This is a genomic window from Kitasatospora sp. NPDC057595, assembly GCF_042800875.1.
GTDB lineage: Bacteria > Actinomycetota > Actinomycetes > Streptomycetales > Streptomycetaceae > Kitasatospora.
On record NZ_JBHVGL010000001.1, the window covers coordinates 112,272 to 166,366 of the forward strand.

Genomic DNA, 54,095 nt, shown 5'->3' on the forward strand with positions numbered 1-54,095 from the left:
GCGCCAGGCCGCAGGCCGCCGAGGCCAGGGTGAACAGGGACAGGCCGAGTCCGAACAGCCGGCGCCGGCCGTAGCGGTCGCCGAGCCGGCCGGCGGTGATCAGTCCGGCGGCGAAGGCGAGGCCGAAGCCGGCGACCACCCATTGCACGGCGGCCGGTCCGGCCCGTAGGTCGTTCTGGAGGGAGGGGATGGCGACGTTGACGACGAAGACGTCGAGGGCGGTCATGAAGGTCGCGGTCAGGAGGACCGGCAGCAGACCGCGCGGGGCGGGGGCGGCCGATGTCGTGCGGGCGGTCGGACGGGCGGTGAGCGTCCTGGACAACTCTTCGTCTCCTGGGGCAGATCGGGGGAGCGGCGGGAACGGGCGGTGGGGCGCCCGCCCCCGCCGGCCGGAGGGGGCGGTGTCGACCTCAGGCGCCCGGGACGCGGTCGAGGAAGCCGTACACCGAGGCGATCCGGCCCGCCGCGTCGGCGACCAGCACGTCGAAGCCGATGACCAGCGGCTCCTCGCCGGCCGGGCCGAGGTTCCACGTGAAACGTGCGATGTCGTGGTGGGCGTCGACCGGGCCGAGGGTGAACACCAGGCCGGGGAACTGCGCCTGGGCGGCGCCGATCAGCGCGTCGACGGCCTCGCGGCCGGAAACGGCGGCCAGCGGGTCGGTGTAGCTGCCGTCCTCGGCCCAGGCGTCGTCGACCAGCTTCCGGCGGGCGGCCGGGTCGGTCTCGTTCCAGGCGGCGAGGTAGCGGGCGGCGAGCTGCCGGAGGTCGGTCGGCTGGGTGTCGGTCATGGTCTTCTCCCTTGTCCGGTAGGGCTGTTGGCGGGCCGTTCCCGCTGGTCAAGACGGTACGGGCGGCGGGCGGCGGGCGAATCCGTCACGGATAGGTAGGGGTGTACGTAGGTCACCGCCAGTAGGGTCGGGCGTATCGGGAGGGAGACCGGGTGCTGTACGGACGGGAACGGGAGCGGGCCGCCGTCGACGCGCTGCTCGACGGGGCGCGGGACGGCCGCAGCGGGGTGCTGGTGCTGCGCGGCGAGCCGGGGATCGGCAAGACGGCGCTGCTGGAGCACGCGGTGGCGACGGCCGGGGACGGCGTCCGGGTGATCAGGGCGACCGGCGTCGAGTACGAGGCCGAACTCCCCTTCGCGGGCCTCAGCCAGCTGCTGGCACCGGGGCTCGACCGGCTGGAGGCCCTGCCCGGGCCGCAACGGCGGTCGCTGGAGGGCGTGTTCGGTCTCGGGGAGGCGGCCGGTGGTGCGGACCGGTTGCTCACCGGGCTGGCCACGCTCGGGCTGCTGGCGGAACTCGCCGTCGAGCAGCCGCTGTTGTGCGTCGTCGACGATCTGCAGTGGCTGGACCCGTCCTCGCTGGACGCGCTGCTGATCGCGGCCCGCCGGCTCCAGGCGGAGGGCGTCGCGCTGCTGCTCGCCGCCCGGGACGCGGGGGCCGGGGCCGAGGTGCTGCCGCTCGCCGGGCTCCCGGAGCTGCGGCTGAACGGGCTCGCCGAGGCGGACGCCGTCCGGCTGCTCGCCGACCGCGCGGGCGGGGCGCTGCCCGAACCGGCCCGCCGACGGCTGCTCGACGAGGCGGCGGGCAACCCCCTGGCGCTCGTCGAACTCCCCTGGATGGAGGCGGACTGCGCGTCCGGAGGGCTGGCGCTCACCAGTCGGCTGCTGATGGCCTTCCACGGCCAGGTGACCGGACTGCCGGCGGCCACCCAGGCGCTGCTCCTGGTCGCCGCGGCCGAGGAGAACGGCGAGCTGGACGTCGTGCTGGCCGCAGCCGCCGTGCTCGGGGTGGACGCCGGGGCGCTCGCTCCCGCCGAACGGGTCCGGCTGATCACCGTCAGCGCCGCGCGCAGGCTCGTCTTCCGGCATCCGCTGCTGCGTGCCTCCGTCCTCCAACGCACACCCCTGCAACAGCGGTTGGAGGTTCACCGGGCGATCGGCGAGGTCCTGGAGGAGGGCGACCGGCGTACCTGGCACCTCGCACTGGCCGCCACCGCGCCCGACGCCGACCTCGCCGACGCCCTGGAGCTCACCGCCCAACGGGCCGAGGCGCGCGGTGCGCACGGCGGCGCGGCGGCCGCCTATGAGCGTGCCGCCGGGCTCACCCCGGACCACGACGGTGCCACTCGCCGGCTGGTACTGGCGGCCGAAGCAGCCACTCAGGAAGGGAAGTTGGCGCAGGCGGAGGCGCTGGCGGACCGGGCCGGGCCGCGCACCGACAGTGTCTTCGCGCACGCCCTGCTCGACCAGGTCCGGGCGGTCGCGCACTTCTGGCGCGGCGCCTACCCGGCCGCGTACCGGCTACTGCTGGACGCCGCCGCCACCGACATCGAGCCCGCCTACGCGGCGCGGATGCTGCTCCAGGCCTTCCATGCCGCCTGGTACGTCGGCGAGGAGCCGGTGGCCACCGTGCTGGACCGGCTGGCCGCCCTCCCGCTCGGCCCCGACGAGCCGCTCGCCCCGCTGGCCCGGGACCTGCCGGCCGCCGTGCTGCCGGCCCTGGGGCGTCCCGCCGCCGGGCCGGTGCCCGACGTGCGGACGACCGCCGAGGCGGCGCGGAAGGCGGGGGCGGAGAGCCCGGTCGACCTGGTGCAGCTGTGCGGCGCGGCGCTCGTCCTCGGGCGCGACCACGAGACGCTGGAGCTGGCGGCGGAGCTGGTCGCGGAGGCCCGGGCCAAGGGGACGGTGGGGGTGCTGCCCACGCTCCAGTTCTTCCTGGCCGAGGCCGAGCTGTTCCACGGGCGGCACCGCGATGCGGAAGTCACGGCGGCGGAGGGGTACGCGCTCGCCCGGGACACCGGACAGCACCAGTGGACCAGCCAACTCGCCGGGATGCTGGCGTGTTTGGCGGCTCTGGGTGGTGCCGACGAGCGGTGTGTGGAGCTGGCCGGCGACGCCCTGGTCTCCGGCTCGTCCGCGTCCGCTGCCGGTGAGCCCTGGGCGCAGTGGGCGCTCGCGCTGCTGGACCTCGGCCGCGGCCGCGCGGCGTCCGCCGCCGACCGGCTGCACGCGCTCACCACCGGGCCCTACCGGCACCACATCGGCGCCACCCGGGCGGTGGCCGACCTCGTCGAGGCGGCCGTCCGGCTGGGCGAGCCGGAGCGGGCGGCGGAGCCGTACGAGCGCTTCGCGCGCTGGGCGGGCGCGGCGGGGACGCCGTGGGCGGAGGCGGTACGGTTGCGCTGCCAGGCACTGCTGGGGCCGGACGAGTTGGCCGAGTCCGCGTACCGGGGGGCGCTGGAACTGCACGAGGGCACCCAGCGCCCGTTCGAGCAGGCGCGGACGGCGCTGCTGTACGGGGAGTGGCTGCGGCGGGGGCGGCGGCGGACGGATGCGAGGCCGCACCTGAGCGCGGCGCTGGAGACCTTCGAGCGGCTGGGCGCGGCGCCGTGGGCGGACCGGGCGCGGGGGGAGCTGACCGCCACCGGCACGGCGGCCCCGACGGCGCCGGCCGTTCCGGCGGGGGCGCTGGCGGTGCTCACCCCGCAGGAGTTGCAGATCGCCCGGCTGGCGGCGCAGGGGCTCACCAACCGGGACATCGCGGCGCAGCTCTTCCTCAGCCCGAGGACGGTGGGGCACCACCTGTACAAGGCGTACCCGAAGCTGGGGATCGCCTCGCGGACGGAGCTGGTGGCGCTGTTCTGAGGGGACGGGGACGGATTACGCTCGGCTGTGGGTCAAAGCCCTATGTCGAGACGACCGTTGGAAGGAGTTGGGAGCGCATGCAGCACATCGACCTTGCCAACGCTCGGTGGCGTAGGAGTACGTACAGCAGCAACGGGGGCGACTGCGTCGAGGTCGCTCCGGACTTCCCCGGTGTTGTCCCCGTCCGTGATTCCAAGGACCCGTCCGGTCCCGCGCTCGTCTTCCCCTCCACTGCGTTCGCCGCGTTCGTCGCCGCCGTTCGGGCCGGAGAGTTCGGAACCGTCTGACCGCTACCCGGACGCGATGGCCCTGACCGACGCATCGGTCAGGGCCATCGGCGGTTCAGCGCGAACGTCGGCGTCAGGGACCGCCGCGCGGACGGGGCTATTCGGCGGGGGTGCCGCGGAGGAGGAAGGGGAGGTGGGTGCCGTTGGTGAGGGCGGTGAGGGCTTGGGTGGTGCGGCGGTGCTGGTCGGGGGCCATGGCGTCGGGGAGTTGGTGGGGGTGGAGCCAGTGGACGGCGGTGATGGTGGCGGGGGGTCGGTGGCGGGCGACGATCGTTTCCTGGGCGCCGGTGAGGTGGCCGCCCCAGTAGACGAAGTTGATGCCTTCGGGGAGGAGTTGGGCGTCGACGTAGTCGGTGGCGAGGATGTGGCGCAGGGGGAGGACGAGTCCGGTTTCGGTTTCGGTGTGGCGGCGGGCGGCGAGGTGGGGGAGTTCGTTGGCTTCGGCGCTGCCGCCGGGGAGCATGAGGCCGGACTTGTAGGCGGTGGCGATCAGGAGGACGGCGCCGTCGCGGTTGAGGATGAGGGCCTGGTGGCCGAGGCGTCGGCGGGGCGGGGTGGTGAGGATGGCGGGGAGGTGGTGAAGCATGTGGTGCTCCTGTTGGGCGAGAGCCGGGTGAAGCAGGCAGGCAGTCCGGCGGAGATTCCGGTGGTGAGGATCAGCCCGAAGATGAGGAGTTGGGGCGCGAGGGGCCCGTCGTGGATGGGCCAGCAGGCGGCCGTGGCGGCGAGGGCGGAGAGGGTGGCGACGCCGAGGACGGCGGCGAGCAGCTTCACGCCACGTCGGCGGTGCGCGGCCGGCTGGGGTGCTGGACGGTGACGAAGCGGGGCTCGGTGAGGGCCTGGACGTGTTCGGGCTTGGTGGTCCACTCGCAGCCGCCGGCCTCGGGGCGGAGGTAGACCAGTCCGGCGAGGGTGTCCATGTAGACGGCTTCGACGGGCTTGCCGGAGAAGTCCCGGTGCCCGAGGTCTCGGACGACCTCGCCGATGTGGGGCTGGTAGGTGGGGGTCGAATTCTTTCGCGACATGACGGTCGCTCCCTTCCGTAGTCGGTTCACTACCCGGGGCGACTCACTGTGGCGTACAGTCGGAGTGGTCTTCAACGTGTCAGGCGTGCTCGAATAGTTAGGGCGCTGGTTCGTGAACAAGGTTGAGCTGGACCCGGATTCGTCTCCCGCAGCTGCGTTCGGTGCCTTTCTCCGCACGTCGCGCGAGTCCCGAGGGTGGACCCAGGACGAAGTGGCAGAGGCGACGGGCTATTCGGCAACGCATATCTCGGCAGTGGAAACCGGCCGCCGTCCTCCAACCACTCGTCTGGCTCTGAGACTTGACCTCGCGTTTGGAACGGATGGCGTGTTCAAGCGGCGGGCCGGCGACGTGAAGTACTCGGCGTTGCTGGAGGGATTTCCGGAGTACGTGACCCACGAGCGGCGTGCGGTCGAACTCAGGCTTTTCGATCTCGGCATCGTGCCGGGACTGCTCCAGACCAAGGAGTACGCGGCGGCCATCGCCACTGGGGCGGTTCGCCGGGGGAGTATCACGCCGGAGCAGGCCGACGAGCGAGTGAAGGTCCTGGCCAGCCGCCAGGCCCAACTGCGCCGTGAGCCTGCACCGTTGGTCCACGTGGTCATGGACGAGAGCTGCATCCGCCGGCCGGTCGGCGGCCCGGCCGTGATGGCCGCACAGCTGGACCACCTGGTGGCGTTTGGCGAGCTGCCGAACACCGTGCTCCAGGTGGCCCCGTACGCCATAGGCGAGGACCGCTCGTTCGACCTGCCGGTGAACGTGCTGACGCTTCCCAACCGCGCTCTTATGTCCTACGCGGAGTCCGCCCAGCAGGGGCACCTGGAGCGGGACAGCGACGCGGTGCTACCGGTGCTGACGTCCTACTATCAGCTACAGGCCCTCGCGCTCTCCCAGGCTGAGTCCGTGGCCTTGATCCGCCAGTTAAGGAAGGAACTCCCGTGACCGCCGATCCTCAGTGGTTCAAGTCCTCGTACAGCAGCAACGGCGGCAATTGCGTCGAGGTCGCACGGAACCTCCTCGCCGAGGGCGTCGTGCCCGTTCGCGACTCCAAGGACCCCCGGGGCGCCGTCCTGGTCTTTCCGCCCTCCGAGTTCGCCGCGTTCGTCACCGCCGTCCAGGCCGGCGAGTTCAGCGCCATCTGAACCACCGCCCGATGGCCCTGACCGAACACATCGGTCAGGGCCATCGTCGCTGAATGACCGGTTCTGGGGATTCACTCGGCTTCTCGGCGGCCCTACCGTTGAGACCCTGACTGGCCGCCGTGTACCTCGGGGCGCTTGCCAGGTCGACAGCCTGTTAAGAAGGAGCTTGGACGCCATGCACGTTGACCTGTCCGGAGCCAAGTGGCGCAAGAGCTCACACAGCAATGGCGGGGGCGGGTGCATCGAGGTCGCCGACGGCTACACCGGCGTCATGCCCGTCCGCGACTCCAAGGACCCCCAGGGCCCGTCCCTCCTCTTCCCCGCCGACGCCTGGCGCTCCTTCGTCGCCGCCGTCCAGGCCGGCGAGTTCGGCACCATCTGAACCACCGCCCGACGATGGGCCTCGACCGGCATCCGGTTTCCTGCCAAGTCCTTCTGTTCAACTGCTGAGCCTCGGATCCTCGACATGTGCGCTCGTATCGCCACTACCCGTGGCACCGACTTCCCGTCGTCTGTGTACGGGACTCGGCGGTAAGGTCGCGGGCATGTGGGAGGGAATAGACGCGGTTGACTGGGCGGCGCTGGCGCACAACTACGGGTCCGCCGAGGACGTGCCCGACCTCTTGCGTCGGTGTGCGGGGCCGGATCCGGACGATGCCGTCGACGCGGCGTTCGACGTACTCAACCTGCTCTTCCACCAGGGCGGTTGGATCTGCTCGGCGGCACCTGCCGCGCTTCCTTCGCTGTTGCGGCTGGCCGCGAGTCCGGTCGTCCCGCTCCCCAGCCGCCGCGTGGTGCTGGAGCTGGTGTCGAGGCTGGCGGCCGAGGCCGGTCGGGTGGAGGAGGGGCTCCTCGACCCCGGCTGGCGGCCGGCGTGGGAACAGGCCCTTCCGAAGGTGCTGGTCCTGCTCACTGATCCCGCCTCGGAGATCCGGCGGGACTCAGCTCACCTGCTCGGGGTCTGCGAGAGCCCCGGTGATCTCGTCCTGCCGGCACTTGTGCGGTGCTGGCAGGCGGAGGCCGATCCGGCGACCCGTCTCGACGTGGTCCTCGCGCTCGGCAAGGCGGTGGGACGGGCGCCGGCTGGACCGCGCGCCACTGAGGTCCTGAAGGTACTCCGCGGGCTGCTCGACGCCCCGGACGCGCAGACCCGCCTGGCGGCGGTGCACGCGCTCGCCCCGGCCGACCCGGATCTTGCCGTCCAACAGGTCGGCGTCCTGCTGGAAGCGGTCCGGGACCCGAGCGTCGAACTGTGGCGGCACACCAGCTCGGTCGAGGGCGACGTCCAGCGTGTCCACCGCTGGACGGCGGCGCTGTTCACCGGGCCGTCCCCCACCTTCACGCTCGGACTGCTGAGGGACCACCCCGACGTCGACCAGCGGGTCGGCGCACTGGCCCAGGCGGGCGGGTTGCTGGCGCAGTGGCGTTCGGTGAGCACCGGCCTCCTGCCCGTCCTCGCCGCGCGGCTGGACGATCCCGCCCCCGAGGTCCGGTTCCGGGCGGCCGAGCTGCTCGCCTGCCTCGGCCCGGCTGCCGTGGCCCACGCCGACAAGGTCGCCGTCCTGCTCGACGACACCGCCGCGCGGGACACCCGTAACCGGGAGACTCCTGCCGAGGCCGCCTTGTGGGCGCTGGCCCGGATGAACGATCCGCGCTGCGTGCCGGGCCTGATCGAGCTGATGGCAGACACACGATCGGGCTTCGCCAAGGGCTCCGCTCACTATCCCGACACCGCCGGCCTGCACCATGTCGTCCTCCCCTCGATCCACGAGGTTCTGGGCCGCCTCGCCGACCATGCCGAGCTGCTCCTGCCGACGATCGGCACACAACTCGGTGCCGTCACAGATGATCACGCGCTCAACGGCCTCTGCCGGGTACTCGCGGGCTGGGGTCCCGCTGCGGAGGCAGTGGTTCCCCAGCTGCTCGGCCTCTTGGAGAACGACCGGACCTGGGCAGCGGCAGCAGACGCGCTGGCGGGAACAGGGGTGGCGGGGAGCCCTGCACAAGACCTGCTGCTGGCCCGATCGAACAGCGGCGAAGCACGCGCGGCCTGGGCCTACTGGAAGGTCTGCGGCGATCCCGGACCGGCCCTGGAAGCGCTTGGGCGCGCTGACTCCGAAGGGGGCATCGCGCGTCCCTCCCTGCGCATGATCGCTGACCTCGGCCCTCATGCCGCCCGCTACGCGGACCGGCTCCGGGCTCTGGCCGCCGACAACGACCGCTGGACCCGGGTCGAGGCGGCGTACGCGCTCTGGGCCGCGACCGGCGATGTCGAGATCAGTGTCCCGGCCATGACGAGTGCCGTTCAGGAGCTGCCCGACGGCACCTGTCTCCCCGTCATGCTCCCCGCCGTTCGTCACCTGGCCCAGGTCGGCCACGCTGCCCTACCTGCCGCGCAGCTCCTCCGCGGTGTGCCGGCCCGTGATCAGCGGCTCCGAAGTAATGGCGGCTGGCGGGGTTTCACCCAGGACGAAGCCATCCGCGCCGCGCTCGAAGAGCTGCTTGCCGCTTGTGGCTGACCGGCCGTAACCACCATCTGAAGCTCGGCCCTGCCGCATAGCCGGGCCTGCCCAGTAGTCCACGAGATCGCGTCGGCCCGCTCTACGCCAGGGCACTCCGCGCGCCGAGAGGAACGTCAGGAACGGGCGGATGTCGGTCCCGTCGTTTCGTCTCGTCTCCCTCTCCAGGCTGCGGAACTGGGCGGAACGGACGAACTCCAGGAGACCGGGGTCCACTGATCATCAGGGAAGTGCTGTCGAGGCCCATCCGTCATCCCTGTCGGGACTGGCAGCGTCCCTCATTCATCGACCGAGCATCAGAAGTGTTTGCTGCGAGAGGAGATAGCTTCCGGGTTAGTATGACGATGTGGTCACCGTCTGGTCGCCGTTCCGCGCACGACGCGTCCGCCCCCATGGGGTGGTGACGCGTCTGCTCTGCCTGGGGGCGCTGCTGGTGGCCGTGTTCGCGGCGCACGGGCTCAGCCCGGAGGGCGGGGCCGGCCACGCTGCTCAGGTGCAGGCGGTCCCGGGGGTTCACCAGGGATCCGTGGAGCCGACGCACCACGAAGGACAACAAGGCCAGGGTGATGCCCACCACCCGGGCGCCGAGTGCCTCTCCGGGAAGCCGGAGGACGGGCCTTCCGCCGAAACAGTGACGCCGGTGCCGGTGGTACCGGTCACGACGGGCGACGAGCCGGCGCCGTCCCCTGCGGCACCGCCCACGGGCGGGCACGCGCCCGAACCTCCGCATCAGGTCGCGAATCTGAGGGTTTAGCCGACCCAGGCGCCGGCGTGCCCCAGTGCACCCCCGCGCCTCCGTCGGCATCCCAATCCCACCGCTACCGATCGCCGCTGCCCTCGCGCAGCCGCGCGGAGTCCCGCCATGCCCACTCGGCTCCTGGCCCTTCTCCTGAGCTTGCTCCCCCTGCTCGCCGTCGACTGCGGCCGGCAGCACACCGGCGCCCCCGCCGCCGTCCGATCGCACGGGACGTCCGCCGCGGAAGCGCAGACGGCCCCGCACTGCGACAGCCCGACGGCCGAGGCGGGGACGTCCCGGAACGCGCGCCCCACCGTGCCCGTCCCGACGCCCGCCCCCGCTCCCGCCGACGACGGTGGCGCCGCAGACCCGCCCGTGACCCGCCCAGAGGGTCCTGCGGGTACCACCCCCACCCCCGGCCCGAGAGGCCCGCTGCTCGTCACCGGTCGGTGGCGGATATAGGAGTCCCGTGGTCATCACGCGCCCCGCTTCCGCCAACCCATCGACAGGAAACGAGACATGACCTCGATCACCACCCCGGACGACCGATCCGCCCTCACCGGCCTGGTCGGCAACACCCCGCTGCTGCACATCGGCGAGCCGCTCGCACCGTCGGGCCGCGGCTTCTGGGCCAAACTGGAGGGCTTCAACCCCGGCGGCATCAAGGACCGGCCCGGGTTGCACATGGTCGAACGTGCCATCACTCGTGGCGAGTTGCAGCCCGGCGGCCGGATCATCGAGTCCACCAGCGGCACCCTCGGCCTGGGCCTGACGCTCGCCGGAATGGTGTACCGGCACCCGGTGACCCTGGTCACCGACCCCGGGCTCGAACCCTCCATGACCAGGCTGCTCACCGCCTACGGCGCCGAGATCGACATGGTGGCCACCCCGCACCCGCGGGGCGGCTGGCAGCAGGCCCGGCGCGACCGGGTCACCGAACTCCTCGCCCAGCACCCCGGATCCTGGTGCCCGGACCAGTACAACAACCCCGACAACACCACCGCCTACACCCCGCTCGCGCTCGAACTCGCCGCCCAGCTACGGCACATCGACGTGCTGGTGTGCAGCGTCGGAACCGGCGGTCACTCCGCCGGGATCTCCCGCGTGCTGCGCGGGCTCTACCCCGGCCTGCGGGTGGTCGGCGTGGACACCATCGGCTCGACGATCTTCGGCCAGCCCGCCCGCCCCCGGTTGATGCGCGGCCTCGGCTCCAGCATCCTGCCGCGCAACGTCGCCTACGACAGCTTCGACGAGGTCCACTGGGTCGCCCCCGCCGAGGCCGTCTGGACCTGCCGCCGCCTCGCGGCCTCGTACTACGCCACCGGCGGCTGGAGCGTGGGCGCGGTCGCCCTGGTGGCCGGCTGGCTGGCCCGGACGCACCCCGCCGGTACCCGCATCGCGGCGGTCTTCCCGGACGGGCCGCAGCGCTACCTCGGCACCGTGTACGACGACGAGTACTGCGCCGCCCACGACCTGCTCGACCGGCCCCCGGCCGACGAGCCGGACGAGATCGCCCACCCCGAGGACAAGGAGGTCACCCGCTGGACCAGGTGCGCCACGGTCGTCGACCCGCTGGCCGTGGGGGAGCCCGAGTGACCGGCGTGCTCGCCCAGTTCAGGGGGTACGAGCGCAGCGTCCGGCTGTTGATGGTGAACCAGTTCACCATCAACCTCGGCTTCTACATGCTGATGCCCTACCTGGCCGCGCACCTCTCCGGGACGCTCGGCATGGCCGGCTGGACGGTCGGACTCGTGCTCGGCATACGGAACTTCACCCAGCAGGGCATGTTCCTGGTCGGCGGCACCCTCGCCGACCGGCTCGGCTACAAGCCGCTGATCGTCGCCGGCTGCCTGCTGCGCACGGTGGGCTTCGCCGCGCTCGGAGTGTCCGCCTCGCTGCCCGCGCTGATCGCGGCGTCGGCGGCGACCGGACTGGCCGGGGCGCTGTTCAACCCGGCGGTGCGCGCCTACCTGGCGCGGGACGCCGGTGAGCGACGGGTGACGGCCTTCGCGCTGTTCAACGTGTTCTACCAGGCGGGCATCCTGCTCGGCCCGCTGGTCGGCATGGCGCTCACGGCGGTGGACTTCCGGACCACCTGCCTGGTCGCCGCCGGGGTGTTCGCGGTGCTGAGCGTGGTGCAGATCCGCTCACTGCCCGCCCGGCGCGGTGCCGAGCCGGCCGGCGGGCCGGAGAGGGCGGGGGTGCTCGCGCAGTGGCGGGGGGTGCTGGCCAACCGGCCGTTCCTGCTCTTCGCCGGCGCGATGACCGGTGCGTACGTGCTCTCGTTCCAGGTGTACCTCGCGCTGCCGCTGGAGGTCCGGCGGCTGGGCGGGGACGGCGGCGGCGGGACGGCGGCCACGGCGCTGCTGTTCGTGGTCTCCGGGCTGGGCACGGTCCTGCTGCAGACCCGGGTCACCGCCTGGTGCCGGCGCCGGATCGCTCCGGGCGCGGCGCCGGCCCTGGGGCTCGTCGCCATGGGCGCGGCGTTCGTCCCGCTGCTCGTGACCTCGGGGCTCCCCGCACCCGGGTCGGGCGCCGGGCGGTGGGCGCTGGCCGTCGGACCGCCGGCCCTGGCGGCGCTGCTGCTGGCGCTGGGAACGATGGTCGCGTACCCGTTCGAGATGGACACGGTGGTCAGACTCTCCGGGGACCGCCTGGTCGCCACCCACTACGGGCTCTACAACACCGTCTGCGGCATCGGCATCACGCTCGGGAACCTGCTGACCGGTGCGGCCCTCGACGCCGCCCGCTCGGCGGGCCTGGCCGTCCTGCCCTGGCTCGCGCTCACCGTCCTCGGCCTGCTCTGCGCGGCGGCCCTGCACGCCCTCCACCGCACCGGCCGGCTCAACGGGCCCGCGGTGGTTCCCGGGTAGCCGCAAGGGCGCCGCCGGTCGACGGGCCGGCGGCGCCCCCGTCGCGCGATCGGTCCTGCCGTCCGTCCTGCCGCGAGAGCGACGGGGCCCTTGCCGTCACCGGTCGGCGGGCAGCACCGTCCAGGCCGGCTCCAGGGGCAGCAGATGGCCGGTCAGCGCCTGCAGGTCGTCCGTGACCGCCGCGCGCTCCCGCAGGGCGGGGAAGTGCTCGGTGACGTACCGCTCGTGGGCGGCGGCGCCGGACCACAGGGTGGTGACCAGGTGGCGTCGCGGGTCCAGCCGGGTGACGACGCCGCCCAGCATGCCCCCGGCCGCTGCCATGCCGGGCGCCCACACCTCGCGCTGCACGTCCAGGAAGTGCTCCGTCCGCCCGGGGCGGACCTGGCAGTCGGCGACCCGCAGCAGGGCGGCGGTTCCGAGCGCACGGGCCAGGTCCGCCGCGTCACCGGCCATCTCCAGGACGACCTCACCCGCGGCCACCTCGATCGCCGCGTACGTCCCGCCCTGGCCGCTCGCCGCGACCACCGCGTCGTGCCGCTCCCGGATGAACCGCCCGTACGCCTCCTCGTCGGCCCACAGGCCCAGGACCCGCGCGCACCCGCCGTCCCAGCCGCCCACCTGCCCGACCAGCCCGGGCTGGTCCCCGATCGCCGCCCAGGCCCGCTGAGCGTCGGAGAACCGCCCCCGCCCGCCCTCCGGCACCTCGCAATCGATCCACTTGCCCCACATGCGCATCTGTCCTTCCCACAGACGACGGAGTAGGAAGTCGGACCGGCCGACTTCCTACTCCGTAACGAAGAACGTGCCTCACGGGGCTCCGGCGCGCCAACGGGCCAGTGCGGTGGTGCCGCGCGCGAGCGGGGACGGCGGCGGGGGCGGCGGGGTCGGGGCCGTCATCGGGTGGCCAGGGCGTGCTGGATCTCCGGCAGGGAACGGTTCTTGGTCTCGGGGACGCGGCGGGCGACGAACAGGACGGCGGTGAGCGAGACGGCGGCGAAGAACCAGAAGACCCAGCGCTCGCCGATCGCGTCGGCCGTGGGGAGGAAGGCTTGGCCGACGACGAAGTTGGCGGCCCAGTTGACCAGGGCGCAGAGGCCAGTGCCCCGGGCGCGGGACTCGGGCGGGAAGATCTCGGCGGCGAGGATCCAGAAGACCGGCCCGAGGCCGATGGCGAAGGCGCCGACGTAGGAGGTCATGGCGATCAGGGCGACGGCGTTGCCGACCGGGCCAGGGTGGGTGGGGCCGAGGACGATGCCGAGGGCGGTGAGGGAGAGGGCCATGCCGGCCAGGGAGCAGAGCAGCAGGGGGCGGCGGCCGACGCGGTCGATCAGGGGGATGGCGGCGACGGTGAGCAGGACGTTCACCGTGCCGATCGCGACGGAGTAGCCGATCGAGCTGGTGGCGGGCAGCCCGGCGCGGGCCATGATGCTGGGGGCGTAGTAGATGATCGAGTTGATGCCGCCGAACTGCTGGACGGCCGCCAGCGTGACGCCGATGAGCAGGGCCGCGCGGGCACCGGGGGTGGCCAGCAGGGCACGCGGCCGGTCGGCGCGCGGGCGGGCGGGGGAGGGCCGGCCGTCGAGCCAGGCCGGGGTCTCCGGGATGAAGAGGGTGCCGATCAGCATCGCCACCGAGGGGATCAGCCCGACGGCGAACATGGCGCGCCAGTCGCCGCCGCCCGCGAAGGCCAGGTTGACCAGGTAGGACACCAGGATGCCCACCGTCAGCAGGATCTGGTTCACCGTGATCATCCGGCCCCGCAGCCGCGGTGGGGCGATCTCGGCGAGGTAGAGCGGGACGATCGTCGACGCGCTGCCGACCGCCAGGCCGAGCACGGCCCGGGCGGCCAGCAGCGTCCAGAAGTCCGGGGCCACGGCGGCCAGCGCCAGGCCGACGGTGAAGGTGGCCGAGATGCCGATCAGCGCCTTGCGGCGGCCGAAGCGGTCGGCCGGGCGGGCGCCGGCCAGGGCGCCGACGGCGGCGCCCAGCAGCAGGGCCGAGATCACCGCGCCCTCCTGGAAGGAGTTCAGCGCCAGCTGCTCCTTGAGGAAGAGCAGGGCGCCGGAGATGACGCCGGTGTCGAAGCCGAACAGCAGCCCGCCGAGCGCCACCACGCCGGTGGCGAGGGCCATCCGCTGCACCGGGGGCGAGGGGAGGGCGTCCGACGGGGAGGCGGTGAGGTCCAGGTGGAGCTGCGGTGCCATGAGCGGGCTCCCGGAGGGGTGTGGTCAGCAGTGGTCAGTGGCGGTCAGTGGCAGACAACAGTGGTCAGTGCCGGTCAGTGGTGGGCGTGGGCGGCGTCGAGGGAGCGCAGGACGGTCTCGTGGTTGATGTCGAACCAGCGCAGGTAGGAGACCAGCCGGTCGGTGAACGCGTGCGCGTCCTGCTCCTCGCGCGTACTGCGCCGGCTGCGGATCTCGGAGGTGCCGTCGAGGGTCTCCAGGGTGGGGGCGCACAGTTCGACGCACGCGCCGGGGGTGGCGAGCGCGTCCAGGTAGCGGGCGGTCTGGTGGCCGGGCACGCCGTGGTAGAGCTGGGTCCACACCAGGTGCTGCGGGCGGGCGCCGGCCGCGGCGAGGGCGCGCCAGCGGGTGGAGGCGTCGGTGCAGTGCGCGTCGGCGTGCACGTCGCGGGCGAGCCGGGTGGTCGCGGTGCCGGCCATGCCGCGGAGGGCCTTGGCCTCATGGCTGCCGGCCCGGTCGAGCAGCGCGTCGATCTCGACGTCGATGCCGCCGACGCCGAAGGCCGCGACCGAGGTGATGCCGGCCAGGTCGAGGCCGCGCCAGCGGGCGAGTTCGAGCCCGTCGAGGTGGGCGCGGACGGCCTGCCGGTAGCGGGCGACGGAGTGCAGCGGGCCGAGCCGGACGCCGATGCCCTCGCCGAGCAGGGTGGTGAGGGCGGCGAGGCCCGGATCGGAGGCGGGCAGGGCGGGCAGCAGGTTGGGGCGGTGGACGGCGGCGGAGAGCCGGCGGGCGGCGTGCACCTGGTCGCAGGCCTTGCGGCTGCGGGCGGCGACCGGCACGGACACCAGGCCGTCGCGGCCGTCACCGCGCTCGTGGAGCGGGGACAACAGGTCGCAGAGCCAACGGAGTTCGTCGTCCGGGGCGGGCCCGGTGAGGGCGACGGAGGTGATCCGCCCGCTCTCGACGAGCTCCCAGATCCGGTCGCGGCCGGCCGGGCCGGACGGGGTGTGCTGGTACCAGACGGCGAGGCCGGCGGCCGGGCGCGAGGTGCGTACCGACGGGCGGTCGAGGGTGCCGATCATGCTCGGACGGTCCTTTCACGGTCGAGTGCGAGATCGAGGGGAAGGGAGTGCGGAGCAGAGGTGGGCGTGGTGTCCGGGGCCGGTCGCAGTCGGGCACCGGCCGCCACCGCGAGCAGCGCGGCCAGGCAGATCGCGGCGCCGAGCGGCACCACCGTGCCGACGCCGTGCGCGGTGACCGTCCAGCCGCCGAGCGCGGCGCCGGCGGCGATTCCGGCGTTGGCCGCCGAGACGCCCAGGGTGGCGGCGAAGTCGCCGCCCGGCCCTGCGAGTTCGACGATCCGGGACTGCAGTGCCGGGACCAGCCCGAAGCCGGCCAGCCCCCAGCAGGCGACCAGTACGGCCGCCGCCGCGCCGGAGCGCCCGCACAGGTGCAGTGCCAGCAGGGCGACGGTCAGCCCGGCGCAGCCGGCGGTGAGCGTGGCGGCGGCCCGGCGGTCGGCGCACCGGCCGCCGACGAAGGTGCCGACGGCGGCGGCGGTGCCGAAGGCGAGCAGGTAGCCGCCGACGAACCGGCCGCCGACGCCGGTGACGTCCTCCAGGTAGCCGGCCAGGTAGGTGTACGCGGTGAACTGGCCGGTGAACAGCACCACGGCGGTGCCGAGTACGGCGAGCACCGGCCGGGAGAGCGCGCCGCGCAGCTGCCCGGCCAGGCTGGACGCGCCCATCGCGGCGGTCGGCGGCACGGTGCGCCGGACGGCGAGCAGGGCGAGCGCGCCGAGGACGGCGACCGCGGTGAGCGCGGCCCGCCAGCCGAGCCACTGCCCGACCAGCGTGCCGAGCGGGACGCCGAGCACGGTGGCGACCGAGATGCCGCCGAAGACCAGCGAGATCGCCCGCCCCTGCCGGCCGGGGCCGGCCAGGGAGACGGCCACGCTGGTGGCGGCGCCGACGATCACCCCGTGGGCGAGCCCGGCCACGCAGCGGGCGGCCAGCAGGACGCCGATGCCGCCGGCCGCCGCCGCCCCGGCGCTCGCCGCCACGTAGGCGGCGAGCGCGCCGAGCAGCAGGGTGCGGCGCGGCAGCCGGAGGGTGAGCGCGGTGAGCGCCGGTCCGCCGAGGGAGATGCCCAGGGCGTAGCCGGTGACGAGCAGTCCGGCCGTGCCCAGTCCCGCTCCCAGACCGTCCGCGATCGGGCCGAGAATGCCGACCACGACGAATTCCGAGGTGCCGACGACAAAGGCGACGAGGGCGAGCGAGAGGAATGCGAGACGGTTCGAGGATTCGTTGGCGAATTGACTCTTCGGGCTTTTCTCCGGGCGGTTCGGCGGCATTGTCGTCAGCTCTCCGGCCAGTGCTCGGTGGGAAGGTAGAGGCGGGTTTCGGTGGTGTCCTCGTACGGCATTCCCTCGGGCATGTTGATGAGTTCCATGCTCATGCCCCAGGGGGTGGTGAAGTAGACCCAGCGGTCGCCCTTGATCGGTCCGTCCTCGATGGTCTCGGGGTCACCGAGGATGGTGACGCCGGGGACCCCGCTCAGGTAGTCGGCGGCCTTGTCGACGTCGTCCACGTAGATCGCGAAGTGGTGCCCGCCGACGTCGCTGTTGCGCGGCTGCTCGCGGTCCTGGACGGGGGCGGTGTACTCGAAGAGCTCCAGGTTGGCGTTGGGGCCGAGGCGGAGCATCGCGATGTTCGCCGAGGCCCGCGGGTCCACGTTGAGCTTGCGCGCCATCCAGTCGGTCTCCGGGTCCTCGACCGGGCCGAGCCGGTAGGCGAGCTCGGCGCCGATGACGTCGACGAAGAAGTCGACCGCCTGCTGGAGGTCCGGCACGGTGTAGGCGATGTGGTGCACCGCCCGGGCGCCCGGAATCTTGGCCATGGGAATCCTCTTTCGTCCGTTCCCGGTCCGGCGCGGTTCCGCCGGCTGTTCCGAGAATGGGCCGCCGGCCCGGTGGGGGGCAACAGTCGGCGGAGGACTTTGTCAAGGTGCCAAACCGGGGGGCTGGGGATTCCCGGCCCGCGGCTCTTCGTGTTCTGCTTTCGGTCCGATCGCGGATTTCCCTTCACGTCAACAATTCGAGCGGAGTTGGTTCACATGACGATCGCGTCGCCGGTTGCGTCCGAGGTGCACGTCGCGGGGTACACCGCCCCGGGGTTCGAGCGGGTCCGCGAGGAGTTCGAGCGCAACCTCCTGGAGCGGGACGACCTGGGCGCGGCGTTCTCCGTGCACCGCGGCCGGGAGGTCCTGGTGGACCTCTGGGGCGGGACGGCCGACCACCTGACCGGCGCCCGCTGGGAGCGGGACACCCTCCAGACGATCTTCTCCGGGAGCAAGGGCGTCACCGTGACCGCCCTGCTCAAGCTGGTCGACCGGGGCGGGATCGAGCTGGACCGCCCGGTCTCCCACTACTGGCCGGAGTTCGCGGCCGAGGGCAAGGGCGCGGTGACCGTCCGCGAGGTGGTCACCTTCACCGGCCGGCTGCCCGGCACCTGGACCCAGGTCACCCAGGACGACGCCAACGACCCGCTGCTGATGGCCGGCCTGATCGCCGCCCAGCCGCTGGAGAGCGACCCGCGCGCCGACGGGATCCTGTACGGGCCGCTGTCGGCCGGCTGGATCGTCGGGGAGCTGATCCGCCGGGTGGACGGCCGCCCGCTGGACCGGTTCTTCCGCGAGGAGATCGCCGTCCCGCTGGACCTCGACATCCATTACGGCACCGGCCCGGCCGACTGGTCCCGGCTCGCCCGGACCACCTACGGCCGGAACTTCCTGCCCCAGTTCACCGGGTTCTTCCAGAGCGACGACCCGCTGACCCAGCGGATCTGGCAGAACCCCCAGCCGTTCCCGGACGACGAGGGCGTCTGGGGCCGGCCGGAGCGCCGTTCCGCGCTGATCCCGGCGATCAACGTGAGCGGCACCGCCCGGGCCTTCTCGACCTTCTACGGGATCCTCGCCGAGGACGCCCGCCGGCCGCTGGACGACCGGCCGCTGATGCTCTCCCGCCGGCTGCTGGACGAGGCCCGCGGGGTGTACGCCCGCAAGACCGACCAGCTGATCGACGTGGTGATGGCGTACGGCGCGGGCGGCTACCGGCTGCGGACCGCCGAGCGGCCCGGTCCGGACGGCGAGACCTTCGGCCACGACGGCGGGGGCGGCTCGGCGAACCAGGCCTGGCCCCGGGTCGGCCTCGGCGTCTCGTACGTCATGAACCGGCTGATCGCGCTCGGTCCGGACGACAAGCGGGCCGGCTCGCTGCTCAAGGCACTGGCCGCCGATGTCACGGACCTGGGCCTGATGGAGCGGTGAGGCCGGGGAGCCCCGGGAGCCCCGGTGGCGTCGGTGGCGTCGGTGGTCCGGCAGGGGAAAGGGCCCCCACGGGGGTAGGGGGCCCTTTCCGGTACCTGAGCCGGTGGCCGGCCCGCCCGGCGGAGCACGCCGCCGGGCGGGGAACCGGTCATTCGCCCGCCGCGGCCTCGGCCTCGGCGGCCTTGGCGGCCTCGGCGGCGGCGATGCCGTCGAGGCGGGCGTACTGCTCACCGGTCAGCTCGACGGCCAGCGCGCCCAGGTTCTCCACCAGGTGCTTCTCGGACGTGGTGCCCGGGATCGGCAGGATGTTGGGCGAGCGGTGCAGCAGCCAGGCGAGCGCGGTCTGCGCCGGGGTGGCGCCGACCTCGCGGGCGACCTCGGTGACCGGGCTCTCCTCGCCCGCGTGGCCGCCGATGGCGATCGGGAAGAACGGCATGAACGCGATGCCGCGCTCGGCGGTGAAGTCGACCACCTCGTCGTGCTGGCGGGTGGCCAGGTTGTACCAGTTCTGCACGGTGGCGATCGGGGCGATCTCCAGCGCCTGCTTGAGCTCGTCGACGGTGACCTCGGAGAGGCCGATGTGCCGGACCTTGCCCTCGTCCTGCAGCTGCTTGAGCGCGCCGATCTGGTCGGCCAGCGGCACCTCGGGGTCGATCCGGTGCAGCTGCAGCAGGTCGATCCGCTCGACCCGCAGCCGGCGCAGGCTCAGCTCGGCCTGCTGGCGGATGTAGGCGGGGTGGCCGACCGGGACCCACTCGGACGGGCTCGGGCGGGTCATGCCGACCTTGGTGGCGACCACGACGTCCTGGGCGTACGGGTGCAGCGCCTCCGCGATCAGCTCCTCGCTGCCGCCGAGGGCGTAGGAGTCGGCGGTGTCGATGAGCTGGACGCCGTTCTCGACGGCGGCGCGCAGCACGCCCAGCGCGGCGGCGCGGGGGGTGGGCGCGTGCCAGACGACGGCCTCGGTGGGCTTGATGTCCGGGGTGTCGGCGAGGCGCATGGTGCCGTAGCCGATCCGGCGGACCGTCAAGTCGCCTCCGAGGGCGAAGGTCTGACGGTCGATCTGGGCGTTGATCTCGGTGTTGGTCATGCCGGTCACGGTACAATCTCCCATTCGTGTGAGATTCAAGGGGATGTGAGGGGTGTCACATGCGGATCGGTGAGCTGGCGGCGCGGACCGGGGTCAGCGTCCGCCTGTTGCGGTACTACGAGGAGCAGGGCCTGCTGGAGGCCCGTCGGCCCGAGGGCGGGCACCGCCGGTACGACGAGGACGCGCCGGCGGTGGTGCACCACATCCGGGCCCTGCTGGGGGCGGGGCTCTCCACCAGCGCCATCCGGGACGTGCTGCCCTGTGTGGGCGGCGACGGCACGGTGGCCCCCTGCATGCTGGAGGTGCTGGAGCAGCGGCTCGACCTGCTCGACCAGCAGCTGCTGTCGCTCGGGGCGAGCCGGGCCGCGTTGGCGGGGATCGTCGCGGCGGCCCGGCGGGAGGCCGAAGTGGTCGAGCTGAACGCGCTGGTGTCGGCCTGAGGCGGCCGGCCTAGCGTGCCGCTCCGGTGCCCGCGACCGGGGCCGGGGTCGAGGCCGGTCCCGATCCCGGTGCCGGGGCGGCCGAGGCCGAACCCGTCCCGGGGGCCGGACCGGTCCCGGCCGTCCGGGACGTGGCCGCGGCCTTGGTGGACCGACCCCATCGACGCATCACCGGCACCTCGACCAGGCGGTACAGCGCCCAGCCGAAGCCGATGCTCAGCGCCAGGGTGATCCCCATGACTCCCAGGGCACCGGGGGTGCTCCAGGTGTTCGCGCCGGCCGATCCGGTCGCCGCGAGGCCGAGCGGTCCGTACTGGATCACCAGGAAGTGGACCATGTAGAAGGCGAAGGAGACCTCGCCGAGCCAGACCATGGTCCGGCCGGCGAACGGCGTCCCCACCCCCGCGGCGTCCCTGGCGGCCACCGCGGCGATCAGCAGCCCGACCGGCAGCGCGGTCGGTGCGGCCATGCCCCAGGCGTCCGGCAGTGTGATCATCAGCGCGTACCCGGCGACGGTGAGCAGCGCCGCCACCGGCCAGCCGATGGCCACCCAGCGTCCGGTCCGGACGATCCGTGCCAGCAGGATGCCGAGCACGAACTCCGGCAGCCGGGCGGCCGGGAGGAAGTAGACGAACCAGTACCGCCAGAAGGAGAGCGGCTGCCAGGGGGAGTTGGGGCTGCCCGGCAGCAGCTGGGCGATCAGCGGCAGCGCGAACAGCGCCGCCGTCATGACGCCCACCCAGAGCCAGAGCCGCTCCGGCCGGATCCGCCGCACCAGCGGCAGGATCACCGGGAAGCTCAGGTAGAACAGCACCTCGCAGGCCAGCGACCAACTCGGGCCGTTGGTACCGCCGATGACCTCCAGCGAGGGGATCCAGCTCTGCAGCAGGAACAGCGAGGGCACCGTCCCGGCGGCGGTCAGCTCGGCGCCGGCCCGGGCCATCAGCAGCAGTCCGACCAGCCAGGTGACGGCGTGGTTGGGGTACAGCTTGAACAGCCGCCGACGGTAGAAGGCCGAGGGCCGGTCGCCCTCCTTCGCGGACCAGGTGAGCACGAAGCCGCTGAGCACGAAGAAGAATCCGACGCCCAGGAAGCCCGCCCGGCTGAGGTAGTCCGACATGAAGTCGTTCAGCGCGGGGGTGTCGAAGGGCTTGGCCACCGACACGTGGGTCAGGAAGACCAGCAGCGCGGCGATCCACCGCATGCCGGTCAGCGACGGCAGCCGGGAGAGGTTGCGCCCGGAGCCGGCCGGGGCGCCGCCGGTCGCGGCGCTCATCGGACGCTCCCGGGCAGCCGGATCGACTGGCGGTGCCGGAAGAAGTCCTTCGGGTCGTAGGTCTGCTTGACCCGCTGGAGCTTCGGGTAGTTGTCCTTGTAGTACAGCGTGGTCCACGGGACGTTCGAGGTGTTCTGCTGCGGGTCGCTGAGGTCACGGTCCGCGTAGTTGACGTAGCACCCGTCGGTGACCCGGTTGGAGACCGGGACGCCGCCGGTGTCGGCGTACACCTCGCGGTAGAACTCCTGCAGCCAGGCCGTGTTGGGGGCGTCGTCGGCGGGCGAGGTCCAGTAGGTCTGGTACAGCAGCTTGAAGATCGCGTCGCGCTGGGGGAGCGCGGTGGCGTCGGAGGCGACGCTGTTGATCCTCCCGCCGAAGGAGACGACGGCCAGGCCGCCCTTCGGGTTGGTGTAGTCGGTGCGGGTCAGGTGCTTCCAGATCGCCGCGATCTGGTTCTCCGGGAAGCCCTTCTTCATGTACGCCGACTTGTGGCCGGCCCGCAGCTGGGGGTTGGTCTGCGAGCCGTCCATGGTGCCGATGTACTTGACCGCCTTGAGCCACGGCAGCCGGACCACGTCACCGGTGTGCGGCACGCCGAGGGCGTCGCTCAGCCCCTGGACGAAGTCCTTGGCGCGCTGCTCGGCCCGCGGCACGTCGCCGTTGACCTGGAGCAGCAGCACCAGGCTGCCGGAGACCTTGTGGTTCAGGAACAGCCAGCTGGTGAGGCCGGTGTAGTCCGAGTCCGGGCCGCTGTTCTGCTCGAACCAGGTGCCGTAGGCGCGGACCATGTTGGCGAAGCCGGTGCGGGTGATGTTCTCCCAGGACCAGCTCGGGATGGCGATCAGCACTTCGGCCGGCGGCTTGGGCAGCTGGTCGGACGGGTTGCTGCCGGTGGCGTCCGGCGAGCGGAACCAGTACCGGGTGACCACGCCGAAGTTGCCGCCGCCACCGCCGGTGTGGGCCCACCAGAGGTCGCGGTGCGGGTCGTTGGCCTCGCGGGTGGCGACGATCGCCCGGGCCCGGCCGTCGGCGCCGAGGGTGACCACCTCGATCGCGTACAGGTGGTCGACCACCAGGCCGTGCTTGCGGGACAGGTTGCCGTAGCCGCCGCCGGTGACGTGCCCGCCGACGCCGACCGCGTAGCAGACGCCGCCGGGGATCGTGACGCCCCAGCCCTCGTACAGGGTCTGGTAGACCTTGAGCAGGGTGGCGCCCGCCTCGACCTCGAAGGCCCGGCGGCCCGGGTCGTAGCCGACCGCGTCCATGAGGTTCATGTCGACGACGACCTCGACCTCGGCGTTGTAGACGAAGTCCTCGTAGCAGTGGCCGCCGCCGCGGATGGTGAGCCGCTGCTTCCTGTCGGCGGCGTCCTGGACGGCCTGCACCACCTGGGCGGTGGTGCGCGGCAGCCGGACGCCCTTCGGCCGGGCCTCCCAGCGCGGGTTGAAGCCGGATATCAGGTCGACGTAGCGCGGCTGGTCGGGGGTGACGGTGATCAGGTCACCGCTGCGGATCGTTCTGGAGGCCGAGCCGTTGGTGTCCTCCGCGGCCGCCCGGGCGGCGGGCACGAGGAGCCCGCCGGCCGTGGCGGTGCCGACGGTCGCCCCGGCACCGGCCACGAACGTGCGGCGACTGAGATTGCGCATGGAACTCTTCCCACTTCCTGGTTCTGGGGTTCGGATGCCGGGTGGTCAGTCGAGCTGGGGAACGCGGGCCGGGAGGGCGGTGCTCAGCGCGCGCGGCAGGACGCGGGTGCTGAGCAGGCGCAGGCCCTCGGGGCCGGCCGTCACGGTGACCTCGGAGTCGTGCCGCGCGAGCAGCAGCGATCCTTCGGCGAGGGGCAGTTCGTCGGGGCCGCGGGTGGCGGTGCCGGTGCCGGAGAGGATGAACAGGGCCTCCTCGACCCCGTCCCGGACCTCGTGGACCAGGCGCTCGCCGGGCGGCAGCCGCCAGAGGTCGAAGGTCTCCGTCTCGCTGTGCAGCATGCCCCGGCGGGCAAGGCAGGACCAGGTCCGCCGGTCGGGGCCGGCGGCCGCCGGGTCGCAGTCCACCGGCCGGAGCGCGCGGCTGACGATCATCGGGCGGCCCGCCCGGCCGCGTTCTGCCCGGCCGTGTTCTGTCCGGCGGCTGCGCCCCGCGCCGGCACCGCGAGTTCGGCGTGGAAGAACTCCAGGCCGTCCGCACCGGCCGTGATCACCGCGTCCGCGCCGAACGGCAGGGTGATCGCGGTGCCGGCCGTGAGCTCCACCTCGGTGTCGCCGGCCACGGCCGTGCCGGAGCCGGTGAGCACGAAGACGGTGTGCTCGGCGGTGTGCGCGCCGAACGCGGCCTCGGCGCCGCCGATGAGCTCCCGGATCTCCACCAGGCGCAGCGGACCGGTGAAGACGCCGGCCGGGTCGACCGCCTTCTCCTCCCGCAGATCGTGCAGCCGCATCGTCTCGTTCTTCCTCTCGATCAACTCGGCGGTCGGGGCGTCGGGGGCCAGCCCGTGCAGCACCTCGGAGGTGGCCGGGGCCGGCATCTCGATGACCAGCCACTCCAGGTGCCCCTCGGGGGCGCTGCCGAAGCCGGGGTCGGTGACGCCCGCGGGGGCGCCGGTGTTGCGCAGGCCGTGCACGGTGCCGATCCCGGTCAGCAGCAGGGAGCCGGGCCGGGCCGGCCGCACCTCGCCGTTCACCAGGAACTCGCCGTGGCCGCGGAGGATGAAGTAGATCTCCTCGGTGCGGGTGTGGCGGTGCTCGCCGCTCAGGCCGCCGGGCGGGATCCGGGCGACCTCGATCGCCTCGACCTCGGCCTCCAGGTGCTGCCGGCTGGCGAGCGCCTTCCAGTAGGTGAGGCCGGGGGCGCCGTGCACACCGTGGATCTCGGAGGCGTCCCGGGTGTCCGCGACCAGCAGGCCGGCGGTCGGTGCGGCGTCAGACACGGCTGAGCTCCCGGGCGTTGAGCACCCGCAGGTCCTCGACGGCGACGGCGAGCTCGTCGCGGGTCACGTCGTTGACGAAGACCGCGTCGCCGATGCCGGCCGGCAGCGGCAGGCGCTGCTGCCCGTCGCGGTGGCGGACGGTGTCCTGGAGCGCGGCGTCGAGCAGATCGGCGTCCAGCAGCTCGTTCCAGCTGGGCAGTTCGAGCGCGCGCATCACGGCGAGGATCCGGTCGCGCTGCTCCAGGTCGACGAGGCCGCGGCGCCAGCCGATCAGGGTGGTGAGCGCCATGTCGACGGTGACCGCCTCGCCGTGCAGCAGGGCGGGCAGGGCGCGCATCTCCAGGGTGGGGGAGAAGGTGTGGCCGTAGTCGACGATCCGCTCCAGCTCCGCCTCCCACAGGTTCGGCTGGAGCTCCTCCAGCATGCCGTGGATGGCGCGGCGCAGGACCTCGCCGGCCGGGTCGCCGCCGAGCGCGTCGTCCTGGAACTTCCGCTCGATCAGCGCCGGGCCGTGCTGCTCCAGCAGCTCGAACAGCCGGGCGTCCTTGATCAGGGCCATCTTGAGGATCTCGCCCATGCCGTTGGCGATGTGCCGGCGGTCGACGGTGGCGAGGAAGGAGCGGTCGAGCAGGGTGAGCACCGGCGCGAAGTAGGTGCCCAGGCGGTTCTTGTGGCCGTTGAAGTTGACGCCGGTCTTCACCCCGACGCCCGCGTCGACCAGGCCGATCAGCGTGGTGGGCACGCGCACCACCGGGGTGCCGCGGCGGTAGAGGTTGGCCACCAGGCAGACGATGTCCATCAGGACGCCGCCGCCGATCACGATGATCGGCTCGCGCCGGCGGTCGAGGCCGAAGGAGTCCAGCGCGACCACGATGTCGGAGGCGGTCTCGAACTCCTTGAGCGTCTCGTCGGCGCGGACCACCTGGAGGAAGTAGTCGACGCCGTGGTGCTCGAAGTAGCGGCGGATCCGCTCGCCGTGCAGGCGGTCGACCTCGGCGTCGATGACCACGAAGCGGCGGTTGCCGCCCTCGGCTCCGGCGGTCTGCTCGATCAGGGCGGTACTGGCCGGGTCGAAGACGCCGTTGCAGACGCGCACCTCGTACTCGACGGGCTTGACCGCGCGCACCCGCCAGGAGTCCGAGGACCGGCTGTAGGTGAGACCGCTCGGGTAATTCTCGAAGACAAGCATGTCCTTTTCCCTTGTGAAGGCATGGGGTGAATTAACGGTGCGGTGGTGGCGGTGCAGGGGGGAGTGATCGGACGGGGCGGTGATCAGACGGGGTGGCGTCCGAGCGCCACCGCGGCATAGGCCGCCGAGGCGAGCGTCATGTGCCGGTGCCAGCCCTCGAAGGAACGCCCTTCGAAATCGCGCAGGCCGACCCGTTCACCGATGACGGTGCGGTCCTCCTCGACCCCGCCGGCCAGCCGGAAGAGCCGGGGGAATTCGGCGGCCCGGTCCGGTCCGGAATCGGTCAGCCAGAATCCGGAGAACGCGGTGGGGCGCGTCCCGGACTCCGCGTAGAGGAGCAGTTCGGCCGGGGTGCCCGGCAGGGCGACCCGGACCACGTGCGCCTCGACCCCGGGCGGGCCCGAGGTGCCGGCCAGCCGGCGGGCGCCGGCGGAGGCGAACAGCTGGTAGGCGGGCAGGGCCCGGCCGCGGTCACGGGTGGGGGCCGTGACCGGTGTGAGCCGGGTGGTCGGGTCGACCCGGACGGCGACCCGCAGACCGAGCTCCCGGCCGGCCGCGAACAGCCCGCCCGGTTCGGCCGGGCAGCCGTCCCAGATCAGGGTGGCCGCGGCGGTGGCCGGCAGTCGGTCAGCAAGCGGTCCGAGCAGCGCGGCCTGCCGGTCCAGGGAGTCCCCGGTGGCACAGCTCGCGCCCGCTCCGGGCGGTGTGCGCGGCTCCGGCGGGACGGCCCGGTGGGGCGGGTCCGTCAGCTGGAGCTGCCAGTCGACCGGTGCGTTGAGCCGCGGGGCCAGGTACCAGAGGCCGACGGCCTGCTGGGCCCCGGCCAGCTGGCCCAGCTCGGGGACGAACCGGCGTCCGACGCCGACCGAGCGGGTGCCGGACTTCGGGATGAACATCGGCCGGACCAGCCAGGCGCGGGGGGTGCACGCCTCGACCAGCCGGGCGGCGAGGGCCTCCCGGACCGGTGCCCAGGCCCAGGGGGAGTTGCGGATGAAGTGGTGCAGCCGCTGGACCGCCCCCGGGTCGCCGAGCGTCCGGGCGATGTTGCTGATGGATTTCCGGCCGGGCGTGGCGAGCAGGCCGCGCAGGTATTCCTCGGCCTTGATCCGGTAGTCGGCCCGGTCGAACGAGGCGAAGAGCTGCTCGCCGAGAATTCCCGGGAACGCGTGGACCAGGGGGTCCGCGACGGCTGCCGTGCTCATGGTGCTCACCTCCTCTCCGGGTTGTGCCGGACTTTCCGGTGGTTCGCGCGGGAGTGCTTTCGGTAGTGCTTTCGGTGGCGCTTGTGGCGGTGCTTTCGGCGAATTCACCGGCGGGTGTTTCGGAGAGCTTCCCGGTGAATTTTTCGACACTGGAATCATCCGCCGCGGCGGGTATTTCGGTCAATGTGATTCGGACGTCTTCGGCAAGTCGCCCGAGCCATTGTCAGGCGGAATTGCGGAGGCTTTCCCGGATGATTTCCGGGGTGCGTCCGGGCAGGTCGCGGCCGAGCGAGTACGCGGCCGAGACCAGCGTCATGTGGTGGTGCCAGCCGGTGAACGAGCGGCCGGAGAAGTCCAGCAGGCCGAAGTCCGAACCGAGCCGGTCCACGGTGGTCCGGGTGGCCGCGCCGGCGTCCAGCAGCGCGAGCACGCCGGGCGCGTCCTCGGCCAGGTTGGTGAGCCAGTACCGCCGCGGCTGTCCGGCACCGCCGCCGTGCGCCCAGAGCCGGTGCACGGGCGAGCCCTGCGGACCGGACGCGCCGAGCGGGCCGGGCAGCAGGACGGGAGTGCCGCGCAGCACCGGCTGCGGGGCCCCCGGCGTCCGCGGCCGGCGGCGCGGGAACAGCGCCTCGGCCGTCACGGTGCCCTGCTGGGGCCGCCCGGGCCGGCCCGTGGTGGCCTGCAGCACCGGCCGGACGGCCTGGCCGCCGCGGACCTCCAGCAGGTACGGGACGCCGCGCCGGGCCAGTGCGCCGGCCAGCCGCACCGGCTCGTCCGCCACGCCGAGGTCGGCGACCAGTGGCGCGATCGGGAGGATACCGGTGAGCCGGTCGACCATCCCGAGCAGCAGCTCGCCGGCCGAGAACGGGGCGAGGCCGTCGGGGATCCGGGCGCGGGTGCGGCGCTGCGGGTCGTCCGTCCAGCTCGGGTCGAGCAGCAGCGACCAGTCCACCGGGACGGCGTCCCGGTCGGTGGCGATGAACAGTCCGGGCGCGGCCTGGCACTTGACGGTGCGCCCGGCGTCCGGGACGAACCGGCGGTGGACGCCCACCGCCTGGTCGCCGCGCTTGGGGATGACCGCCAGGGTGGCCGTCCAGGCGCGGACCGGGCGGTCGTCGGCGGCCAGCCGGGCCAGCACCCGGCGGGCCGGGCGCCAGTCCCAGGGACTGCCGTTGATGAACTGCTGGAGAGAGAGCGAGGCGGTGGTCGCCGTCGGTCCGGTCGCCAGGCTCGCCGCCATGTTCGACAGGGACTTGCGGCCGGGAGCCGCGAGCAGTCCGTGCAGGTAGGAGCGGGCCCAGCGGCGCTGGTCTATCCGCGTCAGGTGGGCGAAGACCTGCTCGGCGAACCGGGATACCGCGGCTTCGCCGGCCGGTGACAGGGGTTGCGCGTCCATGTGAGCTCCCCGGGATCGGTGTGGTGCCGTGAGATGCCTTGAGATGCCGTCCCCAAAAGAATAGCGAACGATCTCTTTGTTTTTGAGTCCCGTGCGGGCCCGGGACCGGTTTTGGCAAGTCCTGGTGCCCGGTGGCCGGAGAACGCAGCACCGCCCGCACCGGCGTCAAACGGCCGGTGCGGGCGGTGGGTTGACCTCGGTGAGGGTGTGTCCTGGCAGGTCAGCGGCGTGCGCCCGGGGCGGGCGGGCCGGTCACCGCGCGGCGCCAGAGGCGTCCGAGGCGCTGCCGGACCTCCGCCCGGGCGGCCGGGTCGTCGCCGTCCAGGGTGACGATTCCGCGCCGCAGCGCCTCCGAGCCGACCACCAGGCAGTGGGCCAGCGTCTCCAGGTCCGTGCTGTCGAGGCCGGCGAGGTCGCGGCCCCTGGCGGTGCCGGTGCCGGTGCTGATGGCGGATCCGGGGCCGGGGCCGGGGCTCGGGGTGAACGGGTAGACGTCCTCGCGGGGATCGGCCGCGGGGGCGGTGGACCGTTCACGGGCCAGCCGGTCACGCAGGTCCGGGCTCCAGCCCGCGTGCCAGTTGCCGGCCGACTCCGGCTGCTCCCAGGTGAGCCGGGCGGCTGCCCGCACGCTCGGTTCCTCGTCCAGCAGCCGGGTGAGCGTGTCGAGCAACTCTACGACACCCGTGTCGAGTTGCCCGTCCGGCCCCGGGGCGCGGGCGACCGCCGCCCGGGTGAGCGCGGCGGCCTCGGTGCGTACCGCGTCGGCCAGTGCGGCCTTGGACGGGAAGTGGAAGGTGAGCGCCCCCATGGTGACCCCGGCGGTCTGGCTGACCCGGGCCAGTGAGGTGCCCGCGTAGCCGTGCCGGTCGAACTCGGTTGCGGCCGCGTGCAGGAGCGCCCGGTGGGTCTGCTGGGCGCGTTCCTGCTTCATCGCGCACCGCCCGCCCGGCCCGTGGGGCCTCGGTGTGTACAGGTGCCGACGCCCGTGTCCGCTCCGGATCGGCGGGGGCGGGGGGCTTCGGGACAGGCGGTCAGCGGGTCGGCCGGGGAGTGAGGGGGGACGAACCACATGGTCGGCGTGGCTCCTTCGCGCGGTCGGGGCGTGCCGGTGAGTACCGGTACGGTGACGCTCCGACGTTACGCCTCGGCGCGATGCATACGCACGGCATCCCCGGGATCCTCCGGCGGCTTTGGCATTTCCTTCGCAAATGCCCGCAAGTGGGCGGAGGTTGTGGCATCCGCGGGCTTCACCTCGCGAGTCGCGGCAGGCGTCGCGGAGGGTGCTGCGGTGGGCTTCGCGGAAGGCTCCCCGGCGAGGTGGGCGCGGTACCAGGGCGCGGCCCCGGCGAGCCGGTGCAGCGGGCCGGGACCGGGATCGGTGCCGGTCAGCCGCCAGATCTCCTCGCTGCGGTACCAGTGGTGACGCGCCATCAGATCGAGCTGCCGCTCGCCGTACACCCCGGGGACCCGGTCGAGTTCGGCCGCGCAGCGGTCCCACGGCCAGTCGGTCCCGGGTGCCGGCGGAAGCACACCGTGCTCCGCGAGCGCCGCCAACAGCCGTGCGACGGTGACGGGTTCGGGATGCCCGGCGTGGTGCACCCCGGGCGTGGCCGCCGACGGCTCCGGGGCGAGCGCGAGGTCGGCGATCAGCCGGGCCAGGTCGGTCACGTCGACCAGTGAGAGCAGCGCCCCGCCGCCGTCCCAGCGCGCCGGCACCCGGCGGAGCAGGTCCGCCAGGCAGGGCACCACCCAGCGGTCGCCCGTGCCGAGCACCAGCGGGGCGCGCAGCACCGCCGCCCCGGCCTCCAGCGCCGCCCGCTCGCCGGTCAGCCGGGTGCGGCTGGCCGCCGAGACCGGCGCGGGCGCCACCTCGTCCACCCCGAGGCCCCGGTGCGGACCGGCACCGTAGACCGCGGAGGTGGAGAGGTGGACGATCCGGCCGACCCCGGCCCGCCCGGCCTCGGCCAGCAGCGCCCGGGTGCCGTGCACATTGACGGCGGCGCACTCCGGCTCCGGGCCGGCGACCAGCGCGGCGAGGTGGATCAGCACGTCCGCGCCGTCCGCCGCCCCGCGCAGCGTCGCCGGGTCGGCGAGGTCCGCCGCGACCGGGACGGTCCCGGCCGGCGCCGTCGAGCGGGTGAGCGCCCGGACCTCACCGACCCCCGGCAGCGCGCGCAGCGCGGCCAGGACGGCGGAGCCGATGAAGCCGCCCGCCCCGGTCAGCAGGACGGTGGGCCCGTCGGCGCCCGCCCGTCCGTCGTTCTTCCCCCGTGCGTTCCCCCGTGTCCCCCGTGCCCCGCTCACGCCGGCTGCTTCCCGTACTCCAGGACGTACGCGCGCAGTTCGGCGACCACCGGCGCGGGTGCGATGCCGGGCAGCAGGAACCACCACAGCTGGACGATCCGCTCCGGCAGGTCGGCGCGCCCGGTGCGCAGGTGGGACATGATCTGCGAGCCGGTGTACGCCGCGACCAGCACCTGGGCGAGATCCTCCAGCACGAGGTCGTCGAGCAGTTCGCCGGATCGTCGGGCGGCGTCCAGCTCGGCGCGGAACTGCTCGGCCCACATCTCGTACGGGCTGAAGTCGCGCAGTCCGAGCTGCCCCTGCTCGACGGCGAGGGTCACACCGGCGCGCAGCAGCACGTTCTCCTGCAGCTCGTCGGCCAGGTAGAGGGTGATCCGGATGAGCTGGCGCAGTCCTGTCGGCTGCCCCGGCAGGTCCAGGTCGGAGGCCTGCTCGTCGATGACCGCCTTGGCGAGGTCCTCCTTGGACTTGAAGTGGAAGTACATCGCCCCCTGGGTGGTCCCCGCCTGGTTGATGATCTTGCTGACGCTGGAACCGCTGAAGCCGTACTCGTCGAAGATCTGCGCGGCGGCCCTCAGGATGGTCTCGCGGGTGCGTACGGCTCGTTCCTGCTTGGCTCTTGCCACGAGTAACCCCAAACGTCTCGACAAACAAAAAGAACGACCTCTATGTTATTCGCCATGGGGCCCGGCGTACACACCGGAGCGCCGATCTTTCACCTTGCCTGTGGCCACTCTGGGGGAGTGCATCCATGTTTCGCACAGACCACAGCACCACCGTCTCCACCTCGCTCGACGAAGCCATGACCGGCGAGCCGGCCGCCGTACCGGCCGACGGCCGCACCGAGGACACGGTCGTCGCGCCGACCACCGTGCCCCAGGAGTACGTGCACAAGCGGGCCGCCGAGGAGGTCCTGCTGACCGGCTGGGAGCAGCTGTCCGAGGACTCCTACCGGATCACCGCGCGGTGGCCGCGCGACCACCGCGCCTACGGCGTCCGCAACGGCTACCACGACCCGATGCTCCTGGTGGAGACGGTCCGTCAGACCTTCCCGCTGCTCTCGCACGTGGCCTTCGGCGTCCCGGTCGGCCACCAGCTGATCTGGGACCACTTCGGCTACGCGCTCATCCCGGGCGGCCTGTGGGCCGGTGCGAACGACACGGTCCCGCGCCAGCGCGGCGCCGACAGCGGCACCGCCCGCGTCCGGCGCGCCGGCGACGCCCACGACGAGGTGCAGATCGACGCCGTCTGCCAGGACGTGGTCCGCCGCGGCAACCGGGTGGCCGCGCTGACGCTCGCCTACGTGGTCAGCCGCGACGGCGAGCCGATCGCCACCGCGCAGACCCGCTTCACCGTCCAGACCCCGGCGATCTACCGGCGGCTGCGCGCCGACAAGGGCGACCCCGCCGAGATGATGGCCCGCGCCGTCCCGCTGCCCGCGCCGATCCCGGTCGCCCGGGCCGGCCGCGCCGTGCCGCAGGAGGTGGCGCTCTCCGCCACCGACCGGGCCCGGCGCTGGCAGCTGCGGGTCGACACCCACCACCCGGTGCACTTCGACCACCCGGTCGACCACGTGCCCGGCTCGCTGCTGCTGGACGCCGCCCGACAGGCCGCGCAGGCGCTGCACCACCAGGCGCCGGTGATGGCCGTCGCCATGGAGTGCGACTTCAGCCGCTACGTCGAGCTGGACGAGCCCTGCCTGGTCGAGGTGACCCAGCTGCCGCGCGACCCCGCCCGCCGGGACCGCGTCGGGGTGGTCCTGCAGCAGGGCGCCGGCGATCCGTCCTGCTCGATCATCGTCACGGTGGCTCCGCTCACCACGGGCTGACCGCAGGTCAGCGCGGCCCGGGCCCGCCGGTACTCCCCGCCGGCGGGCCCGGGCCCTCCCCGCCTCCTCGGCCTTCCCCCGGCCCTTCCCCCTCGGTCCACCCGGCCGCCGTACCCTGGACCCCCGCGCAGGACACCAGGGGGCCGGACCGCGCATGGAACTCAGACAGCTCCGCACCTTCGAGGCGGTCGTCGCCCACCGCACCGTCGCCGACGCCGCCGCGGCCCTCGGCCTCGCGCCGTCCTCCGTCGCCGAGCAACTCCGCACCCTGGAACGCTCGCTCGGTACCGCCCTGTTCGAACGCTCGCCGCGCGTGCTGACGCCGACCCCGGCCGGGCGCCGGCTGCTGCCCTGGGCCCGCCGGCTGCTGGACCAGGCCGACCAGGCCCGCCGCGAGGTCACCGCCGCCCGTACGGTCCTGCGGCTCGGCATCCTGGAGGCGGTCGCCGCCACCCACGCGCCCCGGGTGCTCGCCCGGCTCGGCGGGCACCATCCGGAGCTGGACGTCGCCCTGCACACCGACGCGGACCGGGACGGCCTGCTGCACGGTGTCGCGGCGGGCGCCCTGGACGCCGCGCTGCTGCTGGACACCGCCGGCCCGCTCGGCGAACTCGGCTTCGTCCCACCGCCGGTCCCGCTGGCCCACCTCGACCTGGAGGACGTCCCCCTCGCCCTGGTCGCCGCACCCGGGTCCCCCGAGTCGGGTCGGCCCCTGCTGGTGAACACGCCGGACTGCTCCTTCCGGCTCGCCGGCGACCGGCTCCTCGGCCCCGAGGTGGAACGCCTGCGCACCGGCGACGTCGCCGCCACCCGGGCCTGCGCCGAGCGCGGCCTCGGCATGGCCCTGCTGCCCGAGTCCGCCGTCCGCGAGCAGCTGGCCGCCGGCACCCTGCGCCGGCTCGCCCCCGCCGTCCCCGGCGCCCCCGCCCCCGCCCCCGCCCCCGTCCTCGCGCTCCGCCTCCGCCTGGTCCGGCGTGCCGGCCGCGAGGCCGCCCCGGCGGTCCGCGACGTCTTCCACGCCGCTGCCGCCATCGCGCGCTGACCGCCGTTCAGCCCCGCCAGAGCCGCTCCAGGTGCGCGTGCAGCACCTCGGCGGCCCGGTCCTCCGTCAGCCGTCCGACCAGGACGTGCGCGGTCAGCCCGTCCACCAGCGCCAGCAGGGCCCGGACCTCGACCTCCCGCACCTCCTGCGCGACCCCCGCCTCGGCCAGCAGTCCGAGGAACAGCTCCTCCGACGCCGCGTACCCCGCCCGCAGCGGCCCGGCCAGCGCCTCGCTCACCGCCGCCTGCGCCAGGAACGCCAGCCAGACCCGCGCCTCGCTGCGGTGCTCCGCCCGCAGCAGCGCCAGCTCCTCCGCCGCGTGGCCGACCGCGCTGGCCGAGGACTGCGCCGGGCCGGCGCCCAGCCGCTCCCGCACCCGTTGCTCGATCCGCCCGCCGACGTACCGGAGCGCGTGGACCAGCATCTCCTCCTTGGTGCGGAAGCACCGCTGGACGGCCCCCATCGAGAGCCCCGCTCGCTCGGCGACGTCCCGCAGCGTGACGCCCTCCAGACCGCTCTCGTCGGCGAGCCGGCAGACCGCCTCGGCGATCACCCGCCGCCGCTCCGCCAGATCCACCTGCCTGGGCACGCCGTGCTCCCCACTTCGTCCGACTTAATCCGATGCGTTCGTATCGGTTCACACACTACGCTTCCGATGCACTTGCATCACTACGCCCTCTCCCCAGGAGCGCCGCCATGTCCGACACCGACACCTCCCCGTTCCCCTGGTCCCTCACCGCCTCCGCCCAGGCCCGCGCCGTCCGCACCGGCGAGATCTCCGCCGGCGAGCTCATCGACGCCCACCTCGACCGGATCGCCGAGGTGAACCCCCAGGTCAACGCGATCACCCAGCTGCTCGCCGACCGGGCCCGCGCCCAGGCGGCCGACACCGACCGCCGACGCGCCGCCGGCGAACCGCTCGGCCCGCTGGCCGGCGTGCCGTTCACGGTGAAGGAGACCACCGCGATCGAGGGCGTCCCGACCACCTTCGGCGTCCCGCGCTTCCGCGACCTGGTCGCCGACGCCGACGCGCCCCCGGTCGCCCGCCTCCGCGCCGCCGGCGCGATCCCGATCGGCCACAGCAACCTCCCCACCCTGGTCCTGTCCGGGATGCACAGCCGCAGCGAACTCTTCGGCGACACCGTCAACCCCTGGGACCCGGCCGTCACCCCGGGCGGCACCAGCGGCGGCGACGCGGTCGCCGTCGCCACCGGCATGGCCGCCCTCGGCCTCGGCAACGACTCGGGCGGCTCCATCCGCGTCCCGGCCGCCTTCTGCGGCGTGGCCGGCCTCAAGCCGAGCTACGGCCGGTTCCCCGCCGACCACCGCATCCTCGGCCCCGCCGACCCCGGCCCGGCCTCCCAGTTCCTGGTCGTCGACGGTCCGTTCGCCCGCGGCGTCGCCGACCTCCGGCTCGCCTTCGAACTCCTCGCCGGCACCGACCCGCGCGACCCGCGGGCCGTCCCCGCCCCCCTGGACGGCGAACCGCTGCCCGCCCCCGTCAAGGTCGCGGTGGTCGCCGACCCCGGTGGCCACGGCGTCCACCCCACCGCCCGCGCCGCCGTCGCCACCGCCGCCGCCGTCCTCGCCGACGCCGGCTACGACGTCCAGGAGGTCCCCGACGTCCCCCGCCTCGACGAGACCCTCGCCGCCTACGACCTGCTCACCATCACCGAGTTCGCCCCCACCTGGCCGGCCGTCCGCCCCCTCCTCGGCCCCGGCGGCGACCGCTACCTCGCACCCGTCATGGAGCGCACCCCACCGGCCACCTCCGCCGAGTTCATGACCCTGATGGGCACCTGGCTCACCATCCGCCGCGCCTGGGCCGAGTTCCTCGCCGACTTCCCCCTCCTCCTCGCCCCCGTCTACACCGACCCCATCCCCGCCCCCGGCCTCGAATCCCGCGACCCCGCCTCCCGCGACCGCGTCGCCACCGCCATGGGCCTCTGCACCGCCACCAGCCTCGCCGGCGTCCCCGCCGTCACCGTCCCCACCGGCCTGACCCTCGGCCACCCCACCGCCGTCCAGCTCATCACCCGCCCCTACCGCGAGGACCTCGCCCTCCACGCCGCCCACACCCTCGAATCCCACCTCCCCCCACTCACCCCCATCACCCCCCGCCCCGAACGAACCCTCCCCGTGTGACCCGCGCCACCACGCCCCGCCGGCGGCCGGGCCGCTGAGGCCCGGTCACCCGGCCGCACACGCAAAACGACAGAGGCTCTGCCGGATTTCTCCGGCAGAGCCTCTGCATTGGGTCGGGGTGGCGGGATTTGAACCCACGGCCTCTTCGTCCCGAACGAAGCGCGCTACCAAGCTGCGCCACACCCCGGTCTTTCTGTTTGTCGCTCCGTCTCCTTCGCGACGAGTAGAACTCTACCGGACGCTCGCCGAGAGACGAAATCCGGTATCTCGGCGAGCGGGGTGGAGGCGGCGGCGGGGGGTCAGCGGGGGGTCGGGGTGAGGGTGAGGAGGGTGGCCTCGGGCGGGCAGGCGAAGCGGACGGGGGTGTAGCGGTTGGTGCCGCAGCCGGCCGAGACGTGGAGGTAGGAGCGGCTGCCGCCGGCCTGGTGGGTGGAGAGGCCCTTGACCCGCTTGGCGTCGAGGTCGCAGTTGGTGACCAGGGCGCCGTAGAAGGGGACGCAGAGCTGGCCCCCGTGGGTGTGGCCGGCGAGGATCAGCGGGTAGCGGTCGGCGGTGAAGGCGTCGAGGACGCGCAGGTAGGGCGCGTGCACGACGGCGAGGGAGAGGTCGGCGTCGGCGGAGGGGCCGCCGGTGACCTCGCTGTAGCGGTCGCGCCGGATGTGCGGGTCGTCCAGGCCGGTGAACTCCAGGTCGAGGCCGGCGACGGTGAGGCGGCCCCGGGTGTTGGTGAGGTCGAGCCAGCCGGCCGCGTCGAAGGCGTCGCGCAGCTTCTCCCACGGGTTGTGCACGGCGCCGCTGATGCCGCGCGCGGCGGTGCCGTCGGGGTTGTTCATGCCGTGGACTCCGCTGCGCATGGCCTGGAGGTAGCGGGCCGGGTTCTTGCGGGCGGGGCCGTAGTAGTCGTTGGACCCGAAGACGTAGACGCCGGGGAACTCCATCAGCGGCCCGAGCGCGTCCAGGACGGCCGGGACGCCGAGCGGGTCGGAGAGGTTGTCGCCGGTGTTGACCACCAGGTCGGGGCGCAGGCCGGCGAGGCTCTGCAGCCAGCGCTGCTTCCGGCCCTGGTTGCTCACCATGTGGATGTCGGAGACCTGCAGTACCCGGATGGGTCGGGCGCCTCGGGGGAGGACCGGGACCTCGACCCGGCGGAGGCGGAAGGAACGGACCTCGTACCCAACGGAGTAGGCGAGGCAGGCGGCGCCGGTGGCGGCGATTCCGAGGGGAACGGAGTACAGCGGTCGCATCGTTCCATGCTCTCAGACGGCGGATCAGCAGGTGAACTGCCGGTGCGCACAGGGCGGAACGGATCGGGCGGCGGCCGCCGGGTCATTCCCCGTCCTGGTCGCGCCGGGCGCGCAGGGCCCGCACCTTGTGGCGGTTGCCGCAGCGCTCCATCGAGCACCAGCGCCGCCGTCCGGGCCGCGAGGTGTCGACGAAGAGCAGCCGGCAGTCGTCGGCGCCGCACTCGCGGATCCGCTCCGCGTACGGGCCGGTGAACAGGGCGATGGCGTCGCGGGCGACGGTGGAGGCGAGCTGGTCGCCGTCGCCGGGCAGCGGCGGCGCCGCGGTGCCGTCCGGAGCGATCTGCGGGGCGAGCGGGGGCCGGGCGGCGGCCCGGTTGAGCAGGGCGTAGTCGGCGGGGTCCCCGGCGTCCGGGCCGTGGGTGGCGCGGGCCGCGGTGAGCTGCCAGAGGGCGTCCCGCAGGGCGCGGACGGCGGTGAGCTGGTCGTTGGTGATCCGGACGGCGCCGGGCGGCAGGACCAGCCGGGACCGGCCGGCCCAGTCGGCCAGGTCGGCGGGCCGGTGCAGGATCTCGTACCGGGCGTAGGGGCCGGGGCCGCCGGTGGGCAGCAGTTCCAGGCAGAGCGTGCCGGGGTCGAAGTGGAACCGCGTTCCGCCGGGGGAGTGCAGGACCAGGCCGGGGGATCGCTCGTCGGTCATGTAACCACTTTAAAGAGCGGCAGGGGGTGGCCGGGGACGGCGGGATCGGTGGGCGGCGGGATCGGCGGGTTAATGGTGGGCGGCGGAACGCCGCAGGTGGGAGACTCGGGGCCATGACGACGCTCAAGGCGCAGCTGCAGGAGGACCTCACGGCTGCCATCAGGAACCGGGACGAGCTGCGCTCGTCCACCATCCGGCTCACGCTGTCCGCCGTCACCAGCGAGGAGGTGGCGGGCGAGGAGAAGCGCGAGCTCTCCGACGACGAGGTGCTGAAGGTCCTCGGCCGGGAGGCGAAGAAGCGCCGGGAGGCCGCCACGGCCTTCGACAACGCCGGCCGGACCGAGCAGGCCGCCCGGGAGCGGGCCGAGGGCGAGGTGCTGGCCGGCTACCTGCCCAAGCAGCTGTCCGACGAGGAGCTGTCGGCGATCGTGGCCGCCGCCGTCGCGGAGAGCGGGGCGAGCGGGCCGCAGGGCATGGGCGCCGTGATGAAGCTGGTGCGGCCGAAGGTCGAGGGCCTGGCCGAGGGCGGCCGGGTGGCCGCCGCGGTGAAGGCCGCCCTCGCCGGCTGAGCACGGCACGCCGCAGGCACGCCGCAGGACGACGAAGAGCAGAGAACGAGAAGAGGGGCGCCCCCCGAGCCGATCGCTCGGGGGGCGCCCCTCGTCGTCCAACGGGTGCCCGCTCAGCGGTGGCCGTTCCCGTTGCCGTTGCCGTTCCCATTGCCGTTCCCGCCGCCGATGACGCCCGGCGGGAAGGTGAAGCCGCCGCCGATCATGCCGCCCGCATTGGTGCCGGGGTCGCCCGGGTTCGCGGCCGGCGGCGGGTTGCCGCCGGCGTTCGGGTCGGCCGGGTTGGCCGGGGCAGTGGCGCCCGGGGTGGCGTTCGGGTCCGGCTTGGGGGCCGGGTCCGGGATGTCGATGGTCGGCAGCGACTCCTTGGGCGAGCCCTTCAGCGCGCCGTCCATGGCCATCTTCCAGATCGGGCCGGGACCGGTGGCACCGAAGACGCCGTCGGCGCCGTAGTAGGTGTCGCCGATCTTCATGTTCTTCATCTCGACGCCGCCGGTCGGGCCGCCGATCCAGACCGCGGTGGCCAGCTGCGGGGTGTAGCCGCTGAACCAGGCGGCCTTCTTCTTGTCGGTGGTACCGGTCTTGCCGGCGATCTGCCGGCCGTCCTCCAGGCCGAGGGAGGCGCCGGTGCCCTTCTCGGTCACGTTGAGCAGGACGCTGTTCATCGCGTCGGCGGTCTGCTCGGAGAAGGCCTGGGTGCAGCTGGTCTGCGGGACGTTGACGTCCTTGCCGTCGACCGTGGTGATCTTGTTGATCGCGATCGGCGTGCAGTGCTTGCCGCGGGCGGCGAAGGTCGCGTAGACGTTCGCCATGGTCAGCGGCGACATCTCCTTGGTGCCCAGGGTGATCGAGGGCACGATCTCCAGCTTGGCGCCGGAGGCGGTGGTGGTGATGTTGAGCTTGTCGAGCATCTGCTTGACGGGGCAGAGGCCCATCTCCTGCTCCATCTGAACGAAGTAGGTGTTGACCGAGAGGGCCATCGCCTGCTTCAGCTCGTAGGGGCCGACCTCGCTCTTGCTCTCGTTCGGGACGTACCGCTCGTTGCCCTTGTAGGTGTTCTTCCAGGTGCCTTCGCAGGTCTTCATCGTCGGCCACTCGATGCGGTTCTCGGACGGGTACGCCTTGGTGGGCGACATCCCGTTCTCGAGCGCGGCCGCGGCGATGATCGGCTTGAACGTCGAGCCGGGCTGGAAGCCGTTGCCGCCGCCCATCGCCGCGTCGACGTTCAGGTTGACGACGGTCTGGTTCTTGGCCGGCTCCAGGCCGTACGGGCGGGTCTGGGCCATCGCCAGGATCTTGCCGGTCCCCGGCTCCATCATGGTGGTGGCGGCCGAGACCGGGTCGGTGACCTTGACCTTGCTGGTGACCGCGTTCTGGGCGGCGGCCTGCTTGTCCGGGTCGAGGGTGGTGTAGATGTTCAGACCGCCCTGGTCCCAGAACTTCTTGCGCTCGGCGGCGTTCTTGCCGAACACCGGGTCCTGCTTGACCACGTGCCGCACGTAGTCGCAGAAGAAGCCCATGCCCGCCTGGGCGGTGATGCAGCCGTTCTGCGGGTCCTTGTACTTCAGGCCCAGCGGGGCGGCCTTGGCCTCCTTGGCCTGGTCCGCGGTGATGTGCTTGTTCTCGACCATCTTGTCGATCACGACGTTGCGCCGCTTGACGGCGTTGTCGGGGAAGCGCACCGGGTCGTACTGGGACGGGTTCTGCACCAGGCCGGCCAGGGTGGCGGCCTCGGCGATGCTGAGGTCCTTGTTGGACTTGCTGAAGTAGCGCTGGGACGCGGCCTCGATGCCGTACGCCTGGTGGCCGTAGAAGGTGATGTTGAGGTAGTTGGTGAGGATCTGGTCCTTGGTCAGGTCCTCCTCCAGCTTGATCGCGACCTTCAGCTCCTGGATCTTGCGGCCCAGGGTCTTGCGCTGGGCCTCCAGGACGGCGGCCTGGTCGTCGCCGGCCTTCTCGACGTTGACGTTCTTCACGTACTGCTGGGTCAGCGTCGAGGCGCCCTGGGAGGCGGTGCCGCTCTCCGCGTTCTTGCTGATCGCGCGCAGCACGCCCTTGAGGTCGACGGCGCCGTGCTCGTAGAAGCGGGCGTCCTCGATGTCGACCTGGGCCTGCCGCATGTACGGCGACATCTGGTCGGCGGTGAGGACGGTGCGGTCGCGCTCGTAGACCTTGGCGATCAGCCCGCCCTTGGCGTCGAAGATCTGCGTCGCCTGGGTGAGCGGCGGGGTCTTGAAGTCGTCCGAGATGTTGGAGAAGCCCTCGGCCGTGTTCTTGGCGGTCAGTCCGAGCGCGCCGACGGCGGGCAGGGCCATGCCGGCGAGCAGGACGCCGGAGAGCACGCTGACCCCCAGGAACTTCACTCCGTGTCCCGCGTAGTCCAGCGGTGACCCGCGGCGCTTGCCGCGCGGAGCTCCGGGGTTGCCGGGGGGCGGGGATGCCTGGGGGCGCTTCGGTGCCATGGGGAGAACCCTACGTTGCCGAATGCCACACACCGGGGCAGGTGTTCGCCTAGGCTTGTCACAAGCTTGCGACAGCTTCGCTGCGTCAGCATCGATCACTCTTGTGAGTGATGAGAATTGCCCGAATTGCCCGATCCTGGTGTGCTTTTGGGGCAGCTGTTGCCCGCTGCACCCCTGTGTCCGGTAGCACTGCGTGACGACCTGCGTGGCGAGAGTGGCGCCCGTGGTCCTGGCAAGGCTTGCGACCTGCGGTCACTCCAACGAGTGAGCTGATCGCCACCCATAGTCCAATCGGGTCATTCGAGATTGAGCCCGAAGGGGCTGTTGCAAGCTGTCGTTCTTCCGTAACGTCCTCAACTGGCAACGGTGAATATGCCGTTGCCGCCGTGGGGGAGCCTCGATTCGGGAGAGGACGGCGCCGGCATGGGCTGGGTAGACGACTGGAGTGCGCAGGCCGCCTGCCGCACGAGTGATCCGGACGAACTGTTCGTCCAGGGGGCGGCGCAGAACCGCGCCAAGGCGGTGTGCAGCGGGTGCCCCGTGCGCACGGAGTGCCTGGCGGACGCGCTGGACAACCGGGTGGAGTTCGGGGTCTGGGGCGGGATGACCGAGCGCGAGCGCCGGGCGCTGCTGCGCCGTCGGCCGACCGTGATCTCGTGGCGGCGGCTGCTGGAGACGGCGCGCACCGAGTACGAGGCCTCGCTGGCCACCGGCGTGATACTGACGGACTACGCCCAGGCGGGCTGAGCACCCGGGCGCCTGGCCCCCGGAGGAACGGTCGGTCAGCCCGGGCTGGGGGGCCCGGGCCGGACCGCGGCGCGGGGTCAGTCGGCGGAGCCGCTGAGCCGTTCGCCGATCGCCCGCAGTCCGTCCAGGTCGTGGACGTCCCCGGGCAGCGCCGCGACCTCGACGATCGGCACGTCCGGGTAGACCGAGACGAAGCGGTCGCGGGTCCGGCGCTCGCGCACCATCACCTGCATCCGCTCGGCGTGCAGCCGCAGCAGCCCGGCCGCGAGCACTTCCGCCTCCGGCGAGGCGTGCTCCGAACCGTTCTCCTCCAGCGCCTCCGCCGCGGCCAGCGCCCGTTCGGCGGTGAGCTGTGGCGCGCCCGTCCCGTGCACCCGGTTGAGCACCAGCCCGGCCAGCGGCATCCGGTCGGCGGCCAGCCGGTCCACGAAGTACGCCGCCTCGCGCAGCGCGTCCCGCTCCGGCGCGGCCACCACCAGGAACGCCGTGCCCGGCGCCTGGAGCAGCTGGTACGTGCGGTCGGCGCGCTCGCGGAAGCCGCCGAACATCGAGTCCATCGCGCTGACGAAGGTCTGCACGTCGGTCAGCAGCTGGGCACCGAAGATCTTGCCGAGGGTGCCGGTGAGCAGGCCCATCCCGGCGTTCAGGAACTTCATCGCGGACCGGCCGCCGACCTTGGCCGGTGCGGTCAGGATCCGGATCACCTTGCCGTCCAGGAACGAGCCGAGCCGGTTCGGCGCGTCCAGGAAGTCCAGCGCGGAGCGCGACGGCGGGGTGTCGACGACGATGAGGTCCCACTCCTCGGCCGCCCGCAGCTGGCCGAGCTTCTCCATCGCCATGTACTCCTGGGTGCCCGCGAAGCCGGCCGACAGGGACTGGTAGAAGGGGTTCTCCATGATCGCGCGGGCCCGCTCGGGCTCGGCGTGGGCCAGCACGACCTCGTCGAAGGTCCGCTTCATGTCGAGCATCATGGCCTGCAGCTCGCCGCCGCCGTTGCCGTCGCCGCCGTTGCCGCCGACGCCCTTGACGATCCGCGGAGTGTTGTCGAGCTCGGTCAGCCCCATCGACTGCGCCAGCCGGCGGGCCGGGTCGATGGTCAGCACGACGACCTTGCGGCCGCGCTCGGCGGCCCGCAGGCCGATCGCCGCCGCGGTGGTGGTCTTGCCGACGCCGCCGGACCCGCAGCAGACGATGATCCGGGTCTTCGGGTCGTCGATCAGCCCGTCCACCGCGAGCCGGTTGCCGCTGCTCGTACCGCCGCTGCTGCCCGTACCGTCGCCGCTCACGCCGTTCCGCCCGCTCACGCTGCCCCCTGACGCTTCAGTTCGCCCGCCAGCCGGTAGAGCCCGCCGAGGTCCACGCCCTCGCCCAGCAGCGGTAGCTCGTACGTCGGGAGCTTCAGCTGCTGCAGGTCGGCGCGGCGCGCCCGCTCCAGCTCCACCCGCTCGGCGTGCTCCCTGGCCTGCTCCAGCAGTGGGTCGAGCAGCGGCTCGACCGCCGCCCGGACGGTCTCCGGCTTGCGCGAGCGGCCGCCGAGGCCCGCCTCGCCGAGGGCCAGCGCGACCTCCTCGCGGTGGTCGCCGTCCACCGCGGCCACCGCCGCCGCGTCCAGCACCGGCGGGCGGACCATGTTGACCAGCACACCGCCCACCGGCAGCCCGGACTCGTGCAGCTCGGCGATGCCGTCCACGGTCTCCTGGACCGGCATCTCCTCCAGCAGGGTGACCAGGTGAACGGCGGTCTCCGGCGACTTCAGCACCCGCATCACGGCCTGTGCCTGGCTGTGGATCGGCCCGATCCGGGCCAGCCCGGCCACCTCGGAGTTGACGTTCAGGAAGCGGGTGATCCGCCCGGTCGGCGGGGCGTCCATCACCACCGCGTCGTACCGCCGCCGGCCGTCCGGGCCCTTGCGGCGGGCGGCCTCGCAGGCCTTGCCGGTCAGCAGGACGTCCCGGACGCCGGGGGCGATGGTGGTGGCGAAGTCGACGAAGCCGACCTTCTGCAACGCCTTCCCGGCCCGGCCGAGCTTGTAGAACATGTCGAGGTACTCGAGCAGGGCCTGTTCGGTGTCGATGGCGAGCGCGTGCACCTCGCCGCCGGCCGCGCTGCCGTCCTGCGCCGGCGGCAGGCCCAGCTGGGCCGGGGTGACCGAGGCGATCCTGCGCTCCTCGTACGGCAGCGCCGCTATGCCGAACAGCTCGGCGATGCCCTGCCGGCCCTCCACCTCGATCAGCAGCGTCCGGTGGCCCTGCGCGGCGAGCGCCAGTGCCAGCGCCGCGGCCACCGTGGTCTTCCCGGTACCGCCCTTGCCGCTGACCACGTGCAACCGCACGCCCTCCCAGTCGGGATCGCGCCGGGCCGCCTGGCCGGGGGTGCGTGCCACGCTCCGTCTCCGTCCGTCTCCGAGGGCCGGCACCACACGGGTGCCCTTCCGCGAGGGTAACCAGGGACCGCACCGGATGCCGGGACTACCCCGGGGGCCGGGCCTGAATCATGCCCGCTTTGTGGGCCACTTCACACGCCGGAGCACGCCCGGGCGCGAACCGTGCCGGTCCGCCGGGACGGAGCGTCTAGAGTCTGGCCATGACCAAGTGGGAATACATGACGGCACCCCTGCTCGTGCACGCCACGAAGCAGATCCTGGACAACTTCGGTGAGGACGGCTGGGAGCTCGTCCAGGTCGTACCGGGTCCGAACCCGGAGCAGCTGGTGGCCTACTTCAAGCGGGAGAAGCGGGCATGAGCAAGGTCGAGGAGAAGCTTGCCGAGCTGGGTCTGACCCTGCCGCCGGTGGCCGCCCCGGTCGCCGCCTACGTCCCCGCCGTGCGCACCGGTGAGTTCGTCTTCACCTCCGGCCAGCTGCCGATGGTGGGCGGCAAGCTGCCGAACACCGGCAAGGTCGGCGCCGAGGTCACCCCGGAGGAGGCCAAGGAGCTCGCGCAGATCTGCGCGCTGAACGCGCTGGCCGCCGTCAAGTCGGTGATCGGCGACCTCGACCTGGTCGAGCAGGTCGTCAAGGTGGTCGGCTTCGTTGCCTCCGCCCCCGACTTCACCGGCCAGCCCGGTGTGATCAACGGCACCAGCGAGCTGCTCGGAAAGGTCCTCGGCGAGGCCGGCGTGCACGCCCGCAGCGCGGTCGGCGTCACCGTGCTGCCGCTGGACGCCCCCGTCGAGGTCGAGCTGCAGGTCCGGGTCCGCACCGGAGCCTGAGCCGCACCCGGGACCCAGTCGGGACCCACCCGGGACGCACCCGGGACGCACCCGGACCGGAGGACCCTCCCCGGGCGGGGTCGGACAGCGGATCACCCCTGTCCAACCCCGCCCCCGGGCGCTTAGCATCCGGGCATGGACCAGCGAGCAACGACGCTCCCGATGCCGCCCGGCTGGCCCGCCCGGATCCGGGCGGCCGACGCGGGTGCGCTGACCCCGCCCGTGCCGAAGCCGTCCGCCACCGTGGTGCTGCTCAGGGACACCGCCGCGGGCGGCGGCCCCGAGGCCTACCTGCTGCGCCGCCGCACCTCGATGGCGTTCGCCGCCGGCATGTACGCCTACCCCGGCGGCGGAGTGGACCGGCGGGACGCCGAGGCGGAGCTCGGCTGGGCCGGCCCCGGACCGCGCGCCTGGGCCGAGCGGCTCGGAGTGGACGCCGCGACCGCGCAGGCGGTGGTCTGCGCCGCGGTCCGCGAGACCTTCGAGGAGGCCGGCGTCCTGCTGGCCGGCCCGGACGCCGACAGCGTCGCCGAGCCCCGTGACTGGAGCGCCGAGCGCGCCGCCCTGGAGGCCCACGAGCTCTCCTTCGCCGACTTCCTGCGCGACCACGGCCTGCTGCTGCGCAGCGACCTGCTGGCCGGCTGGGCGCGCTGGATCACCCCGGCGTTCGAGGAGCGCCGCTACGACACCTGGTTCTTCGTCGCCGCCCTGCCGCCCGGGCAGGACGCCGCCCGCGAGGTCGGCGAGGCCGACCGGGTCGCCTGGCTCACCCCGGACGAGGCCGTCCGCGGCTACCAGGAGGGCCGGTTCGGCATGCTGCCGCCGACCGTCACCGTGCTGCGTGAACTGCGGCCGGTGCACAGCGCCGCCGAGGCGCTGGCGGCGGCGGCCGGCCGTTCGCTGGAGCCGGTGCTCGGCCGCGCCGAGGTGCGCGGGGAGCGGCTGACCGTCCGTTGGCCGGGGTACGACGAACTGACCATCGACGGGACCTTCCCCGAGTTCCCCGGGGAGCGGGTCGGCTGACGGCGCGCCGCCGTCCAGTACTGTCCGCTTCCAGCACCGCCCGTTGCGCCCGATTCCCCTTCCACCCGATCCACCCGATCCACCCGATCCATCCGATCCACCCGATCCATCCGAGTCCCCGCAAGAGGAAAGGACCGACGCCCGATGACCCACAACGACGTGGCTCGCCGGACGGCACCCGAGATGCCCGCCCGCAGCCTGACCCCGCGCACCCCGGCCTGTGACAGCGGCCCGGCCCCGTTCACCGAAGTCGCCCAGCGCGCCCTCGTCCGGACGCTGCCGCTGCGCCTGCTGCATCGCGACGGCGAGGGCGGCCGGTGAGCGGACTCCTGCCCGGTGACCCCGCCGCCGCGATCGGCGGCGAGGCCACCCCCCGTGCGCTCTGCGTGCTGGCGCCGAACCCGTCCCCGATGACGCTGGACGGCACCAACACCTGGCTGCTCTCCGAGCCCGGCTCGGACCTCGCGGTGGTGATCGACCCGGGCCCGCTGCACGAGGGCCACCTGCGCCGGGTGATCGAGACCGCCGAGCAGCGGGGCCAGCGGGTGGCGCTCACCCTGCTGACCCACGGGCACGCCGACCACTCCGAGGGCGCGGCCCGGTTCGCCGAGCTGACCGGCACCGAGGTCCGCGCACTGGACCCGGCGCACCGGCTCGGCTCCGAGGGCCTCACGCACGGCCAGCGTCTGGACGTCGGTGGGCTCGACCTCCGGGTGGTCGGCACGCCCGGCCACACCTCGGACTCGCTGACCTTCCACCTGCCCGCCGACGGCGCCGTGCTCACCGGTGACACCGTGCTCGGCCGTGGCACCACGATGGTCGCGCACCCGGACGGCCGGCTCGGCGACTACCTGGACTCGCTGCGCCACCTGCACACCATGGCCGCCGAGCACGGTGTGCGGATGGTGCTGCCCGGCCACGGCCCGGTGCTCGCGGACGCGCTCGGCGCGGTGGACTACTACCTGGCGCACCGGGCGGGCCGGCTGGCCCAGGTGGAGACGGCGGTGGAGACCGGCTGCCGAACGGCCGCCGAGGTGGTGGCCCGGGTCTACGCGGACGTGGACCGCGCGCTGTGGCCGGCCGCCGAACTCTCGGTCCGCGCCCAGCTCCAGTACCTCCGGGAGCACGGGCTGATCCCCGACTGACGGCCGCGCGGGCAAGCCCGAGGCAGCCCGAGACAGCCCGAGAAGGCATGAGGTAACCCGAGAAGGCATGAGGCCGCGCAGGCAGCGCGAAGGGCCCGCACGCCGGAGCGTACGGGCCCTTTCCGCAAGCGGTGCAGGCCCTAGCGGCCCGCGGTCACCGGGACCGGCGGGAGAGCCGCTCGACGTCCAGCAGGACGACCGCGCGGGCCTCCAGCTTCAGCCAGCCGCGGCCGGCGAAGTCGGCGAGCGCCTTGTTGACCGTCTCGCGGGAGGCGCCGACCAGCTGGGCCAGCTCCTCCTGGGTGAGGTCGTGGGCGACGTGGATGCCCTCCTCGGACTGCACGCCGAAGCGGCGGGAGAGGTCCAGCAGGGCCTTGGCGACGCGCCCGGGCACGTCGGAGAAGACCAGGTCGGACATCACGTCGTTGGTCCGGCGCAGGCGGCGGGCGATGGCGCGCAGCAGTGCGATCGAGACCTCGGGGCGGGCGTGCAGCCAGGGCTGGAGGTCGCCGTGGCCGAGGCCGAGCAGCTTGACCTCGGTCAGCGCGCTCGCGGTGGCGGTGCGCGGGCCCGGGTCGAACAGCGAGAGCTCGCCGATCATCTCGCTGGGGCCGAGGACGGCGAGCATGTTCTCGCGGCCGTCCGGCGAGGCGCGGTGCAGCTTGACCTTGCCCTCGGCGACGACGTACAGCCGGTCGCCCGGGTCGCCCTCGTGGAACAGCGACTCGCCGCGGGCGAGCGTCACCTCGGTCATGGAAGCGCGCAGCTCGCCGGCCTGTTCGTCGTCGAGTGCCGCGAAGAGTGCGGCGCGCCGCAGAACGTCGTCCACGTGCTTCCTCCTTCTCGGCCGGCCGGCCGTCAAGCCCTCCGGCACAAGTTCGTACAGTGCTCTGCATCACCAAGCATGGCGCATGTCGCTCCGATCATATGAGGAGGGGGTGCGCCGAGGTGAGCTGCGCGGGGCCATTCGTACCGCCGGAACCTTCCCGCTGACCGCCCGAACCGGCAGGTCAGCCGGTCAGTGGGGCGCCGCGGTTCAGTCCTGATCGGTCAAGTTCCGGAGCAGGACCGATCCAGCCGGGTCAGGCCAGGTCAGGCCGGGTCGGGCTCGGTCAGGCCGGGCCGGTCCGGGCCCGGGGGCGCGTGGACAGGCACGCGGGTGGGGCGTGCGAGCGGGCGCCTCAGATCTGCGGCGGCTCGGGCAGGTCGGCGAGCGCCGTCGGCTGCCCCGCGCCCGGGGCCGGCAGCCCGAGCAGTCGCCGCATCGCCCGCCGGGCGCGGTCGGCGGCGCCGCGGTCGCCGTACAGCCGGCGGGCGTGGTTGAGCGCGAGCACCTGGCCGGTCAGCTCGAAGACGGTCTGCTCGGGCTCCGTGTCGGCGGGAAGCTGTCCGGCGGTGACCGCCAGCTCGACCTGGCGGCGCACCCTCCGCTGCCAGATCGCGTTGCGCGCCGCCACCGCCGAGCGGACCGGCCCGGGCTCCCGGTCGTCGAACTCGGCGGTCACCGTGGTGAAGAAGCAGCCGCCGGGCAGCAGATCGCGCTCCAGGTAGGACACCCAGGCCTCGCACTGGGCGAGCAGCAGCGGCAGACCCGGCGCGGCCCCGGCCGTCTCCGAGCGCTGCACCACCTCGCGGGCGAACAGCGCGACTGCCTCGTCGACGACGGCCAGCTGCAGGCACTCCTTGGTGCCGAAGTGGCCCAGGACGCCGGACTTGCTCATCGACAGGTCGGTGGCGAGCCTGCCGATGGTCAGTCCCTCCAGTCCCTCGACCGAGGCGAGGTCCAGGCCGCGGGCCAGGATCGAGGCGCGGGTCCGGCGGGTGTCGGCGGCGGATCTTCTGGGGCTCACCGCGCCAGTGTAGCGAGCACCGACCCTTTAGAGTCCGACCGTTCGGACGCTATAGTCCGGCGTGATGACGCCCCATCACCGATCCGTTTCCCGAGGAGCAGCCATGCCGGGTTCCCGCATCATCGCGCTGGGCCACCACCAGCCCGCGAAGGTCCTGACCAACCACGACCTGGCCCGGCTGGTCGACACCAGTGACGAGTGGATCCGGCAGCGCACCGGCATCGTGACCCGCCGCATCGCCGAGAACGAGACCGTCACCGACCTCGCCGCCTCCGCCGCCGGCAAGGCGCTGGCCGCCGCCGGACTGGCCCCCGAGGAGATCGACCTGGTGGTGGTCGCGACCTGCACCGCGATGGACCGCTGCCCGAGCATCGGCACCCAGGTCGCCGGCCGGCTGGGCATCCCGGCGGCTGTCGGCTTCGACGTCAACAACGGCTGCGCCGGCTTCTGCACCGCGCTGGCCACCGCCGACCACGCCGTCCGGGCCGGCGCCGCCCGGTACGCGCTGGTCGTCGGCGCGGAGCGGATGAGCGATGTCACCGACTGGACGGACCGCTCCACCTGCGTCCTGCTCGGCGACGGCGCGGGCGCCGCGATCCTCGGCCCGGACACCGCGACCGCCGGCCGCCCGGGCGTGGGGCCGGTGGTCTGGGGCTCCGACCCGACGAAGGGTCACGCCGTCCGGCTGGACGACGGCTGGCAGCCGCGGTTCCGCCAGGAGGGCCAGACCGTCTACCGCTGGGCTACCACCACGCTGGCCCCGATCGCCGAGGAGGCCTGCCGCCGGGCCGGTCTGACCCCCGCCGACCTGGGCGCGGTCGTCACCCACCAGGCCAACCTGCGGATCATCGAGGCGCTGGTCGACCGGCTCGGCGCCGGCGGTGCGGTGGTGGCCCGCGACGTCGTCGAGTCCGGCAACACCTCGGCCGCCTCCGTCCCGCTCGCCCTCGCCAAGCTCGTCGAGCGCGGCGAGGTGCCCACCGGGGCCCCCGCCCTGCTGCTCGGCTTCGGCGGCGGCCTCTCCTGGGCCGGCCAGGTCGTCCGCTGCCCCTGAGTCGCCGCCTGCCCCCGAGCCGTCAGCTGCCTCCGGGCGGTCACCTGCCGTCGACGGGGTGCCGACCCGTGCCGACCCGGCGCGCAGCGGGCGGAGGGGGCGCGGGCCCGGCCGATCCGCCGCAGGAGCGCGGCCGTCCGGCGTAGCCTTCACGCATGGCAGAGAGCAAGGTCCGGACGACCGCGTCTGCGGGGAAGCCGGTCGGGAAGACGGTCAGGGTGGGCAAGCCCGAATCACGGCTGGCGATGGTGCGGCGGGCCCGGAGGATCAACCGGGAGCTGGCGGAGCTGTACCCGTACGCGCACCCGGAGCTGGACTTCGAGAACCCCTTCCAACTGCTGGTGGCCACCGTGCTGTCGGCGCAGACCACCGACCTCCGGGTGAACCAGACCACGCCGGCGCTGTTCGCGAAGTACCCGGCGCCGGAGGACATGGCGGTGGCGAACCCGGCGGAGCTGGAGGAGATCATCCGGCCCACCGGCTTCTTCCGGAACAAGGCGAAGTCGCTGATCGGCCTGTCGATCGCGCTGCGCGACGAGTTCGACGGGGAGGTCCCGGGCCGGCTGGCCGACCTGGTCACCCTGCCCGGCGTCGGCCGCAAGACCGCCAACGTCGTCCTCGGCAACGCTTTCGGAGTCCCTGGAATCACCGTGGACACCCACTTCGGGCGGCTGGCCCGCCGGTTCGGGTGGACCACCGAGGACGACCCGGTCAAGGTCGAGGCGGCGGTCGCGGAGATCTTCCCGAAGTCCGAGTGGACGATGCTCTCGCACCGGGTGGTCTTCCACGGCCGGCGCGTCTGCCACTCCCGGAAGCCGGCCTGCGGAGCCTGCCCGATCGCACCGCTCTGCCCCGCCTACGGGGAGGGCGAGACCGATCCGGAGAAGGCGACGAAGCTGCTGAAGTACGAGCTGGGCGGCCACCCGGGCCAGCGGCTGCGCCCGCCCGCCGACTTCCCGGGCGAGGCCGGCGCCCGCGCGGACGCCGCCGCGCACCACGGTGAGGTCGCCGACCTGGCGGTGTCCGAGTGAGCGGGCGCAGAGCGCCGCAGGTCGAACGGGACGGGCTGCCGGCCTGGCTGGAGCCGGTCCGGGAGGCCGCGGAGCGGGTGCTGCCCGAGCAGCTGAGCAGCTTCCTGCCGCCGTCCGAGGGCGGCCGGGCCGCCGCCGTGCTGATGCTCTTCGGCGAGGGGGTGGCCGGGCCGGACCTGCTGCTCATCGAACGGGCCCGCTCGCTGCGCTCGCACGCCGGCCAGCCGTCCTTCCCGGGCGGCGCGCTCGACCCGGAGGACGGTGACCCGGCGGGGTCCGGGCCGGTGGCGGCGGCGTTGCGCGAGGCCTGGGAGGAGACCGGCCTGGACCCGGACGGCGTGCAGGTCTTCGCGACGCTGCCCGCGCTCTACATCCCGGTCAGCCGGTTCGTGGTGACGCCGGTGCTCGGCTGGTGGCGCGAGGAGTCGCCGGTCCGCCCGGTGGACCTGGGGGAGACCGGCGCGGTCTTCCGGGTGCCGATCGCCGAGCTGACCGACCCGGCCAACCGGGCCCGGCTGCGGCACCCGTCCGGCCACCTGGGGCCGGCCTTCGCGGTCGGCGGACGGCTGGTCTGGGGCTTCACCGCCGGGGTGATCGACCGGGTGCTGCACCACGGCGGGCTGGAGCGGCCGTGGGACGCGGGCCGGATCGTCGACCTCTCGGACGAGGCGCTGGCGCTGGTGCAGGGCGATCTGGAACGGTCCCGCGCGGCGCTCGGCCGCGACCCCGGGACACCGTGAACCACGGGGCGGCGGGCGGGGCCGGCCCCCGCACGGTCCCGGCCGGATTCGGCGTTAGCCCACTCGGGCGGACGGTCCGTCGTGGGAGGGTGTCCGGGTGAACGTCCTGGATGTGCTGTTGATCGCCGCCGCCCTCGGATTCGCCGTCTCGGGCTACCGGCAGGGCTTCGTGGTCGGAGTGCTGTCGGTCCTCGGCTTCCTGGGCGGCGGCCTGCTCGCCGTCCAGCTGCTGCCGCTGCTGCTGGACCACCTCAGCCCCGGGACGACCGCCTCGGTGATCGCCGTGGTGGTGGTGATCGTGCTGGCGGCCACCGGCCAGGCGATCACCACGCACTTCGGCTGGAAGCTGCGCGGCCACATCGACCGCCGCCCGGCCCGGGCCCTGGACGCCGCGGGCGGCGCCGTGGTCAACGTGATCTCGATGCTGCTGGTGGCCTGGCTGATCGGATCGGCGCTCGCCGGGACGTCCCTGCCGACCGTCTCCAAGCAGGTCCGCACCTCGGCCGTGCTGGGCGGCGTCCAGGACGCGCTGCCGAACGACGCGCCCAACTGGTTCTCGGACTTTTCCAAGGTGCTCGCCCGCAACGGCTTCCCGCAGGTGTTCAACCCCTTCGAGCACGAGCCGATCACCCAGGTCGACACCCCCGACCCGGCGCTGGCCGCCAGCCCGGCGGTGGCCAAGGCACGGCAGAGCCTGGTCAAGGTGGTCGGCACCGCCACAGCCTGCGGCAAGACGCTGGAGGGCAGCGGCTTCGTCTACGCCCCGCACCGGGTGATGACCAACGCCCACGTGGTCGGCGGCGTCGACGAGCCGACCGTGCAGGTCGGCGGTGTCGGCCAGCTGTACGACGCGACGGTGGTCAGCTACGACTGGCAGCGCGACATCGCCGTCCTCGACGTGCCCAAGCTGAACGCGCCGGCGCTCACCTTCGCGGGCGAGGCGAAGACCAACGACAGCGCCATCGTCGCGGGCTTCCCCGAGAACGGCGCCTTCAACGTCCAGCCGGCCCGCATCCGCGGCCGGATCCAGGCCAACGGCCCGGACATCTACCACCGCGGCCAGGTCGTCCGCGACGTCTACTCGGTGCGCTCGCTGGTCCGCCAGGGCAACAGCGGCGGGCCGCTGCTCACGCCGGACGGCCAGGTGTACGGGATGGTGTTCGCGAAGTCGCTGGACAGCGCGGACACCGGGTACGTGCTGACCGCCGCCGAGGTCCGCCAGGACGCCGAGCAGGGGGCCGCGGCGACGGGGCGGGTGGACACCCAGGGCTGCGCGCTCTGATCCACGGCGATCGGTGCTGATCCGCGTCGATCCGTGCCGGTGCCGGGGCTGATCCGCGTCGGCCGGTGCGGGTCCGGGTCGGCCGACGCGGTCCGGGTCGGCCGGTGCCGGTGCGCGCTGATCCCGGTCAGGTGTCCCGGCGGAGCCGGGCGCCCACCCAGCGGGCGCGGCGGCCGAGGATGTGCGGGATGCCGAGCTGCCGCTGCGCCGTGCGCGGGTGGCCGCCCGCGCCGTCGAAGCCGGTGTCGTAGCCGCCGTCGTAACCGCGGTCGTCCGCCCACTCGGGACGGTGGGCGGAACGCTGCGGGCTGTTGCTGTGCTGTCGGCCGCGCGGGGCGCTGCCGCGATCGGGCATCCAGGTCATACCGCAATGGATGCCCCTGGGCCGACGGGGGTAACCGCCCGGCGGGGCACCAACGTGGCCTATGCGTTTGTCATATGAACGTCACATCAAGGGAGTTGGGACCTTCGACCCTGTTCGCCCATCCGGGGGCCGGGGCCCTCGCCCCGTGTCCTTTCCCGGCTCGGGGCCGTTGATCCTCAAGCCCCCTCCGGCACTCGGGGACCTCAGTCCTTGTGCCGGCCGATCCAGTCCAGCAGCTCGGCGGTGAACTGTTCCGGCGCCTCCTCGTGCGGGAAGTGCCCGACCCCGGGCATCAGCCGCCAGCGGTACGGCGCGGCCACGTACTCGCCGCCGCCCAGCGCGGTGTGCGACAGCAGCACCGGGTCCGCCGCGCCCTGGACGTGCAGGGTGGGGGCGGTGATCGGCTTCTTCATCCGTCGGGCGAACTGGATGCCGTCCGGGCGGGCCATCGAGCGCAGCAGCCAGCGGTAGGGCTCGACTGAGCAGTGTGCGGTGCTGGGGATCTGGATCGCCCGCCGGTACGCGGCGACCGCCGTGCGGTCCAGCTGGGTGCGGCCGGTCCAGGCGTCCAAGTAGCGGCCGACCAGCTCGGCGTCGTCCGCCACCAGCCGGCGCTCCGGTATCCACGGCCGCTGGAAACCCAGCACGTGCTCGAAGGCGGCCAGCTGCTTGCGGTCGGTGAGCAGCGCCCGGCGGAGGTCGCGGGGGTGCGCGGCGGAGACGACGGTGAGGCTCTGGATCACCGAGGGCCGCATCACGGCCGCCACCCAGGCCAGCGTGCCGCCGGAGGCGTGGCCGACCAGGTGCGCCCGATCCTCGCCGAGGGAGCGGATCACCCCGGTGATGTCCAGCGCGAGGTTGCCGGGGTCGTAGCCGCGCGGGGTGCGGTCGCTGCCGCCGATGCCGCGCAGGTCCACGGCGACGGCCCGGTAGCCCGCCGCGGCCAGCGCGGTCAGCTGGTGGCGCCAGGCCCACCAGTACTCGGGCCAGCCGTGCACCAGCAGGACCAGCGGGCCCTCGCCGAGCTCGGCGATGTGGAACCGCGCGCCGTTGGCGGCGAGGTCGCGGTGGATCCACGGCCCGGCCTGCCTGACGTCCCAGG

Annotated in this window: 55 protein-coding genes and 1 tRNA gene (2 of these 56 cut by a window edge); 25 read left to right on the forward strand and 31 right to left on the reverse strand. The window is 73.4% G+C overall.

The window, feature by feature from the left end; all coding sequences use genetic code 11:
- On the reverse strand, positions 1–322 hold the beginning of the coding sequence (locus ACFU9E_RS00545; RefSeq protein ID WP_380679570.1) for an MFS transporter. Its footprint begins 1,097 nt before the window's first position; only the first 322 of its 1,419 coding nucleotides appear in the window; its start codon is at positions 320–322; its stop codon lies beyond the left edge, outside the window.
- Between the two features lie 88 nt (positions 323–410).
- Positions 411–788, reverse strand: coding sequence for a nuclear transport factor 2 family protein (locus ACFU9E_RS00550; RefSeq protein WP_380679567.1), 378 nt, complete (start codon positions 786–788; stop codon positions 411–413).
- 152 nt (positions 789–940) lie between these two features.
- Between ACFU9E_RS00550 and ACFU9E_RS00555 the strand changes: the two genes are divergently transcribed.
- Positions 941–3,652 carry an ATP-binding protein gene (locus ACFU9E_RS00555; protein ID WP_380679564.1) on the forward strand — a complete coding sequence of 904 codons (2,712 nt, stop codon included), beginning with the start codon at positions 941–943 and terminating at the stop codon, positions 3,650–3,652.
- A 77-nt stretch (positions 3,653–3,729) separates the two neighbouring features.
- Positions 3,730–3,939: a DUF397 domain-containing protein gene (locus ACFU9E_RS00560; RefSeq protein WP_380679561.1), complete on the forward strand. Its 210-nt coding sequence runs from the start codon at positions 3,730–3,732 to the stop codon at positions 3,937–3,939.
- 97 nt (positions 3,940–4,036) lie between these two features.
- Here the strand turns inward: ACFU9E_RS00560 and ACFU9E_RS00565 are convergent, their stop codons facing one another.
- Together ACFU9E_RS00565 and ACFU9E_RS00570 are read right to left on the reverse strand one after the other, a co-directional pair.
- On the reverse strand, positions 4,037–4,525 hold the full coding sequence (locus tag ACFU9E_RS00565) for an NUDIX domain-containing protein (RefSeq protein ID WP_380679558.1): 489 nt from the start codon (positions 4,523–4,525) through the stop codon (positions 4,037–4,039).
- 184 nt (positions 4,526–4,709) lie between these two features.
- Positions 4,710–4,964 carry a hypothetical protein gene (locus ACFU9E_RS00570; protein ID WP_380679555.1) on the reverse strand — a complete coding sequence of 85 codons (255 nt, stop codon included), beginning with the start codon at positions 4,962–4,964 and terminating at the stop codon, positions 4,710–4,712.
- Between the two features lie 112 nt (positions 4,965–5,076).
- Here ACFU9E_RS00570 and ACFU9E_RS00575 point away from each other — a divergent pair, with 112 nt between their 5' ends.
- The 7 genes from ACFU9E_RS00575 (at position 5,077) to ACFU9E_RS00605 (ending at position 12,232) form a co-directional block, all read left to right on the forward strand.
- Entirely contained in the window at positions 5,077–5,904 is an 828-nt protein-coding gene (locus ACFU9E_RS00575; protein WP_380679552.1) for a helix-turn-helix domain-containing protein, read from the forward strand.
- Positions 5,901–6,104, forward strand: a complete 204-nt coding sequence (locus tag ACFU9E_RS00580) for a DUF397 domain-containing protein (RefSeq protein WP_380679549.1) — start codon at positions 5,901–5,903, stop codon at positions 6,102–6,104. The genes ACFU9E_RS00575 and ACFU9E_RS00580 overlap by 4 nt, the downstream gene beginning before the upstream one ends.
- A gap of 175 nt (positions 6,105–6,279) precedes the next feature.
- The gene (locus ACFU9E_RS00585) at positions 6,280–6,486 is read left to right on the forward strand and encodes a DUF397 domain-containing protein (protein ID WP_380679546.1); all 207 of its coding nucleotides are present in this window, start codon (positions 6,280–6,282) and stop codon (positions 6,484–6,486) included.
- Between the two features lie 163 nt (positions 6,487–6,649).
- Positions 6,650–8,623, forward strand: coding sequence for a HEAT repeat domain-containing protein (locus tag ACFU9E_RS00590; protein ID WP_380679543.1), 1,974 nt, complete (start codon positions 6,650–6,652; stop codon positions 8,621–8,623).
- A 433-nt stretch (positions 8,624–9,056) separates the two neighbouring features.
- Complete coding sequence (locus ACFU9E_RS00595; protein WP_380714727.1) at positions 9,057–9,377, forward strand: hypothetical protein; 321 nt, start codon at positions 9,057–9,059, stop codon at positions 9,375–9,377.
- A 501-nt stretch (positions 9,378–9,878) separates the two neighbouring features.
- On the forward strand, positions 9,879–10,955 hold the full coding sequence (locus ACFU9E_RS00600; protein WP_380679537.1) for a PLP-dependent cysteine synthase family protein: 1,077 nt from the start codon (positions 9,879–9,881) through the stop codon (positions 10,953–10,955).
- Entirely contained in the window at positions 10,952–12,232 is a 1,281-nt protein-coding gene (locus ACFU9E_RS00605; protein ID WP_380679534.1) for an MFS transporter, read from the forward strand. Before ACFU9E_RS00600 ends, ACFU9E_RS00605 begins: the two co-directional genes overlap by 4 nt.
- Before the next feature lie 96 nt (positions 12,233–12,328).
- Here ACFU9E_RS00605 and ACFU9E_RS00610 read toward each other — a convergent pair whose 3' ends face one another.
- From ACFU9E_RS00610 to ACFU9E_RS00630, 5 genes are all read right to left on the reverse strand, one after another.
- Positions 12,329–12,961 (reverse strand): DUF4937 domain-containing protein, encoded by a 633-nt coding sequence (locus ACFU9E_RS00610; RefSeq protein WP_380679531.1) that lies wholly within the window; start codon positions 12,959–12,961, stop codon positions 12,329–12,331.
- A 164-nt stretch (positions 12,962–13,125) separates the two neighbouring features.
- Complete coding sequence (locus ACFU9E_RS00615) at positions 13,126–14,436, reverse strand: MFS transporter (protein WP_380679528.1); 1,311 nt, start codon at positions 14,434–14,436, stop codon at positions 13,126–13,128.
- A 74-nt stretch (positions 14,437–14,510) separates the two neighbouring features.
- Complete coding sequence (locus ACFU9E_RS00620) at positions 14,511–15,497, reverse strand: transaldolase family protein (protein WP_380679525.1); 987 nt, start codon at positions 15,495–15,497, stop codon at positions 14,511–14,513.
- The gene (locus ACFU9E_RS00625; RefSeq protein ID WP_380714691.1) at positions 15,494–16,768 is read right to left on the reverse strand and encodes an MFS transporter; all 1,275 of its coding nucleotides are present in this window, start codon (positions 16,766–16,768) and stop codon (positions 15,494–15,496) included. The genes ACFU9E_RS00620 and ACFU9E_RS00625 overlap by 4 nt, the downstream gene beginning before the upstream one ends.
- Before the next feature lie 5 nt (positions 16,769–16,773).
- Complete coding sequence (locus ACFU9E_RS00630; RefSeq protein ID WP_380690024.1) at positions 16,774–17,313, reverse strand: VOC family protein; 540 nt, start codon at positions 17,311–17,313, stop codon at positions 16,774–16,776.
- 216 nt (positions 17,314–17,529) lie between these two features.
- Here ACFU9E_RS00630 and ACFU9E_RS00635 point away from each other — a divergent pair, with 216 nt between their 5' ends.
- Positions 17,530–18,741, forward strand: coding sequence for a serine hydrolase domain-containing protein (locus ACFU9E_RS00635; protein WP_380690022.1), 1,212 nt, complete (start codon positions 17,530–17,532; stop codon positions 18,739–18,741).
- Positions 18,742–18,889: 148 nt separating this feature from the next.
- On the opposite strand, the gene ACFU9E_RS00640 is transcribed toward ACFU9E_RS00635, so the two are convergent.
- The gene (locus ACFU9E_RS00640) at positions 18,890–19,831 is read right to left on the reverse strand and encodes an aldo/keto reductase (protein WP_380684296.1); all 942 of its coding nucleotides are present in this window, start codon (positions 19,829–19,831) and stop codon (positions 18,890–18,892) included.
- Positions 19,832–19,890: 59 nt separating this feature from the next.
- Here ACFU9E_RS00640 and ACFU9E_RS00645 point away from each other — a divergent pair, with 59 nt between their 5' ends.
- Complete coding sequence (locus tag ACFU9E_RS00645; RefSeq protein WP_380684297.1) at positions 19,891–20,271, forward strand: MerR family transcriptional regulator; 381 nt, start codon at positions 19,891–19,893, stop codon at positions 20,269–20,271.
- 10 nt (positions 20,272–20,281) lie between these two features.
- On the opposite strand, the gene ACFU9E_RS00650 is transcribed toward ACFU9E_RS00645, so the two are convergent.
- From ACFU9E_RS00650 to ACFU9E_RS00695, 10 genes are all read right to left on the reverse strand, one after another.
- On the reverse strand, positions 20,282–21,547 hold the full coding sequence (locus tag ACFU9E_RS00650; protein ID WP_380684298.1) for an acyltransferase family protein: 1,266 nt from the start codon (positions 21,545–21,547) through the stop codon (positions 20,282–20,284).
- Positions 21,544–23,193: an FAD-binding protein gene (locus ACFU9E_RS00655; RefSeq protein ID WP_380684299.1), complete on the reverse strand. Its 1,650-nt coding sequence runs from the start codon at positions 23,191–23,193 to the stop codon at positions 21,544–21,546. The genes ACFU9E_RS00650 and ACFU9E_RS00655 overlap by 4 nt, the downstream gene beginning before the upstream one ends.
- A 45-nt stretch (positions 23,194–23,238) precedes the next feature.
- Positions 23,239–23,625, reverse strand: coding sequence for a cupin domain-containing protein (locus tag ACFU9E_RS00660; protein ID WP_380684300.1), 387 nt, complete (start codon positions 23,623–23,625; stop codon positions 23,239–23,241).
- Positions 23,622–24,470: a cupin domain-containing protein gene (locus ACFU9E_RS00665; protein ID WP_380684301.1), complete on the reverse strand. Its 849-nt coding sequence runs from the start codon at positions 24,468–24,470 to the stop codon at positions 23,622–23,624. The genes ACFU9E_RS00660 and ACFU9E_RS00665 overlap by 4 nt, the downstream gene beginning before the upstream one ends.
- The gene (locus ACFU9E_RS00670; RefSeq protein ID WP_355360406.1) at positions 24,463–25,659 is read right to left on the reverse strand and encodes a sedoheptulose 7-phosphate cyclase; all 1,197 of its coding nucleotides are present in this window, start codon (positions 25,657–25,659) and stop codon (positions 24,463–24,465) included. The genes ACFU9E_RS00665 and ACFU9E_RS00670 overlap by 8 nt, the downstream gene beginning before the upstream one ends.
- Before the next feature lie 83 nt (positions 25,660–25,742).
- A complete protein-coding gene (locus ACFU9E_RS00675; RefSeq protein ID WP_380684302.1) occupies positions 25,743–26,861 on the reverse strand; it encodes a transposase in 1,119 nt (372 codons plus the stop codon).
- Positions 26,862–27,084: 223 nt separating this feature from the next.
- Positions 27,085–28,257: an IS701 family transposase gene (locus ACFU9E_RS00680; RefSeq protein ID WP_380684303.1), complete on the reverse strand. Its 1,173-nt coding sequence runs from the start codon at positions 28,255–28,257 to the stop codon at positions 27,085–27,087.
- A gap of 220 nt (positions 28,258–28,477) precedes the next feature.
- On the reverse strand, positions 28,478–29,188 hold the full coding sequence (locus ACFU9E_RS00685) for a TetR family transcriptional regulator (protein WP_380684304.1): 711 nt from the start codon (positions 29,186–29,188) through the stop codon (positions 28,478–28,480).
- A gap of 206 nt (positions 29,189–29,394) precedes the next feature.
- A complete protein-coding gene (locus ACFU9E_RS00690; protein WP_380684305.1) occupies positions 29,395–30,561 on the reverse strand; it encodes an NAD-dependent epimerase/dehydratase family protein in 1,167 nt (388 codons plus the stop codon).
- Entirely contained in the window at positions 30,558–31,187 is a 630-nt protein-coding gene (locus ACFU9E_RS00695) for a ScbR family autoregulator-binding transcription factor (RefSeq protein WP_380684306.1), read from the reverse strand. Before ACFU9E_RS00695 ends, ACFU9E_RS00690 begins: the two co-directional genes overlap by 4 nt.
- Positions 31,188–31,312: 125 nt before the next feature.
- Here ACFU9E_RS00695 and ACFU9E_RS00700 point away from each other — a divergent pair, with 125 nt between their 5' ends.
- The gene (locus ACFU9E_RS00700; RefSeq protein WP_380684307.1) at positions 31,313–32,389 is read left to right on the forward strand and encodes an AfsA-related hotdog domain-containing protein; all 1,077 of its coding nucleotides are present in this window, start codon (positions 31,313–31,315) and stop codon (positions 32,387–32,389) included.
- A gap of 154 nt (positions 32,390–32,543) precedes the next feature.
- Complete coding sequence (locus ACFU9E_RS00705) at positions 32,544–33,431, forward strand: LysR family transcriptional regulator (protein WP_380688128.1); 888 nt, start codon at positions 32,544–32,546, stop codon at positions 33,429–33,431.
- Between the two features lie 7 nt (positions 33,432–33,438).
- Here ACFU9E_RS00705 and ACFU9E_RS00710 read toward each other — a convergent pair whose 3' ends face one another.
- Positions 33,439–34,020 (reverse strand): TetR/AcrR family transcriptional regulator, encoded by a 582-nt coding sequence (locus ACFU9E_RS00710; RefSeq protein ID WP_380688126.1) that lies wholly within the window; start codon positions 34,018–34,020, stop codon positions 33,439–33,441.
- A gap of 107 nt (positions 34,021–34,127) precedes the next feature.
- On the opposite strand from ACFU9E_RS00710, the gene ACFU9E_RS00715 reads away from it, so the two are divergent.
- Positions 34,128–35,576 carry an amidase family protein gene (locus tag ACFU9E_RS00715; protein ID WP_380688124.1) on the forward strand — a complete coding sequence of 483 codons (1,449 nt, stop codon included), beginning with the start codon at positions 34,128–34,130 and terminating at the stop codon, positions 35,574–35,576.
- A 113-nt stretch (positions 35,577–35,689) separates the two neighbouring features.
- On the opposite strand, the gene ACFU9E_RS00720 is transcribed toward ACFU9E_RS00715, so the two are convergent.
- The 3 genes from ACFU9E_RS00720 to ACFU9E_RS00730 all read right to left on the reverse strand — a co-directional run bounded on the left by ACFU9E_RS00720 (position 35,690) and on the right by ACFU9E_RS00730 (position 37,517).
- A tRNA-Pro gene (locus tag ACFU9E_RS00720) sits at positions 35,690–35,763 on the reverse strand.
- A gap of 112 nt (positions 35,764–35,875) precedes the next feature.
- On the reverse strand, positions 35,876–36,820 hold the full coding sequence (locus ACFU9E_RS00725) for a metallophosphoesterase (protein WP_380688122.1): 945 nt from the start codon (positions 36,818–36,820) through the stop codon (positions 35,876–35,878).
- Positions 36,821–36,902: 82 nt separating this feature from the next.
- Positions 36,903–37,517, reverse strand: coding sequence for a CGNR zinc finger domain-containing protein (locus ACFU9E_RS00730; protein ID WP_380688120.1), 615 nt, complete (start codon positions 37,515–37,517; stop codon positions 36,903–36,905).
- A 113-nt stretch (positions 37,518–37,630) separates the two neighbouring features.
- Between ACFU9E_RS00730 and ACFU9E_RS00735 the strand changes: the two genes are divergently transcribed.
- Positions 37,631–38,086, forward strand: coding sequence for a GatB/YqeY domain-containing protein (locus tag ACFU9E_RS00735; protein ID WP_380688118.1), 456 nt, complete (start codon positions 37,631–37,633; stop codon positions 38,084–38,086).
- Between the two features lie 113 nt (positions 38,087–38,199).
- Here ACFU9E_RS00735 and ACFU9E_RS00740 read toward each other — a convergent pair whose 3' ends face one another.
- Positions 38,200–40,548, reverse strand: a complete 2,349-nt coding sequence (locus ACFU9E_RS00740) for a transglycosylase domain-containing protein (protein ID WP_380714692.1) — start codon at positions 40,546–40,548, stop codon at positions 38,200–38,202.
- Positions 40,549–40,971: 423 nt separating this feature from the next.
- Here ACFU9E_RS00740 and ACFU9E_RS00745 point away from each other — a divergent pair, with 423 nt between their 5' ends.
- Positions 40,972–41,295 (forward strand): WhiB family transcriptional regulator, encoded by a 324-nt coding sequence (locus ACFU9E_RS00745; protein WP_344338874.1) that lies wholly within the window; start codon positions 40,972–40,974, stop codon positions 41,293–41,295.
- Positions 41,296–41,372: 77 nt separating this feature from the next.
- On the opposite strand, the gene ACFU9E_RS00750 is transcribed toward ACFU9E_RS00745, so the two are convergent.
- Positions 41,373–42,581: an ArsA family ATPase gene (locus ACFU9E_RS00750; protein ID WP_380683156.1), complete on the reverse strand. Its 1,209-nt coding sequence runs from the start codon at positions 42,579–42,581 to the stop codon at positions 41,373–41,375.
- 14 nt (positions 42,582–42,595) lie between these two features.
- A complete protein-coding gene (locus ACFU9E_RS00755; RefSeq protein ID WP_380683154.1) occupies positions 42,596–43,678 on the reverse strand; it encodes an ArsA-related P-loop ATPase in 1,083 nt (360 codons plus the stop codon).
- Between the two features lie 200 nt (positions 43,679–43,878).
- Between ACFU9E_RS00755 and ACFU9E_RS00760 the strand changes: the two genes are divergently transcribed.
- The 5 genes from ACFU9E_RS00760 to ACFU9E_RS00780 all read left to right on the forward strand — a co-directional run bounded on the left by ACFU9E_RS00760 (position 43,879) and on the right by ACFU9E_RS00780 (position 46,672).
- The gene (locus ACFU9E_RS00760) at positions 43,879–44,037 is read left to right on the forward strand and encodes a DUF4177 domain-containing protein (protein WP_158845411.1); all 159 of its coding nucleotides are present in this window, start codon (positions 43,879–43,881) and stop codon (positions 44,035–44,037) included.
- Positions 44,034–44,504, forward strand: coding sequence for a RidA family protein (locus ACFU9E_RS00765; protein ID WP_380683153.1), 471 nt, complete (start codon positions 44,034–44,036; stop codon positions 44,502–44,504). Before ACFU9E_RS00760 ends, ACFU9E_RS00765 begins: the two co-directional genes overlap by 4 nt.
- Before the next feature lie 135 nt (positions 44,505–44,639).
- On the forward strand, positions 44,640–45,527 hold the full coding sequence (locus ACFU9E_RS00770; protein WP_380683152.1) for an NUDIX hydrolase: 888 nt from the start codon (positions 44,640–44,642) through the stop codon (positions 45,525–45,527).
- Between the two features lie 144 nt (positions 45,528–45,671).
- The gene (locus ACFU9E_RS00775; RefSeq protein ID WP_380683151.1) at positions 45,672–45,848 is read left to right on the forward strand and encodes a hypothetical protein; all 177 of its coding nucleotides are present in this window, start codon (positions 45,672–45,674) and stop codon (positions 45,846–45,848) included.
- Entirely contained in the window at positions 45,845–46,672 is an 828-nt protein-coding gene (locus ACFU9E_RS00780) for an MBL fold metallo-hydrolase (protein ID WP_380683150.1), read from the forward strand. The genes ACFU9E_RS00775 and ACFU9E_RS00780 overlap by 4 nt, the downstream gene beginning before the upstream one ends.
- Before the next feature lie 154 nt (positions 46,673–46,826).
- On the opposite strand, the gene ACFU9E_RS00785 is transcribed toward ACFU9E_RS00780, so the two are convergent.
- Together ACFU9E_RS00785 and ACFU9E_RS00790 are read right to left on the reverse strand one after the other, a co-directional pair.
- A complete protein-coding gene (locus ACFU9E_RS00785) occupies positions 46,827–47,501 on the reverse strand; it encodes a Crp/Fnr family transcriptional regulator (protein WP_030288117.1) in 675 nt (224 codons plus the stop codon).
- A 352-nt stretch (positions 47,502–47,853) separates the two neighbouring features.
- Positions 47,854–48,522, reverse strand: coding sequence for a TetR/AcrR family transcriptional regulator (locus ACFU9E_RS00790; protein ID WP_380683149.1), 669 nt, complete (start codon positions 48,520–48,522; stop codon positions 47,854–47,856).
- 103 nt (positions 48,523–48,625) lie between these two features.
- Between ACFU9E_RS00790 and ACFU9E_RS00795 the strand changes: the two genes are divergently transcribed.
- The 4 genes from ACFU9E_RS00795 (at position 48,626) to ACFU9E_RS00810 (ending at position 52,629) form a co-directional block, all read left to right on the forward strand.
- On the forward strand, positions 48,626–49,576 hold the full coding sequence (locus ACFU9E_RS00795; protein WP_380683148.1) for a beta-ketoacyl-ACP synthase III: 951 nt from the start codon (positions 48,626–48,628) through the stop codon (positions 49,574–49,576).
- A 155-nt stretch (positions 49,577–49,731) separates the two neighbouring features.
- Positions 49,732–50,607, forward strand: a complete 876-nt coding sequence (gene nth / locus ACFU9E_RS00800; RefSeq protein ID WP_380683147.1) for an endonuclease III — start codon at positions 49,732–49,734, stop codon at positions 50,605–50,607.
- Entirely contained in the window at positions 50,604–51,347 is a 744-nt protein-coding gene (locus ACFU9E_RS00805) for an NUDIX hydrolase (protein WP_380683146.1), read from the forward strand. Before nth ends, ACFU9E_RS00805 begins: the two co-directional genes overlap by 4 nt.
- A gap of 97 nt (positions 51,348–51,444) precedes the next feature.
- The gene (locus ACFU9E_RS00810; protein WP_380683145.1) at positions 51,445–52,629 is read left to right on the forward strand and encodes a MarP family serine protease; all 1,185 of its coding nucleotides are present in this window, start codon (positions 51,445–51,447) and stop codon (positions 52,627–52,629) included.
- 127 nt (positions 52,630–52,756) lie between these two features.
- On the opposite strand, the gene ACFU9E_RS00815 is transcribed toward ACFU9E_RS00810, so the two are convergent.
- Positions 52,757–52,993, reverse strand: coding sequence for a hypothetical protein (locus ACFU9E_RS00815; RefSeq protein ID WP_355360332.1), 237 nt, complete (start codon positions 52,991–52,993; stop codon positions 52,757–52,759).
- Positions 52,994–53,196: 203 nt separating this feature from the next.
- Positions 53,197–54,095 carry the 3' portion of an alpha/beta fold hydrolase gene (locus tag ACFU9E_RS00820; protein WP_380683144.1) on the reverse strand. Its footprint extends 91 nt past the window's final position, so only the last 899 of its 990 coding nucleotides appear in the window; its start codon lies off the right edge, out of view; its stop codon occupies positions 53,197–53,199.

Excerpts from the sequence above, each read along its gene's own strand:
- ACFU9E_RS00550 (WP_380679567.1), bottom strand. The coding sequence starts at position 788 with ATGACCGACACCCAGCCGACCGACCTCCGGCAGCTCGCCGCCCGCTAC.
- ACFU9E_RS00560 (WP_380679561.1), top strand. The coding sequence starts at position 3,730 with ATGCAGCACATCGACCTTGCCAACGCTCGGTGGCGTAGGAGTACGTAC.
- ACFU9E_RS00565 (WP_380679558.1), bottom strand. The coding sequence starts at position 4,525 with ATGCTTCACCACCTCCCCGCCATCCTCACCACCCCGCCCCGCCGACGC.
- ACFU9E_RS00570 (WP_380679555.1), bottom strand. The coding sequence starts at position 4,964 with ATGTCGCGAAAGAATTCGACCCCCACCTACCAGCCCCACATCGGCGAG.
- ACFU9E_RS00585 (WP_380679546.1), top strand. The coding sequence starts at position 6,280 with ATGCACGTTGACCTGTCCGGAGCCAAGTGGCGCAAGAGCTCACACAGC.
- ACFU9E_RS00590 (WP_380679543.1), top strand. The coding sequence starts at position 6,650 with ATGTGGGAGGGAATAGACGCGGTTGACTGGGCGGCGCTGGCGCACAAC.
- ACFU9E_RS00600 (WP_380679537.1), top strand. The coding sequence starts at position 9,879 with ATGACCTCGATCACCACCCCGGACGACCGATCCGCCCTCACCGGCCTG.
- ACFU9E_RS00610 (WP_380679531.1), bottom strand. The coding sequence starts at position 12,961 with ATGTGGGGCAAGTGGATCGATTGCGAGGTGCCGGAGGGCGGGCGGGGG.
- ACFU9E_RS00615 (WP_380679528.1), bottom strand. The coding sequence starts at position 14,436 with ATGGCACCGCAGCTCCACCTGGACCTCACCGCCTCCCCGTCGGACGCC.
- ACFU9E_RS00620 (WP_380679525.1), bottom strand. The coding sequence starts at position 15,497 with ATGATCGGCACCCTCGACCGCCCGTCGGTACGCACCTCGCGCCCGGCC.
- ACFU9E_RS00625 (WP_380714691.1), bottom strand. The coding sequence starts at position 16,768 with ATGCCGCCGAACCGCCCGGAGAAAAGCCCGAAGAGTCAATTCGCCAAC.
- ACFU9E_RS00630 (WP_380690024.1), bottom strand. The coding sequence starts at position 17,313 with ATGGCCAAGATTCCGGGCGCCCGGGCGGTGCACCACATCGCCTACACC.
- ACFU9E_RS00635 (WP_380690022.1), top strand. The coding sequence starts at position 17,530 with ATGACGATCGCGTCGCCGGTTGCGTCCGAGGTGCACGTCGCGGGGTAC.
- ACFU9E_RS00640 (WP_380684296.1), bottom strand. The coding sequence starts at position 19,831 with ATGACCAACACCGAGATCAACGCCCAGATCGACCGTCAGACCTTCGCC.
- ACFU9E_RS00645 (WP_380684297.1), top strand. The coding sequence starts at position 19,891 with ATGCGGATCGGTGAGCTGGCGGCGCGGACCGGGGTCAGCGTCCGCCTG.
- ACFU9E_RS00650 (WP_380684298.1), bottom strand. The coding sequence starts at position 21,547 with ATGAGCGCCGCGACCGGCGGCGCCCCGGCCGGCTCCGGGCGCAACCTC.
- ACFU9E_RS00655 (WP_380684299.1), bottom strand. The coding sequence starts at position 23,193 with ATGCGCAATCTCAGTCGCCGCACGTTCGTGGCCGGTGCCGGGGCGACC.
- ACFU9E_RS00660 (WP_380684300.1), bottom strand. The coding sequence starts at position 23,625 with ATGATCGTCAGCCGCGCGCTCCGGCCGGTGGACTGCGACCCGGCGGCC.
- ACFU9E_RS00670 (WP_355360406.1), bottom strand. The coding sequence starts at position 25,659 with ATGCTTGTCTTCGAGAATTACCCGAGCGGTCTCACCTACAGCCGGTCC.
- ACFU9E_RS00675 (WP_380684302.1), bottom strand. The coding sequence starts at position 26,861 with ATGAGCACGGCAGCCGTCGCGGACCCCCTGGTCCACGCGTTCCCGGGA.
- ACFU9E_RS00680 (WP_380684303.1), bottom strand. The coding sequence starts at position 28,257 with ATGGACGCGCAACCCCTGTCACCGGCCGGCGAAGCCGCGGTATCCCGG.
- ACFU9E_RS00685 (WP_380684304.1), bottom strand. The coding sequence starts at position 29,188 with ATGAAGCAGGAACGCGCCCAGCAGACCCACCGGGCGCTCCTGCACGCG.
- ACFU9E_RS00700 (WP_380684307.1), top strand. The coding sequence starts at position 31,313 with ATGTTTCGCACAGACCACAGCACCACCGTCTCCACCTCGCTCGACGAA.
- ACFU9E_RS00705 (WP_380688128.1), top strand. The coding sequence starts at position 32,544 with ATGGAACTCAGACAGCTCCGCACCTTCGAGGCGGTCGTCGCCCACCGC.
- ACFU9E_RS00715 (WP_380688124.1), top strand. The coding sequence starts at position 34,128 with ATGTCCGACACCGACACCTCCCCGTTCCCCTGGTCCCTCACCGCCTCC.
- ACFU9E_RS00725 (WP_380688122.1), bottom strand. The coding sequence starts at position 36,820 with ATGCGACCGCTGTACTCCGTTCCCCTCGGAATCGCCGCCACCGGCGCC.
- ACFU9E_RS00730 (WP_380688120.1), bottom strand. The coding sequence starts at position 37,517 with ATGACCGACGAGCGATCCCCCGGCCTGGTCCTGCACTCCCCCGGCGGA.
- ACFU9E_RS00735 (WP_380688118.1), top strand. The coding sequence starts at position 37,631 with ATGACGACGCTCAAGGCGCAGCTGCAGGAGGACCTCACGGCTGCCATC.
- ACFU9E_RS00740 (WP_380714692.1), bottom strand. The coding sequence starts at position 40,548 with ATGGCACCGAAGCGCCCCCAGGCATCCCCGCCCCCCGGCAACCCCGGA.
- ACFU9E_RS00745 (WP_344338874.1), top strand. The coding sequence starts at position 40,972 with ATGGGCTGGGTAGACGACTGGAGTGCGCAGGCCGCCTGCCGCACGAGT.
- ACFU9E_RS00760 (WP_158845411.1), top strand. The coding sequence starts at position 43,879 with ATGACCAAGTGGGAATACATGACGGCACCCCTGCTCGTGCACGCCACG.
- ACFU9E_RS00765 (WP_380683153.1), top strand. The coding sequence starts at position 44,034 with ATGAGCAAGGTCGAGGAGAAGCTTGCCGAGCTGGGTCTGACCCTGCCG.
- ACFU9E_RS00770 (WP_380683152.1), top strand. The coding sequence starts at position 44,640 with ATGGACCAGCGAGCAACGACGCTCCCGATGCCGCCCGGCTGGCCCGCC.
- ACFU9E_RS00775 (WP_380683151.1), top strand. The coding sequence starts at position 45,672 with ATGACCCACAACGACGTGGCTCGCCGGACGGCACCCGAGATGCCCGCC.
- ACFU9E_RS00795 (WP_380683148.1), top strand. The coding sequence starts at position 48,626 with ATGCCGGGTTCCCGCATCATCGCGCTGGGCCACCACCAGCCCGCGAAG.
- nth (WP_380683147.1), top strand. The coding sequence starts at position 49,732 with ATGGCAGAGAGCAAGGTCCGGACGACCGCGTCTGCGGGGAAGCCGGTC.
- ACFU9E_RS00815 (WP_355360332.1), bottom strand. The coding sequence starts at position 52,993 with ATGACCTGGATGCCCGATCGCGGCAGCGCCCCGCGCGGCCGACAGCAC.